Annotated in this window: 53 protein-coding genes and 2 tRNA genes (2 of these 55 only partly in view); 20 read left to right on the top strand and 35 right to left on the bottom strand. The window is 64.3% G+C overall.

The genetic code is table 11. From position 1 onward, the window contains the following. Positions 1-973: the final stretch of an ABC transporter ATP-binding protein/permease gene (locus tag BA190_RS11930; protein WP_068286756.1), read on the top strand. Its footprint begins 1,130 nt before the window's first position; 973 of the gene's 2,103 nt are visible here — the last part of the coding sequence; its start codon lies beyond the left edge, outside the window; its stop codon occupies positions 971-973. A 185-nt stretch (positions 974-1,158) separates the two neighbouring features. Continuing rightward, positions 1,159-2,394, top strand: a complete 1,236-nt coding sequence (sbmA, locus tag BA190_RS11925) for a peptide antibiotic transporter SbmA (RefSeq protein ID WP_068286753.1) — start codon at positions 1,159-1,161, stop codon at positions 2,392-2,394. 75 nt (positions 2,395-2,469) lie between these two features. Here sbmA and BA190_RS11920 read toward each other — a convergent pair whose 3' ends face one another. From BA190_RS11920 to BA190_RS11900, 5 genes are all read right to left on the bottom strand, one after another. Further along, positions 2,470-2,934 (bottom strand): META domain-containing protein, encoded by a 465-nt coding sequence (locus BA190_RS11920; protein ID WP_068286751.1) that lies wholly within the window; start codon positions 2,932-2,934, stop codon positions 2,470-2,472. Between the two features lie 154 nt (positions 2,935-3,088). Continuing rightward, entirely contained in the window at positions 3,089-3,526 is a 438-nt protein-coding gene (locus BA190_RS11915; RefSeq protein WP_068286749.1) for a low molecular weight phosphatase family protein, read from the bottom strand. Positions 3,527-3,529: 3 nt separating this feature from the next. Further along, on the bottom strand, positions 3,530-4,018 hold the full coding sequence (locus BA190_RS11910) for a UPF0262 family protein (protein WP_068286739.1): 489 nt from the start codon (positions 4,016-4,018) through the stop codon (positions 3,530-3,532). Between the two features lie 174 nt (positions 4,019-4,192). Further along, positions 4,193-5,488, bottom strand: a complete 1,296-nt coding sequence (gene hisD / locus BA190_RS11905) for a histidinol dehydrogenase (RefSeq protein ID WP_068286737.1) — start codon at positions 5,486-5,488, stop codon at positions 4,193-4,195. A gap of 292 nt (positions 5,489-5,780) precedes the next feature. Continuing rightward, complete coding sequence (locus BA190_RS11900; RefSeq protein WP_245314685.1) at positions 5,781-6,221, bottom strand: DUF2948 family protein; 441 nt, start codon at positions 6,219-6,221, stop codon at positions 5,781-5,783. 178 nt (positions 6,222-6,399) lie between these two features. Between BA190_RS11900 and BA190_RS11895 the strand changes: the two genes are divergently transcribed. From BA190_RS11895 to BA190_RS11885, 3 genes are read left to right on the top strand one after another with little or no spacing between them, the layout of a single operon-like run. After that, positions 6,400-8,097 (top strand): thiamine pyrophosphate-binding protein, encoded by a 1,698-nt coding sequence (locus BA190_RS11895; RefSeq protein ID WP_068286854.1) that lies wholly within the window; start codon positions 6,400-6,402, stop codon positions 8,095-8,097. Then, positions 8,094-8,558, top strand: coding sequence for a cytochrome c family protein (locus tag BA190_RS11890; protein WP_082979674.1), 465 nt, complete (start codon positions 8,094-8,096; stop codon positions 8,556-8,558). Before BA190_RS11895 ends, BA190_RS11890 begins: the two co-directional genes overlap by 4 nt. Beyond that, positions 8,555-9,157, top strand: a complete 603-nt coding sequence (locus BA190_RS11885) for a hypothetical protein (RefSeq protein WP_068286733.1) — start codon at positions 8,555-8,557, stop codon at positions 9,155-9,157. The genes BA190_RS11890 and BA190_RS11885 overlap by 4 nt, the downstream gene beginning before the upstream one ends. Before the next feature lie 68 nt (positions 9,158-9,225). Here the strand turns inward: BA190_RS11885 and BA190_RS11880 are convergent, their stop codons facing one another. Beyond that, positions 9,226-9,912 carry a Crp/Fnr family transcriptional regulator gene (locus BA190_RS11880; protein WP_082979673.1) on the bottom strand — a complete coding sequence of 229 codons (687 nt, stop codon included), beginning with the start codon at positions 9,910-9,912 and terminating at the stop codon, positions 9,226-9,228. A 273-nt stretch (positions 9,913-10,185) separates the two neighbouring features. Here BA190_RS11880 and BA190_RS11875 point away from each other — a divergent pair, with 273 nt between their 5' ends. After that, positions 10,186-11,388: a D-alanine--D-alanine ligase gene (locus BA190_RS11875; protein ID WP_068286730.1), complete on the top strand. Its 1,203-nt coding sequence runs from the start codon at positions 10,186-10,188 to the stop codon at positions 11,386-11,388. Positions 11,389-11,495: 107 nt separating this feature from the next. Here BA190_RS11875 and BA190_RS11870 read toward each other — a convergent pair whose 3' ends face one another. From BA190_RS11870 to BA190_RS11855, 4 genes are all read right to left on the bottom strand, one after another. After that, a complete protein-coding gene (locus BA190_RS11870) occupies positions 11,496-14,252 on the bottom strand; it encodes a molybdopterin cofactor-binding domain-containing protein (protein WP_068286727.1) in 2,757 nt (918 codons plus the stop codon). Between the two features lie 94 nt (positions 14,253-14,346). Next, a complete protein-coding gene (locus tag BA190_RS11865; protein WP_068286725.1) occupies positions 14,347-15,189 on the bottom strand; it encodes a xanthine dehydrogenase family protein subunit M in 843 nt (280 codons plus the stop codon). A 117-nt stretch (positions 15,190-15,306) separates the two neighbouring features. Further along, positions 15,307-16,254 (bottom strand): choline ABC transporter substrate-binding protein, encoded by a 948-nt coding sequence (choX, locus tag BA190_RS11860; protein WP_068286722.1) that lies wholly within the window; start codon positions 16,252-16,254, stop codon positions 15,307-15,309. Positions 16,255-16,527: 273 nt separating this feature from the next. After that, on the bottom strand, positions 16,528-17,727 hold the full coding sequence (locus BA190_RS11855) for an amidohydrolase family protein (RefSeq protein WP_068286720.1): 1,200 nt from the start codon (positions 17,725-17,727) through the stop codon (positions 16,528-16,530). A gap of 197 nt (positions 17,728-17,924) precedes the next feature. On the opposite strand from BA190_RS11855, the gene BA190_RS11850 reads away from it, so the two are divergent. Further along, positions 17,925-18,338: a nuclear transport factor 2 family protein gene (locus BA190_RS11850; protein ID WP_068286845.1), complete on the top strand. Its 414-nt coding sequence runs from the start codon at positions 17,925-17,927 to the stop codon at positions 18,336-18,338. Positions 18,339-18,529: 191 nt separating this feature from the next. Here the strand turns inward: BA190_RS11850 and BA190_RS11845 are convergent, their stop codons facing one another. The 4 genes from BA190_RS11845 to BA190_RS11830 form a co-directional block, all read right to left on the bottom strand. Then, a complete protein-coding gene (locus BA190_RS11845) occupies positions 18,530-20,374 on the bottom strand; it encodes a monovalent cation:proton antiporter-2 (CPA2) family protein (RefSeq protein ID WP_068286717.1) in 1,845 nt (614 codons plus the stop codon). 229 nt (positions 20,375-20,603) lie between these two features. After that, a complete protein-coding gene (gene groL, locus BA190_RS11840) occupies positions 20,604-22,244 on the bottom strand; it encodes a chaperonin GroEL (RefSeq protein WP_068286714.1) in 1,641 nt (546 codons plus the stop codon). A gap of 41 nt (positions 22,245-22,285) precedes the next feature. Further along, positions 22,286-22,573 carry a co-chaperone GroES gene (gene groES / locus BA190_RS11835; protein ID WP_068286711.1) on the bottom strand — a complete coding sequence of 96 codons (288 nt, stop codon included), beginning with the start codon at positions 22,571-22,573 and terminating at the stop codon, positions 22,286-22,288. A 208-nt stretch (positions 22,574-22,781) separates the two neighbouring features. After that, positions 22,782-23,660: a DMT family transporter gene (locus tag BA190_RS11830; RefSeq protein ID WP_082979671.1), complete on the bottom strand. Its 879-nt coding sequence runs from the start codon at positions 23,658-23,660 to the stop codon at positions 22,782-22,784. Between the two features lie 481 nt (positions 23,661-24,141). On the opposite strand from BA190_RS11830, the gene hemA reads away from it, so the two are divergent. From hemA to BA190_RS11810, 4 genes are all read left to right on the top strand, one after another. Next, positions 24,142-25,368 (top strand): 5-aminolevulinate synthase, encoded by a 1,227-nt coding sequence (hemA, locus tag BA190_RS11825; RefSeq protein ID WP_068286708.1) that lies wholly within the window; start codon positions 24,142-24,144, stop codon positions 25,366-25,368. 478 nt (positions 25,369-25,846) lie between these two features. Beyond that, positions 25,847-26,881 carry a GH25 family lysozyme gene (locus tag BA190_RS11820; RefSeq protein ID WP_068286705.1) on the top strand — a complete coding sequence of 345 codons (1,035 nt, stop codon included), beginning with the start codon at positions 25,847-25,849 and terminating at the stop codon, positions 26,879-26,881. A gap of 86 nt (positions 26,882-26,967) precedes the next feature. Next, the gene (locus BA190_RS11815; RefSeq protein ID WP_068286702.1) at positions 26,968-27,813 is read left to right on the top strand and encodes an alpha/beta fold hydrolase; all 846 of its coding nucleotides are present in this window, start codon (positions 26,968-26,970) and stop codon (positions 27,811-27,813) included. Positions 27,814-27,848: 35 nt separating this feature from the next. Beyond that, positions 27,849-28,193: an MmcQ/YjbR family DNA-binding protein gene (locus BA190_RS11810; protein ID WP_202908459.1), complete on the top strand. Its 345-nt coding sequence runs from the start codon at positions 27,849-27,851 to the stop codon at positions 28,191-28,193. Between the two features lie 279 nt (positions 28,194-28,472). On the opposite strand, the gene BA190_RS11805 is transcribed toward BA190_RS11810, so the two are convergent. Then, positions 28,473-28,976, bottom strand: coding sequence for a DinB family protein (locus BA190_RS11805; protein ID WP_068286699.1), 504 nt, complete (start codon positions 28,974-28,976; stop codon positions 28,473-28,475). Between the two features lie 92 nt (positions 28,977-29,068). Here BA190_RS11805 and BA190_RS11800 point away from each other — a divergent pair, with 92 nt between their 5' ends. Beyond that, positions 29,069-29,971, top strand: a complete 903-nt coding sequence (locus BA190_RS11800; RefSeq protein WP_305773775.1) for a LysR substrate-binding domain-containing protein — start codon at positions 29,069-29,071, stop codon at positions 29,969-29,971. Between the two features lie 25 nt (positions 29,972-29,996). Here BA190_RS11800 and BA190_RS11795 read toward each other — a convergent pair whose 3' ends face one another. The 3 genes from BA190_RS11795 to BA190_RS36445 all read right to left on the bottom strand — a co-directional run bounded on the left by BA190_RS11795 (position 29,997) and on the right by BA190_RS36445 (position 32,356). Further along, positions 29,997-30,644 carry a glutathione S-transferase family protein gene (locus BA190_RS11795; protein WP_068286697.1) on the bottom strand — a complete coding sequence of 216 codons (648 nt, stop codon included), beginning with the start codon at positions 30,642-30,644 and terminating at the stop codon, positions 29,997-29,999. A gap of 95 nt (positions 30,645-30,739) precedes the next feature. Continuing rightward, positions 30,740-32,035 (bottom strand): UDP-N-acetylglucosamine 1-carboxyvinyltransferase, encoded by a 1,296-nt coding sequence (gene murA, locus BA190_RS11790; RefSeq protein ID WP_068286695.1) that lies wholly within the window; start codon positions 32,033-32,035, stop codon positions 30,740-30,742. Between the two features lie 159 nt (positions 32,036-32,194). Beyond that, entirely contained in the window at positions 32,195-32,356 is a 162-nt protein-coding gene (locus tag BA190_RS36445) for a hypothetical protein (protein WP_162275089.1), read from the bottom strand. Positions 32,357-32,456: 100 nt separating this feature from the next. Here BA190_RS36445 and BA190_RS11785 point away from each other — a divergent pair. Continuing rightward, positions 32,457-32,531: transfer RNA gene (locus BA190_RS11785), tRNA-Thr, on the top strand. Between the two features lie 235 nt (positions 32,532-32,766). Here BA190_RS11785 and BA190_RS11780 read toward each other — a convergent pair. Next, positions 32,767-32,982 carry a hypothetical protein gene (locus BA190_RS11780; protein ID WP_068286692.1) on the bottom strand — a complete coding sequence of 72 codons (216 nt, stop codon included), beginning with the start codon at positions 32,980-32,982 and terminating at the stop codon, positions 32,767-32,769. Between the two features lie 229 nt (positions 32,983-33,211). Then, the gene (locus BA190_RS11775) at positions 33,212-33,460 is read right to left on the bottom strand and encodes a hypothetical protein (protein ID WP_068286690.1); all 249 of its coding nucleotides are present in this window, start codon (positions 33,458-33,460) and stop codon (positions 33,212-33,214) included. A gap of 215 nt (positions 33,461-33,675) precedes the next feature. Here BA190_RS11775 and BA190_RS11770 point away from each other — a divergent pair, with 215 nt between their 5' ends. Beyond that, positions 33,676-35,109 (top strand): C69 family dipeptidase, encoded by a 1,434-nt coding sequence (locus BA190_RS11770; RefSeq protein WP_068286687.1) that lies wholly within the window; start codon positions 33,676-33,678, stop codon positions 35,107-35,109. Here BA190_RS11770 and BA190_RS11765 read toward each other — a convergent pair. Then, positions 35,066-36,397, bottom strand: coding sequence for a hypothetical protein (locus BA190_RS11765; RefSeq protein ID WP_156771489.1), 1,332 nt, complete (start codon positions 36,395-36,397; stop codon positions 35,066-35,068). The two genes, BA190_RS11770 and BA190_RS11765, sit on opposite strands and share 44 nt — an antisense overlap. 254 nt (positions 36,398-36,651) lie before the next feature. Here BA190_RS11765 and gndA point away from each other — a divergent pair, with 254 nt between their 5' ends. After that, positions 36,652-38,076, top strand: coding sequence for an NADP-dependent phosphogluconate dehydrogenase (gene gndA, locus BA190_RS11760; protein ID WP_068286680.1), 1,425 nt, complete (start codon positions 36,652-36,654; stop codon positions 38,074-38,076). Positions 38,077-38,245: 169 nt separating this feature from the next. On the opposite strand, the gene BA190_RS11755 is transcribed toward gndA, so the two are convergent. The 3 genes from BA190_RS11755 to BA190_RS11745 all read right to left on the bottom strand — a co-directional run bounded on the left by BA190_RS11755 (position 38,246) and on the right by BA190_RS11745 (position 39,453). Next, on the bottom strand, positions 38,246-38,461 hold the full coding sequence (locus tag BA190_RS11755) for a hypothetical protein (RefSeq protein WP_156771488.1): 216 nt from the start codon (positions 38,459-38,461) through the stop codon (positions 38,246-38,248). A 249-nt stretch (positions 38,462-38,710) separates the two neighbouring features. Next, the gene (locus tag BA190_RS11750) at positions 38,711-38,965 is read right to left on the bottom strand and encodes a hypothetical protein (RefSeq protein ID WP_068286673.1); all 255 of its coding nucleotides are present in this window, start codon (positions 38,963-38,965) and stop codon (positions 38,711-38,713) included. Between the two features lie 188 nt (positions 38,966-39,153). Next, positions 39,154-39,453 (bottom strand): hypothetical protein, encoded by a 300-nt coding sequence (locus BA190_RS11745; RefSeq protein WP_068286669.1) that lies wholly within the window; start codon positions 39,451-39,453, stop codon positions 39,154-39,156. Positions 39,454-39,746: 293 nt separating this feature from the next. Between BA190_RS11745 and BA190_RS11740 the strand changes: the two genes are divergently transcribed. The 4 genes from BA190_RS11740 to BA190_RS11725 all read left to right on the top strand — a co-directional run bounded on the left by BA190_RS11740 (position 39,747) and on the right by BA190_RS11725 (position 43,329). Next, on the top strand, positions 39,747-40,859 hold the full coding sequence (locus tag BA190_RS11740) for a mandelate racemase/muconate lactonizing enzyme family protein (RefSeq protein WP_068286666.1): 1,113 nt from the start codon (positions 39,747-39,749) through the stop codon (positions 40,857-40,859). A gap of 16 nt (positions 40,860-40,875) precedes the next feature. Then, positions 40,876-41,745: a sugar ABC transporter substrate-binding protein gene (locus BA190_RS11735; RefSeq protein WP_068286663.1), complete on the top strand. Its 870-nt coding sequence runs from the start codon at positions 40,876-40,878 to the stop codon at positions 41,743-41,745. Between the two features lie 148 nt (positions 41,746-41,893). Next, positions 41,894-42,886 (top strand): GntR family transcriptional regulator, encoded by a 993-nt coding sequence (locus BA190_RS11730; RefSeq protein WP_162275091.1) that lies wholly within the window; start codon positions 41,894-41,896, stop codon positions 42,884-42,886. 233 nt (positions 42,887-43,119) lie between these two features. Further along, positions 43,120-43,329 (top strand): cold-shock protein, encoded by a 210-nt coding sequence (locus BA190_RS11725; protein WP_068286658.1) that lies wholly within the window; start codon positions 43,120-43,122, stop codon positions 43,327-43,329. A gap of 440 nt (positions 43,330-43,769) precedes the next feature. Here the strand turns inward: BA190_RS11725 and BA190_RS11720 are convergent. From BA190_RS11720 to BA190_RS11710, 3 genes are all read right to left on the bottom strand, one after another. After that, positions 43,770-43,846 (bottom strand) — tRNA-His (locus tag BA190_RS11720). Between the two features lie 132 nt (positions 43,847-43,978). Further along, a complete protein-coding gene (locus tag BA190_RS11715) occupies positions 43,979-44,428 on the bottom strand; it encodes a phasin (RefSeq protein WP_068286655.1) in 450 nt (149 codons plus the stop codon). A 666-nt stretch (positions 44,429-45,094) separates the two neighbouring features. Further along, positions 45,095-45,475 (bottom strand): phasin, encoded by a 381-nt coding sequence (locus tag BA190_RS11710; protein ID WP_068286652.1) that lies wholly within the window; start codon positions 45,473-45,475, stop codon positions 45,095-45,097. Between the two features lie 183 nt (positions 45,476-45,658). Between BA190_RS11710 and BA190_RS11705 the strand changes: the two genes are divergently transcribed. Continuing rightward, positions 45,659-48,664 carry a PAS domain-containing protein gene (locus BA190_RS11705; protein WP_068286649.1) on the top strand — a complete coding sequence of 1,002 codons (3,006 nt, stop codon included), beginning with the start codon at positions 45,659-45,661 and terminating at the stop codon, positions 48,662-48,664. 59 nt (positions 48,665-48,723) lie between these two features. On the opposite strand, the gene BA190_RS11700 is transcribed toward BA190_RS11705, so the two are convergent. From BA190_RS11700 to BA190_RS11665, 8 genes are all read right to left on the bottom strand, one after another. Continuing rightward, entirely contained in the window at positions 48,724-49,971 is a 1,248-nt protein-coding gene (locus BA190_RS11700; protein ID WP_068286646.1) for a Zn-dependent hydrolase, read from the bottom strand. Continuing rightward, complete coding sequence (locus tag BA190_RS11695; RefSeq protein ID WP_068286638.1) at positions 49,968-50,810, bottom strand: BtpA/SgcQ family protein; 843 nt, start codon at positions 50,808-50,810, stop codon at positions 49,968-49,970. The genes BA190_RS11700 and BA190_RS11695 overlap by 4 nt, the downstream gene beginning before the upstream one ends. Further along, positions 50,807-51,721: a ribokinase gene (locus BA190_RS11690; RefSeq protein ID WP_068286636.1), complete on the bottom strand. Its 915-nt coding sequence runs from the start codon at positions 51,719-51,721 to the stop codon at positions 50,807-50,809. The genes BA190_RS11695 and BA190_RS11690 overlap by 4 nt, the downstream gene beginning before the upstream one ends. Before the next feature lie 3 nt (positions 51,722-51,724). Next, positions 51,725-52,495 (bottom strand): glutamine amidotransferase, encoded by a 771-nt coding sequence (locus tag BA190_RS11685; RefSeq protein ID WP_068286633.1) that lies wholly within the window; start codon positions 52,493-52,495, stop codon positions 51,725-51,727. Positions 52,496-52,527: 32 nt separating this feature from the next. Continuing rightward, the gene (locus tag BA190_RS11680) at positions 52,528-53,616 is read right to left on the bottom strand and encodes a phosphotriesterase (RefSeq protein ID WP_068286630.1); all 1,089 of its coding nucleotides are present in this window, start codon (positions 53,614-53,616) and stop codon (positions 52,528-52,530) included. Positions 53,617-53,632: 16 nt separating this feature from the next. Continuing rightward, entirely contained in the window at positions 53,633-54,640 is a 1,008-nt protein-coding gene (locus BA190_RS11675; RefSeq protein WP_068286628.1) for an ABC transporter permease, read from the bottom strand. Further along, positions 54,637-55,455 carry an ATP-binding cassette domain-containing protein gene (locus BA190_RS11670; protein ID WP_068286625.1) on the bottom strand — a complete coding sequence of 273 codons (819 nt, stop codon included), beginning with the start codon at positions 55,453-55,455 and terminating at the stop codon, positions 54,637-54,639. Before BA190_RS11670 ends, BA190_RS11675 begins: the two co-directional genes overlap by 4 nt. Positions 55,456-55,738: 283 nt before the next feature. Then, positions 55,739-56,497, bottom strand: partial view of a substrate-binding domain-containing protein gene (locus BA190_RS11665; RefSeq protein WP_068286622.1) — the 3' portion only. It continues 183 nt past the right edge of the window; only the last 759 of its 942 coding nucleotides appear in the window; its start codon lies beyond the right edge, outside the window; the stop codon is at positions 55,739-55,741.

The following is a 56,497-nucleotide window of genomic DNA, read 5'->3' as shown; positions in this document are numbered from 1 at the left end:
CGGCATGCGCTTCGCACTGTTGGTCAGGCAGATCAAACTCGGCTCGCTCACCTTCGCCTATGGCCAGTTCAACCTCGTCCTGCCGTTTTTCTTGCTCGCGCCCGCCTATTTCGCCAATGAGAGCATGAAGTCGGGCACATTGATGCAGACCGCCGATGCCTTCGGCAACATCATTCCCGCCTTCTCCTTCTTCGTGACGTCCTACGCCACGCTGGCGGCCTACAAGGCAACCATCGACCGTCTCACCGGCTTCGACACCGCCATCGCCAAGGCCAATGCGGCTCGCGACGACGGCGTGCATGCTCTGCCGCAAACGGGGCAAACGGCCATCGATGGCCGGGATGTCGACGTTGCCCTGCCGAACGGTGCGGTCCTTCTGGGCGAAGCCAACTTCAACTTGCCCAAAGGGGTGCGTACTCTGGTGACAGGACCGTCGGGCTCCGGCAAGACGACCTTGTTCCGTGCAATCGCCGGTATCTGGCCGTATGGCAGGGGCACCATTGCGCTGCCGCAGACAGACGACGTCATGCTCCTGCCGCAACAGCCCTATTTCCCGCTCGGGTCGCTACGCGCCGCGCTCGCCTATCCGCTCGGCGAGGAGGCCTTCGAAGAGAAACAGTACCGCGACGTGCTGGAGCAGGTCGGCCTCGACGAACTCGCCGATCGCCTCGACGCCGACGACAAATGGGATAATGCCCTCTCGGGTGGGGAAAAACAGCGCATCGCCTTGGCGCGCGCCATCCTGCGCCGGCCTGCTTGGCTGCTGCTGGACGAGGCGACCTCCGCGCTCGACGAAAAAAGCGAGACCGATCTCTACGGCCTGCTTCGTCAAGCCTTGCCCGATACCACGATCGTGTCGATCGGGCACCGCTCCTCGCTTGCCGGGTTGCACGATCGCCGTCTCGCTGTCGTCCCGGACGAGAAGGCTGCGCATGTCGAAGAACGTCCGCTGGCGGAGTTCGGGGCACGATGACAGTAGCTTTTCCTTCCCGCTTTCAGGGTCGGGCACAGCTTTCGCCCGAAGAATTAGGCCGCTCGTCCGGTCTCCTCCAACTCCTGCCGGTCAGTCACATGACAGAAGAGCAGCGCCATAGGTCGGGCTGCGGATACAAGAACCACAAGGGCGCTGCAGCGCTCACACGCAAAGGAACTTTCTAGGTGTTCACGTCCTTCTTCCCAAAACCAAAGGTCTTCTTTTTGACGGCCTGCCTCTGGCTGCTTGCCGCAATACTGCTTTGGTACGGAGGAGCCAGATGGTGGGGTCAATATATCGGATTGCCTGCCGGTGAGGGAGACGGCGACGTGGTCGACTTGTCCTATTTCTGGACCAATTCTTTTCTTTGGTTTTATATCTATTTCGCCGTGTTTCTGATCGTTTTCTATGGATTTTGGGCTGTTTTTAGTCCGCATCGATGGCAGAATTGGTCGATTCTCGTATCCGGCTTTCTGATTTTCGTGACCTATTTCGGCGTCCAGGTCAGCGTTGTTATCAATAATTGGAGAGGCCCCTATTTCAATCTTATCCAGAAGGCGCTTTCTGCACCAAACTCCGTCTCCGCGTCCGAATTGTATCTTGGATTATTGACGTTCCTCGTTATCGCATTGGTTGCCGTTGCTGCCTTCGTGCTCACCTCGTTCGTGACGAACCACTATGTCTTCAGGTGGCGTACGGCGATGAACGATTTCTACATGGACAATTGGACCAGCCTGCGCTCGATCGAAGGCGCTGCTCAGCGTGTCCAAGAGGACACGATGCGGTTCTCCACCATCGTTGAATCGCTCGGCATTTCCCTGGTGAGTTCCGTGATGACGCTGGTGGCATTCCTGCCACTCCTGTCGTCCCTGTCGCGGCATATCGTTGCCTTGCCGGTGGTCGGCGTCATCCCGCAACCCCTGGTCGTGGCGGCGATCCTATGGGCAGTGTTCGGGACGGTATTGCTGAGCGTGATCGGCATTAAGCTGCCGGGGCTGCAATTCCTCAATCAGAAGGTAGAGGCGGCCTATCGTAAGGAACTGGTCTATGGCGAGGATCACGTCGATCGGGCCGACCCCATTACGGTGCAGGAATTGTTCGCCAACGTAAGGAAGAACTATTTCAGGATCTATCTGCACTACACCTATTTCAATACTGCGAGGTCACTTTATCTGCAGGCCGACAATGTCTTCGGGGTCTTCCTGATGATTCCGTCTTTTGCGGCTGGCGCCCTTACGCTCGGGCTGTATCAGCAAATCGCCGGCGCCTTCAACAGTGTTGCCAATTCCTTCCAGTTTCTGGTGAATTCGTGGACGACCATTGTCGAATTGCTGTCCATCCACAAACGTTTGCGGGCCTTCGAGGCATCGCTGGATACCAGCGGCAGGATGACTCATTCCGAACCCACGGCTGTGGCGTGAGGTAACGCTGCTTCGCAACGCAAAAAGGCCGGTCTCTTGCGGACCGGCCTTTTCAATTCTACCCGAAGCCTGTTCTTACGCTGCCGGCTGGAACTTCATCTCGCCATAGGGGCCGCGCAGGGTCAGCGTGTAGCCGTCGTAAGACCAGTCGGTCGAGGTGCGCATCACGAACAGGAAGACCTGCTCGTTGTGCATCAGGCGGTCGGCGCATTTGCGCTTGCTGATGGCGACGGGGCCGATGGCCATGCGCTGGTCGGCGCGCGGAATGATGGTGGCGGACCAGTTGTTGCAGGCCGAGAAGCCGGTGCCGCGATAACTGTCGGAGACCAGGATGGTCGGCCGGTCGTCCTTGAAGGTCTGGTCCTTGTAGGAGATGGCCGCGAAGGTGCGGTTCATCGGGAAGGGACGGGAGGCCTTGCTGTCCATGGGCTTGGGCAGAGTCGGCGGCACGTTGTTCGGCGGCACCGAGCCGAACATCGAACAACTCGTCAGGGTCACGGCCGACAGGGCGGCAAGGGCAAGGGAACGCAGAACGCGCATCAAATCCTCCGGTTCATTGCCGCGCACGATAGAGGCGGAGCTGAAAAATCGCAACGCGGCTTATACAGGATACACGGCCTGGAGAGAAAGATGTTCGCCACCTTCGCACTGTATCCGCCGGAACAGGCCGAAGTCGGGCGCGGCAGCAGCGGTCTCAGCCCAGTCTCTCGGTGATCTTGTCGATCAGGCTTTCACGCAGGGCGCGGTAAGCGTCGAGCTTCTGCTCGCGGTTGCCGCTGGCGATGCTGGGGTCCGGCGTCGGCCAATATTCGACGTCGGCGGCCAGGGTGCGCGTGAGGTCGAGCGCCTTGTGGTGGGCCTGCGGGGCGAGGGTGATGATCAGGTCGAAGTTCAGCCCTTCCAGTTCTTCCAGATCCTCGAAGCTCTGGGGCCGGTGCTTGCCGAGCGAGATGCCGATCTCGTCCAGCGCAGCGGCGACGAAGGGGTCGGGTTCGCCCGGCCGCACGCCGGCCGAGCCGAAAAAGATCGATCGCCCGAAATAATAGCGCCCGATCGCCTCCGCCATGGGCGAACGGACGACATTGTGCGCACAGGCGAACAGGACCGACTGTGGACGGCGGCCCTCCTTCACACCTCAGCCTTTCCAGTAGAGCGCTGAAACAAGGGTGAACAGCCGCCTGGCGGTGGAGAGATCGAGGGCGATCTTGCCCATCAGCCTCTCGCGCAGGATTTCCGAGCCTTCATTGTGCAGGCCGCGCCGGGCCATGTCGATCGTCTCGATCTGGGAGGGCGTGGCGCTGCGGATCGCCGCGTAATAGCTGTCGCAGATGGTGAAATAGTCGCGCACCACGCGCCTGAGCGGCGTGAGCGAGAGGATATGCACCACCACCGGCCGGCTGTCGGCATCGCGGATGTCCAGGACGAGGCGGCCGTCCTGCAGGGAGATGTGCAGTCCGTAGGGGCCGGAATCATAGCCGACCGGCGAGAACACATTTTCCTCGATGAGGTCATAGGCGGCGACCCGCCGCTCATGTTCTTGATCCTGGCTGCCGCGCCCGATGCTGCGCTCATCGAGATGAACGGCGATCAACCGGCAGGTGGGGCTGAATTCCTCATTATCCATGACATCTCATAGCACGGTGCATGGGGTCTCATAGAGCAAAGCGCGCTGAACGGCACGCCCTATAGCGTCTTGCTCTATAGCGTTTTGCGATTTGACGGCGTTACCAAGAATCGCAAAGACGCGTCGGAACAAAGAGTTAGAGCAAAGTGCGGTTCGGAGAAACCGCGCTTTGCTCTAGATACGATTGCTGCGGATCGAGACCGAACGGGCATGGGCGGCAAGGCCTTCCGCCTCGCCGAGCGCGATCGCCGCCGGGCCTATGGCCGCGAGTTGCTCGGGCCCGCATTTGAGGATGGAGGTGCGCTTCATGAAGTCGAGCACGCCCAGGCCCGAGGAGAACTTGGCCGAGCGCGCCGTCGGCAGTACGTGGTTGGAGCCGCCGACATAGTCGCCGATCGCTTCGGGCGTGTGGCCGCCGAGGAAGATGGCGCCGGCATTGCGGATGCGTGCCGCCAAAGCCTCGGCATCCCGGGTGATGATCTCCAGATGCTCGGCAGCGAGACGATCCGCCAGCGGCGGGGCCTCGTCCAGCGAGGCCAGGGTAATGACGGCGCCATAGTCGCGCCAACTCGCTCCGGCAATCTCGGCACGGGGCAGGGTGGCGAGCTGGGCTTCCACTTCGCGCTCCACCGCCTCCGCCAGTGCTGGGCTGTCGGTGAGCAGGATCGACTGGGAGGCGGTGTCATGCTCGGCCTGGGCCAGCAGGTCGGCGGCGATCCAGGATGGATTGGCGCTGTCGTCGGCGATCACCAGCACTTCCGAAGGACCGGCAATCATGTCGATGCCGACATGACCGAAGACGCGGCGCTTGGCGGCGGCGACATAGGCATTGCCGGGGCCCGTGATCTTGGCGACAGGTGCGATGGTGGAAGTGCCATAGGCCAGGGCGGCAACGGCCTGGGCGCCGCCGATGCGATAGACCTCGTCGACCTCGGCGAGCTTCGCCGCCGCCAGCACCAGGGGATTGAGGACGCCGCCGGGGCTCGGCACCACCATCACCAGGCGGGGGCAGCCGGCAACCTTGGCGGGGATGGCGTTCATCAATACGGAAGAAGGATAGGCAGCCGTCCCGCCGGGTACATAGAGGCCGACGGCCTCGATCGCCGTCCAGCGCCAGCCAAGCTCCACCCCGAGGGCGTCCTTGAACAGCGTGTCGGACGGCTTCTGGCGTTCATGATAGGCGCGGATGCGGCTGGCCGCCAAGGCCAGGGCTTCGAGCGCTCCGGCATCGCACTGGGCCCGCGCCGCCTCGATCTCCGCGGCGCTGATGCGCATGGTTTCGGGAGTGAGCGTCAGGCGGTCGAAGCGGGCGGTATAGTCGATTACCGCCGCATCGCCACGTGCGACCACATCCTCGATGATGGCACGCACGGAGGCGTCGACATCCTCCGAGATCTCGCGCTTGGTGGCGAGAAGGGTGGCGAAGGCGTCGGCGAAATCGGCCTGGGCGCTGTGGAGCCGAACCGGCATGGCATTTCCTTGTGCGGCGGACAGTCGTTAAACGAGGCGCTTTGCTTGAGAGGTTACGCTGCCCCTCACCTTACCTCTCCCCGTAAGGCCGGGGCGAGGAGGCGCAAGCGTCATGCCTGATTCTCAAAGCTTTCATCTCGCCCAACCGTCTGGCGAGATGAAAGCTTCTTGAATTGAACTCGACGTTGAAGTCCCCTCGCCCCGGCCTTACGGGGAGAGGTAAGGTGAGGGGCAGCGCAAGCGTGAGTACTTGCGCTGAAGGGAGAATGCAATGCGGTAGCGATCTCCAGCTTCACACCCGGGCGGGTGGCGGGGAACCGCAGGGCCAAGCCGGGCCGAGATCGGACATCGCCGCTTCCAGGCACTCCACCTCGAGGCGGATGGCGCCGCCGCCCTCGAAATAGAGCGTCACCAGCCCTGCCGGATCGTCGCTCACCTCGAAGGAGATCGACAGCAGCACGGCCTTCCGGCTGGCATTCTGCTCGAAATGCGAACGCTTGACCCCGAGAACCCGCTCGAAATGCAGGCCCGAGCGCCGCCTCGTGCGTTCGCCGCTCTGGGCGCCGCACCAGTCATAGCGGTCCATCACCAGGGCGAAGCGTTTCTCGTGCGGCAGGAAGGCGATTTCGGCCGGCGCGACGGCGGCATCCTGGAGATGGGTGGAGATGACCTCCAGGTCCTCTCCATCGAAGGCAAGCAGCTTGAGGGGGGCGGGCGACAGCATGAAATGCATGTAATGTTCCACGGGCCGCGCGGCAAGAGGTCGCGGAAATCGAGGCTTCCAGGATGCGCCTTTCGCAACAATGTCGGTACCGATGACGAGATGCCGAGGCTGCCCGGAAGAATGGCGGTTCCACGAAGCAGTCGCCCGGCGTATGACAGGGATGACCCATCCAAGAGTGCCAATGCCCATGTCGGTGTCCAAAGTAGAGCCCAGCTCCGAGTCCCAATCCCGCAATGGTGGCCGCCTGATCGTCGATGCACTGGTGGCGCAGGGTGTCGAACATGTCTTCTGCGTGCCGGGCGAATCCTATCTCGCCGTGCTCGATGCCCTGCATGACGCTCCGATCAACGTCACGGTCTGCCGCCAGGAAGGCGGCGCGGCCATGATGGCCGAAGCGGCTGGCAAGCTCACCGGGCGGCCAGGCATCTGCATGGTGACGCGCGGGCCCGGCGCCACCAATGCCTCCCATGGCGTCCATATCGCCATGCAGGATTCCACGCCGATGATTCTCTTCATCGGCCAGATCGAAACCGGCATGCGCGAGCGTGAGGCTTTCCAGGAGGTCGACTACAAGGCTCTCTTCGGCTCGATGGCCAAATGGGTGGTGGAGATCGACAAGGCGGAACGCATCCCCGAATTGGTGACCCGCGCCTTCCGCGTCGCCATGCAGGGGCGTCCGGGGCCGGTGGTGGTCGCCCTGCCGGAGGACATGCTGGTCGAGGCCGCCACGGTTGCCGATGCGGCCTTCATCGAGCCGGCGCAGACCTGGCCGGGCCGGGACGAGATGGCTCGCCTCGAGGCCCTGCTCGGCGAAGCAAAGAAGCCTCTGCTGATCGTCGGCGGTTCGGGCTGGTCGCAGGCGGCGGTGACGAGCCTCGTCCGCTTCGCCGAACGCTTCGACCTGCCCGTCGGCACCTCCTTCCGTCGCCAGATGCTGTTTCCGGCCGATCATCCCAACTATGCCGGCGATGTCGGCATCGGCCCCAATCCCAAGCTGGCGCAGCGCATCAAGGAGGCCGATCTCCTGATCCTGGCGGGTGGGCGGCTTTCCGAAATGCCGTCCTCCTCCTATTCGCTGGTGGACATTCCCACGCCTCGTCAGAAACTCGTCCACATCCATGCCGGTGCGGAGGAATTGGGGCGGGTCTACCAGCCCACCCTCGCCATTCACGCGACGGCCCAGGCTTTCGCCTCCGCGCTGGAGGAACTGCAGCCGCCCGGCAGCCTGCCCTGGTCGGCCGAGACGCGCCAGGCGAACCGGGATTTCCACGACTGGACCGACGAGCCCAAGCCCATCCCCGGCACTTTCCAATATGGCGAGGCTTTGCTCTGGCTGCGCGACCGCCTGCCCGAGGATGCGGTGATCTGCAACGGCGCCGGCAACTACGCCATCTGGGTGCAACGCTATCTGCGCTTCCGCCGCTTCGGGACGCAGCTCGCGCCGACATCGGGCTCGATGGGCTATGGCGTACCGGCGGCCGTGGCCGCCAAGGCCCTTGACCGTGCGAAGACCGTGGTCTGCTTTGCCGGTGACGGCTGCTTCATGATGAACGGCCAGGAATTCGCCACCGCCGTGCAGTACGACCTGCCGATCATCGTGGTCGTCGTCGACAACGGCATGTACGGCACCATCCGCATGCATCAGGAACGCGAATTCCCCGGCCGCATTTCGGCGACGAAGCTCAAGAATCCGGATTTCGCCGCCTATGCCGCCGCTTTTGGCGGGCATGGCGAGACGGTCACGACGGCCGCCGAATTCGCGCCGGCCTTCGAGCGGGCGGTGGCCTCCGGCAAGCCCGCCATCCTGCATTGCCGCATGGATCCGGAAGCGATCACGCCGATGACCACGATCACCCGGATCCGCGAGCAGGCCTTGGCGAAATGACGATATCTTCCTGGGATCGCAGGCTTCCAGCCTGCTCTTCCCTCTCTCTAGGCTCGGTATTTTCAAGAGCAGGCTGGAAGCCTGCGATCCCAGGGATCCTCGCCCTTCTCCTTCTGGCATCGCCTGCCTTTGCCGGCGATCCCGTCAAGGGAAAGGCTGGTTTTGCGCGTTGCGCGGCCTGCCACCGGGTCGGCGAAGGCGCCAAGAATGTCGTGGGACCCCAGCTCAACGGCGTTGTCGGACGTCCCGCCGCCACCGCGCCGGATTATGTCTATTCGCAAGCGATGAAGGCATTGGGCAAGACCTGGGACGAGGCCTCCCTGCGCCTCTTCCTCTCCCATCCTTCGGCTGTCGTGCCCGGCACCAAGATGACCTTTGCCGGCATCCGTGACGCCGCCACCGTGGAGGATGTCATCGCCTATCTCGCGACCTTCGACGCCGAGGGGAAGGCAAAGCCATGAGCCGCCCGCTCCAGAACCGTGTCACGCCCTTCGGCGACATCGTCGCCATACCGGCGCGCGGCACGATGATGGGCATTCGCGGAGGCCGGATCCATGACGAGGCCAAGCGCCTGACGCGCCGGCGCTGGACCTCCAGGCGCTGGATCTGCTGCGAGCTGTCGTTCAAGGGGCGATGGCGGGAGGTCATGGGCCCCGGCTACACGCATCTGTTCTTCCTGGACGAGGTCACGGCCTTGGCGGCCGGCCATCGCCCCTGCTTCGAATGCCGTCGGCCTGACGCGCTGGCCTACAAGGCCGCCTTTCCCGAGCCTGGGGCAGGCGCCGATCGCATGGATGAGATCCTGCACGCAGAGCGCCTTGGCGAACATCAGATGGAGGACACCGCGAACCTCCCCGACGGCGCTGTCTGGGCCGATGGCGAAGATGCCTTCACACGCCGCGAGGGCAGGGTGCTGCGCTGGTCTCCCGAGGGCTGGGAGGAGGGGGAGTGGCGGGATCGGCCTGCACGGCTACTGACGCCGCCGGCGAGCGTCGCGGCCCTGCGCAATGGCTTCAAGCCAAGATGGCACGATACCGCTCAAGGTGTGCCGATCTCCTGATCGGCAGGGCCCCCCAAGCCAGACGCAGGAATGCCGATCGGGAGATCGGCACACCCGAACAGTCCCGATCAGTCCGCCAGGGCCGCCGAAATCCGCTTGTTCAACTCTTCCGGATTGACCAAAGCGAGGGCACCGCGGGTCTTGCTGACCAGGCCTTCCTTTTCCAGCGCCGAAAGCTCGCGCGAGACCGCCTCGCGGCGGCAGCCGATGCGGGCAGCGAGGTCGTGGTGGAAGGGCGGCGGTGAGAGCACACGCTGCCCGGGATGGCTCGCGCGGGGCTGGGACAGACGGATGAGCTCGGCATAGAGCCGGTGCTTGGTCTGCAGGAAGGAGTGCTCGGCCAGCTTGGTGTTGAGCGCGCGCACGCGACTGGCGAGCAACTGCAGGATCTGCTTGCAGACAGAGGCGTTCTCGGTGAGCAGCTCCATGAAGACCGGGCCGGAGATGATGCACATCTGCGAGCGGTTGAGCGCGGTCACGTTGGCCGAGCGTCCGACGCCGTCGATGGCCGACAATTCCCCGAAGAACTGGCCGCCGCCGAGCTCGGCCAGGATCACTTCCTTACCGGTGATGGTGCGGTAGAGCACGCGCACCTTGCCGGAGATCAGGAAATAGACGTCGTTGGAATTGTCGTCATAGTCGACGACCAGCTCGTTCTCCTCGAACTTGGCCCAACGCACCCGGCCGTCGAAGGCCTTGATCGTGGCTTCGTCCAACGATTGGAACAATGGAATCTGGGACAGGGTATTCGACATCGTTCCTCCGCTGAAGCGCCTGCCGAACCATGGCACCGGAAAGACGCGTTCATTCCATGAATGTCACGATCGGAATTCGATCGTGGCGGGCCTCCATTGCCGCGCAAAGTGCTTCATGGCGCGCTCCGTGGCAAGTCCGTGCACCCAAGATCCTGCTACCACCGACCTGGCCACGGAATTTCCATGGAACGGCAATGAGATCGCAATTTGCCTGGTCGCCTGCAGCACCTTATTTTCGAGGCAACGATTCGGTTCAATATTCAAGGAAACACGATGTCGAAAACGCGCGTCGCGGTGCTGTTCGGTGGGCGCTCGCCCGAGCATGACGTCTCCATCGTTTCAGGCCTGCAGGCGCTCAATGCGCTCGACAGTTCGAAATATGAGGGCTTTCCCGTCTATATAGCGGGAGATGGGGCCTGGTTCACTGGTGATGCCCTGCGCAACCGCGCCAACTACATCCCGGACGAAGAGGCCCGGCGCGGGCTGACACGGGTCGATCTCGATTTGTCGGTCGGCAAGGGGCTGCTGATCCCGCGCGGCAAGACCGGGCTTTTTGCCAAGAAGCCCGTGCCGATCGAATTCGACGTCGCCCTGCTCGCCTTCCACGGCAATATCGGCGAGGACGGCCAGATGCAGGGCGTGTTCGAGACCGCCAACGTGCCCTATACCGGCGCGCGCACCCTGGCTTCGGCCATCCTGATGGACAAGGCCATCACCAAGCGGGCCTTTGCCGGGCGCGGTATCGGCATGCTGCCGGATGTGGTGGTCTCGCGCCCCGCGACCGGCCTGGTGCCCGACAAGGCGGGCCTGGAAGCCGCGCTCAAGAACATTGCCTTCCCTGTGATCGTCAAGCCGGCGCATCTGGGGTCTTCGATTGGCGTCGCCAGGGCCGAGGACGTCGACACCGTGCGCCAGGTGCTGCCCGGCATCTTCAAGTTCGACACCCACGCGATCATCGAGCCTTTCGTCGAGAACCTGGTCGAATACAACGTCGCCGTGCGCCGGGAGAAGGGCGAGATCGTCACCTCGGCCATCGAGCGGCCCAAGCGCGAGACGGACCTGCTCGACTTCAAGACCAAATACATGTCCGGCGGCTCCAAGAAGACCGGCGGCGGCAAGCAGCCGGGGGCTTCGAGCCAGGGCATGCTGTCGCTGACGCGCGACATCAATCCCGAATTGCCGGTGGCCCTGGAGAATACGATCCGGCAATGGGCGACGGAGGCCTTCGACGCCGTGAACGGCACCGGCGCGCCGCGGATCGACTTCCTGTCCAATGAGCGGACGGGCGAGGTCTGGCTCAACGAAGTCAATCCCTGCCCGGGCTCCTTCGGCTACTTCCTCTGGGAGGCCGCGGCCAAGCCGGTGCTGTTCACCGCCCTGCTCGACCAGCTCATCGAGGAAGCCAAGGCCTGCCACCGAGCCGCCCAGCTGCCGAGTGACCCTACGCCGACGGATGCTCGCCTGTTCAAGCGGTGATTTGACGCGTTCCGGGGTGCGCGGACGTCCCGTCCGCTTCTTCCTCCCCTGCAAGCACGGTGTTTCCAAGAGCGGGCAAGATGCCCGCGCACCCGGGAAATCCTGCTTCAGGGCCGGTCCAAATCTCGGCGCTCCAAAATCGCGGCCCGGACCCGGTCCGGTGTCGCCGGTACCCGCCGCAGTCTGATCCCGGTCGCGTCATGCAGCGCGTTGAGGATGGCCGGTGCGGTGGGAATGAGAGCCTGCTCGCCGACACCCTTGGCGCCGAACGGGCCGACGGGCGAGGCATCCTCGATCAGGATCGTCTCCACCGGCGGTACGTCGCCGATGGTGGGGATGAGATAGTCGTGCAGGTTCTCGCCACGGCCGGGATGGAATTCCTCCATCAGGGCAAGGCCGAGGCCCTGGGCGACGCCACCTTCGATCTGGCCTTCCACCAGAGTGGGATTGATGGCGCGGCCGACGTCATGCGTGGCGGTGATCTTCAGGACCTTGATGGTGCCGAGCTCGCAATCGACCTCGATCTCCGCCATATGGGCCCCGAAACCGTAGAGCGCATAGGGTTCGCCCTGGCCATCGGCGTCGAGGGGGCTGGTGGGCGGATCGAAGGTCTGCTCGGTCGACAAGGCATAGCCGAGCTCATCAGCCGCCAGGTCCGCTAGTGAGAGCGTGCGCACCCTTTCGCCGTCCTCCACCGTGAGCACCGCATCGCCGAAGCGAATCGTGGCCGTCTCGCCGGCATTGGTCTGGCGCAGGATCTGTGCACGCAGGTCCCGTCCGGCGAGTTCCGCCGCCTTGCCGGTGACGAAGGTCTGGCGCGAGGCCGAGGTCTTGCCGCAATCGGGCGACAGGTCCGTATCGGCAGAGACGAGATCGAAGGCCTCCACCGGCGCACCGAGCGCCTGCGCGCAGATCTGGGTGATCACCGTGTTGGAACCCTGGCCGATATCGACGGCGCCCTGGTGCAAGGCCAATCGACCATCGGGCTTGAGTCCGAGCCGGATGGTGGAGGGATTGGGCAGGGAGGTGTTGCCGCAGCCATACCACATGCCGGCGACACCCACGCCTCGCCGGAGCGGGCCTGCTTGCTGCGCGCCATTGAAGGCGGCGGCCTCCTCGCGGGCGCGCCGCCAGGGATCTCGCAAGGCCTCGAGGCATGTCTTGATGCCGACACCCTTGCCGAGCACCTGGCCCGTCACGGTCGGCAGTTCGTTGGTGAGGGCGTTGCAGATGCGGAATTCCAGCCTGTCGATGCCGAGCCTGTCGGCAAGCGCGTCATAGAGCTGTTCCTGGGCGATCGAAGATTGCGGCACGCCGAAGCCGCGAAAGGCGCCTGCCGGCACCAGATTTGTGTGCACGGCACGCGCGACGGCGCGGTAATGCGGGATGTAATAGGGACCGGAAGCGTGGACCGGCACCCGGTTTGCCACCGTCGGCCCCCAGGAGGAATAGGCGCCGGTGTTGAAGTCGCCGGAAAAATCCATGGCGGCGAGCTTGCCGTCCCTGGAGGCGCCGATCCGCAGCTTCATCCGGGCTGGATGCCGCTTGGTGGTGGTGGCGATCGATTCGGCGCGCGAATAGACCATGCGAACCGGGCGGCTGAGCTGCCAGGCGGCGACGGCGATGAAGGGCTGGATCGACAGATCGAGCTTGGAGCCGAAGCCGCCGCCCACCGCGGTCGGGATGATGCGCACATTCTCGGGCGGGATGCCGAGCAGGCCGGCAACGTCGTCGCGATCCATATAGGGCGCCTGGGTACACGCCTGGATCTCGATGCGGTCACCCACGCGGCGGGCAAAGCCTGCCTCCGGCTCGATATAGGCATGCTCGACGAAGCCCGTCTCGAACTCCCCCTCGACCACGGCATCGGCGGTGGCCAGGGCGGCCTCGACGTCGCCGCGCGCGACACGTCCGCGCGTGAGGATGTTCTCGGGGCGGGCAGGGTGGAGGAGTTCGGTCGAGGCGAGGGCCTCGTCCATGGCCGTAAGGGCCGTGAGTGGTGTCCAGCTGACCGGGAAGGCCGAAAGGTCGAGGGCTTGAACGGCTTCCGGCTCGCCGACCACGGCGGCGACGGCCTCGCCGCGAAAACGGGTCTCGCCGCTGGCGAACACAGGTTGGTCGGCAAAGGCCGGGATGACGCCGAAGCAGTTGCGGCCGGGCACGTCCCGTGCGGTGAAGACCCTGACGATACCGGGATGCGCGGCGAGGAAGGCGTCGATGTCTCCGATTTCGAAGGCGGCCCGATGGTGCGGGCTGCGTATGGCGCGCAGCGCCAGGGCGCCCTGCGGTGTCTCGTCGGCTCCGAAAATGTCGCGCCCTTCCACCTTGGCCGCGCCATCGAGACGATCGATACGCGAGCCGACCGGGCTATCAGGGCTGGAAGGGGCGATGGTGGCGGGGCCATCAGCCACGGCCAGTACCGCGGCGATGATCTTGCGATAGCCGGTGCAGCGGCAGAGGACACCGCCGAGGGCATCGGCGACGCTGTCTTCCGTCACCTCGGTTCCACGCTGCAGCAGGGCCGTCGCGGCCGTGAGCATGGCCGGCGTACAGATGCCGCACTGAGCCGCGCCATATCGCAGAAAGGAGGCCTGCAAGGCCCGGGTGAGTGGGTTGCTGCGGGTGAGCCCTTCTATGGTGTCGACCCGGCGCCCTTCGACCTGCGCCGCGGCAACCAGGCAGGAACAGGCGGCCTCGCCGTCGAGCAGGACCGTGCAGGCCCCGCAGTCGCCGGCATCGCAGCCGACCTTGGTACCCGTCAGCCCGAAGCCTTCGCGCAGGATCTGGCTCAGGCGGGTGCCGGCCGCCGCGCCAACGGTAGCGGTTTCGCCATTCAGCATAAAGCCGGGCAGCCTCTGGTCCATCCGCCTCTCCTTGAGCAAAGCGCTTCGGCAGAAGCGCCCTTGTGCTCTCTCTTTGTTTCGGCGCGTCTTTGCGATTCTAGGTAAGACCGCCGAATCACAAAACGCTTTGTTGCAAGGCCGCGTCGAGCGTACGGGCGATCAAGGTCCTGACGGCGTCGCGCCGATACGCAGCGCTGGCCCTGACATCGTCGATCGGCGCAAGACCGGCAAGATGTTCAGGCTGGATCATCGCCCCGAGGCCAGGGTTCGCCTTGGCGCCGACCAGAGCCGTCTCCAGGACCGTGAGGCGCTGGGCGACTTCCGAACAGGCGCCGACGGCGATGCGCGCCTGGCGGATGATACCATCATCGTCGCAAGCAATGATGACGGCCACCATGGCAATCGAGATGACCAGATATTTGCGGGCCCCGAGCTTCAGGAAAGCCGAACGGCCAGCATCGATGCTGCGCGGCACCAGGATCGCGCTCACCAATTCGTCGGGGCGCCGGGCAGTTCTGCGATAGCCCGTGATGAAATCGGCCAGGGCGAGCTCGCGCGTGCCCTTTGCCGAGCGCAATTCCACGCGCGCATCGAGTGCGAGCAGAGGCGGCACGCCATCGGCCGCGGGTGAGGCATTGCACAGGTTGCCGGCTATGGTTCCCGTGTTCTGGATCTGGATGGCGCCCACTTCGCGGGCGGCCTGCTGCAGGGCATGCAAAGCCGGCGGCAACGCAGCCCTGGCGATGGCCGACCAGGTCGTACGGGCGCCGATGCGGATGATGTCGACACCGAATGCGATGCCTGACAGCCCTTCAATGGCGGACAAGTCGAGCACGGCTCCGGTGAGGGGCCGGTCTCCCAGGGCGGGGAAGATGTCGGTGCCGCCGGCGAGAATGCGCATAGGTTCGGCTGCGAGGGCCTCGCAGGCTTCGTCCACCGTTCTGGGGCGCAGATACATCCCCACCTCGCGCAGTGAGAAATTGTTAGTGTACTAATAAATTATCGAGGTCCCGGAGTCTGTCAAGTGAAGGTTGAAGGGGGCGGGTGCCGCGCGCCCGCCCGTCGATCTCTGGCCTTACAAACCGAGGCTTTTCCGGATAGCCGGCAATCCGGCTTGCCCGTCGAAGGTGGTGACGCCCGTGAGCCAGGTTTCCAGCACGCCGGGATTGCCCTTGAGATATTTTTCCGCCGCCGCCGGGCCATCCAGGCCGTCGCCGGTGATCATCTGCATCATCTGGTTCTCGAGTTCGACCGTGAACTTCAGGTTGGCGATGAAGCGGGCGGCATTCGCGCATTGTTCGGCCCAGCCGGCCCGCACATTGGTGTTGACGACGGCCTTGCCGTAATCCGGCCCGAACGTGTCATCACCGCCCGTAAGATAGCGGATCTTGAAGTTGACGTTCATGGGATGCGGCGCCCAGGCCAGGAAAACCATGTCTTCCCGGCGTGCGACGGCTCCTTGCAACTGGGCCAGCATGCCCTGCTCGGAGGATTCGACGACCTGGAAACCCTTCAGGCCGTTCTTGTCGGCATCGATCAGGCCTTGCACGAGGCGATTGCCGTTGTTGCCGGGTTCGATGCCATAGATCTTGCCCTGCAGGCTGTCCCGGAAGCGGGCGATGTCGGCGAAGTCGTGCAGGCCCTTATCATAGGTGTATTCGGGCACGGCCAGGGTGTATTTCGCACCCGCCGGCAGGTTGGCGCCGATCACCGCGATCGACTTGTCTTCCAGATAGGGCTTTCGATCGTTTTCCATGCTCGGCTGCCAGTCGCCGAGGTAGACGTCGATATCCCTTGCCTTCATCGATGCATAGGTGACGGGGATGGAGAGTACGGTCGTCTCGGGCCTATAGCCCAGTTCCTTGAGGATGAGCGAGGCGATGGCGGTTGTCGAGGTGATGTCGGTCCAGCCGACATCGGAGAACCGCACCGCCCTGCAGGTTTCGGGATCGGCCGCGTGGGCAGGTCCTGCCGCGCCCACCAACAGCGCGACCATGGCGAATATCGTGCCGACATGCTTCATTTTACCCCTCCTGGAGCCGATGAGGCTCTCTCCTGTCCTTGGCCCGCTGCGCGACACGGCACGCTGGGACCCCGGAACAGGGATGCAAGGGGATACAGGCATCGAGGGCGCGCGGGCTCTCAGCCAAGCACAGTAGCTGCGTACCGCCTATGTGACTGGAGGCACCCTTGTTGCCGCGGAAGCGCTGCTGTTACGCTGAGGCGGGCCATGTCGCTGGCGTCGCCATGGCCGTGACAGGATCCGCGGTCTTCCGCCGGCGCGCGACGCGGACCCTCAGGGCCCGACGATCACCGGCATCTTGGTTGCAGGCGGCGTGTTGCGGCTGCGCTGGGTGCGCACCACGCCATCGATCACCGTCATGCCGATGCCGGGCAGGTCTCCGAACTCGATGCTCTCGAGCAGGTTCTTGCCTGCCGAATGCTGGGCCTTGTCCATCAGCACGAAATCGGCGGCACGGCCGACTTCGATCAATCCGCAGTCGAGCGAGCGCATGCGGGCGGTGTTGCCGGTGGCAAAGCACAGGGCGATCTCCGCCGGCACGTCGCCGAGCGAGGACAGCATCGAGACCATGCGCAGGATGCCGAGCGGCTGCACGCCCGATCCGGCCGGAGCGTCCGTGCCGAGGATGACGCGTTCGAGCTGGTTCATCTCGCGCGCGGTGCGCAGCGTATAAAGCGCGGCCCGTTCATTGCCGTTGTGCACCAGTTCGAGGCCGCGGCCGCAGCCCTCGCAGATGCAGCGGATCTGGTCGAGGGGCAGGGCGGTATGCCCGCCATTGATATGGCCGACGACGTCGGTATCGGCTTCCAGCACGACGTCCTTGTCGATCAGGCCTGAGCCGGGGATCGAGGGGCCGCCGGTATGGATGGTCGACTGGATGCCGTATTTGCGGGCCCAGCTCACCATCTTGCGCGCCGTGGAGCCGTCCTTGACGCCGCCGAGGCCGACCTCGCCGAGCAGCTTGACGCCGGCGGCGGCGAGTTCCCTGAAGTCGTCCTCCACCATGTCGGGTTCGATCACCGGCGCGCCGGCATGGATCTTCACGCCGCTGGGCCGGAAGGCGGAGAAGGTACGCTGGGCGTAGATCGCCATGGCCTTGAGGCCGGTGACGTCGCGCGGCCGGCCGGGCGTGTGCACCTCGCCGGCCGAGATCATGGTGGTGACGCCGCCATGGAGGTTCGATTCGATCCAGCCGAGCTGGTTCTGCCGGGGCGTCCAGTCGCCGGCGACGGGATGGACATGGCTGTCGATCAGGCCCGGCGTGACGGCTGTGCCGGAGGCGTCGATCACGCTGGTGGCACCGGAAAGATCGAGATCCTTTTGCCTGCCGATGGCGGTGATGCGGCCGCCGACCGCCACGATCGTGTCGGCATCGAGGATGGGATTGGCGATGTCGCCGCTCAAGAGCAGGCCGATATTGCGAATGACGAGCTTGTCATTGGCCCCGCCGTCCCTAGCTTCCTCATGCGCCATGATGCGCTCCTCCCGATGGTTTGAGATCGTTAGTCTACAAACAATTTTGAACAGCTCAAGGGCCGATGAGGCGACAACCTGTCGATCGCCTGCCACCGAAAGCGTCGCTTTGGCCGATGCCGGCGCAGGCGTATTCTAGCGGCGTCCGCATCGTTCGGCTCCTGCATCGAGGCAAGATGCGGCTGGAGGGAAACGTCATGAGTGATCGGGCAAGCATGGAAGAGCTGGTGCGCCGGGCCTATGAGCGGCGCAGCGCCGGCGATTTGGACGGCATCATGCAATGTTTCGGGTCTGATCCGAGCTTTCGGCTCGCGGGCGATGAGGTGCTGGGTATCCTGACGACCGAGGTCCGGGGGCAGGATAATTTGCGGCAGGCGATGCGCAAATTGGTGGATGTCTGGGATTGGACGGACTACCGCATCGACGCCATCCTGGTGGACGGCGATCGCGTTGCCGTGCACGCCAAGGGCACCATGCTGTTCGTGCCGACCGGGCAGCGCTTCGACACGGAGACGCTGGATCTGTTGGAGATCGCCGACGGCAGGATCAAGCAGTTCCTGCAATTCTGCGATACCCATATGGCAGCCAAGGCCATGGGCCTGGCCGCCTGACGATCGCCACAAGAATCGAGGGAGACAGGCTTGCGCGGCGAAACTGCGTTGGGCAGCTCGCCTATAGAGTTTTGTGATTTCTCGGCATCACCGAGAATCGCAAAAGCGTGTCGGAACAAGGAGCTAGAGCAAAGTGCGGTTCGGAGAAGCCGCACTTTGCTCTAGGAGAGGCCGGTTTGAGGACAGGGCCCTCAGCCGGTCTCTTCCTCTTCCTTCGCCTCCTCGGCCGCGTCGATGGCTTCCTTGTTCAGGGTGACACCGACGGTGTCCGGGCGCTCCAGCGGCTCGGGCTTCATCAGGCGCTTGGAATTGACCAGGTCCATGCCGGCATAGATGCCGCCCTGCTGCTGCGCCACGATGCGCCTTGCATCCCGGTCGCGCACGTCCTCGATGATCTCCTCGGCCTCGAGATTGTCGACACCGAGGGCTTCCAGGGTCGATCGCCCGAAGGCGAGGGCGCTCTCATAGGTCTCGCGCATGTGGAAGTCGACGCCGGCGCTCAGCAGGGCCAGCACGTGCTGGCGGTCATAGGCGCGGGAATAGACCTCGGTGAGCGGAAACTCGGCCTTGACCATCTCGACGATCTTCACCGCCGTGGCACGGTCGTCGATCGCCACGCAGATCACGCGGGCCTCGCCGGCGCCGGCCGCACGCAGCACGTCCAGCCGGCCGCCATCGCCGAAATAGACCTTGGCGCCGAAGCGGGCGGCGACGTCGATCATCTCGACATCCTTGTCGATGATGGTCGTCTCGATGTCGGCGGTGCGCAGGACCTGCGAGACGACCTGGCCGAAGCGGCCGAAGCCGATGACCAGGGCCTTGCCATGGGCGTCGGAATAATCCTCTTCCCGGGTCAGCTCCGCCGGCGCGAAGCGGGTGAGCAGGCGCTCGGAGCCGGCCGCGATCAGCGGGCCGAACAGCATGGTGAAGGCCGCCAACGCCTTGACGAAGCCGGCCTGCTCACCCTGGAGGAAGCCATAGGACAGCCCGAGCGGGATCAGGACGAAGGCAAATTCGCCGGCCGGCGAAAGCAGGATGCCGGAGCGGATGGCATCGAGCTTGGTGGAGCCGGTGAGGCGGAAGACGGCGGCGACCGAGACGGATTTGACCAGGATCAGGCCAAGGGCCGCGATGATCAGGGCCAGCCAGTGCTGCAGCACCAGCGCACCGTTGATATCCATGCCCACGCTCATGAAGAACAGGCCGAGCAGCAGCCCGCGGAAGGGCTCGATGTCGGCCTCGAGTTCGTGGCGGAAATTCGATTCGGCCAGCAGCACGCCGGCGAGGAAGGCGCCGAGGGCCATCGACATGCCGGCCCATTGCATCAGGAGGGCGGTGCCGAGCACCAGCAGAAGAGCGGCGGCTGTCATCACCTCGCGGGCGTCGGTGGTAGCGAGGATGCGGAACAGCGGGTTGAGCAGATAACGCCCCGCCAGCACCACCACGGCGATCGAGCCGATCATGATGCCGGTGCGGGCCCAGCCGCCGCCCTCACTGGCCGCATGGGCGGCTTCGACGGCGAAAAGCGGAATCAAGGCCAGGATCGGCACCACCGACATGTCCTGGAACAGCAGGACCGCGAAACTGCGCTGGCCATAGGGCGCCTGCAATTCGCCGCGCTCACCCAGGACCTGCAGGGCAATGGCGGTGGCGGAGAGGGCGAGGGCAATGCCGGTGAGTGCTGCCCCCATCACCGACAGGCCGAGTGCATGGGCGATGCCGCCGATCACCAGGGCGCAGACCACGAGCTGCAGGCCACCGAGGCCGAAAATGTCCTTGCGCATGGCGAGCAGGCGCGAGAGCTGCAGCTCGAGCCCGATCACGAAGAGCAGGAGGACGATGCCGATCTCGCCGATATGCTGGATGGTGACGGTATCGGTGAACAGCGCGAAGCCCGATGGGCCGATCGCGAGCCCGGCGATCAGATAGCCGAGAATGGCGCCGAAACCGATGCGCTTGAAGATGGGAACCGCGATGACGGCGGCACCCAGGAAGAGCAGAAGGCTGGGGAGAAAACTGGCGTTGGAATGTTCCATGAGCCTTCATGCAATTGGAGAGCGGCGAGGTCAATTCTTTAGGGACAACCAGTGTCCGGAAAGGAATTGGAGGTGTGCAGGGACGGCAGGAAAAAGACAGAATATCTCCCAGACTTAATCTCCCCGCACGCCGGTTCAAGAGCGGCTCTCGATCGGCTTGCTTAGGCAAAGAAAAAAGGCGGCGCCTTGCGGCACCGCCCTCTCATAATCAGCCGGTTGGCTGGACTTCTTAGAAGTCCATGCCGCCCATGCCACCGCCCGGCATTGCCGGAGCCGCAGCGGCCTTGTCCTTCGGCGCTTCGCCGATCATCGCTTCCGTGGTGATCAGGAGCGAAGCCACCGAAGCGGCGTCCTGCAGCGCGGTGCGCACGACCTTGGCCGGATCGACGATGCCCTTCTCGAGCAGGTCGACATATTCCTCGTTCTGCGCGTCGAAACCGAAGGTCTTCGACTTGTTCTCGAGGATCTTGCCGACGACGATCGAGCCTTCGACGCCCGAGTTCTCGCAGATCTGCCGGATCGGGGCTTCGAGAGCCTTCTCGACGATCTTGATGCCGGCGCGGATGTCCGAGTTGTCGGAGGAGAGCTTGGCGACCGCAGCCTTGGCGCGGAGCAGAGCCGTGCCGCCGCCGGGGACGATGCCTTCCTGAACGGCCGCGCGGGTGGCGTTCAGAGCGTCATCAACGCGATCCTTCTTCTCCTTGACTTCCACTTCGGTGGAGCCACCGACGCGGATGACGGCAACGCCGCCGGCGAGCTTGGCCAGACGCTCCTGGAGCTTCTCGCGGTCGTAGTCCGAAGTAGTCTCTTCGATCTGAGCCTTGATCTGGGAGACGCGGCCTTCGATATCTTTCTTCTTGCCGGCGCCGTCGACGACCGTGGTCTTCTCCTTCTCGATCGTCACCTTCTTGGCGCGGCCGAGCATCTGGAGCGTGACGGTTTCGAGCTTGATGCCGAGGTCGTCGGAGATCACCTGGCCGCCCGTGAGGATGGCGATGTCTTCCAGCATGGCCTTGCGGCGATCGCCGAAGCCCGGAGCCTTGACGGCAGCGATCTTCAGGCCGCCACGCAGCTTGTTGACGACGAGGGTGGCGAGAGCTTCGCCTTCGACGTCTTCAGCGACGATGAGCAGGGGCTTGCCGGTCTGCACGACGGCTTCGAGCACCGGCAGCATGGCCTGGAGGCCCGAGAGCTTCTTCTCGTGGATGAGGATATAGGGATCCTCGAGGTCCGCGATCATCTTCTCGGCGTTGGTGATGAAGTAGGGCGACAGGTAGCCGCGGTCGAACTGCATGCCTTCGACGATGTCGACTTCGGTGTCGAGGCTCTTGGCCTCTTCGACCGTGATCACGCCTTCATTGCCGACCTTCTGCATGGCCTTGGCGATTTCGCCGCCGATGAAGGCGTCGCCATTGGCGGAGATGGTGCCGACCTGGGCGATTTCAGCCGAGTTCGCAACCTTCTTGGAACGGTCGGCGATGTCCTTGATGGCAGCGGCGACAGCGAGATCGATGCCGCGCTTGAGGTCCATCGGGTTCATGCCGGCGGCCACTGCCTTGGCGCCTTCGCGGACGATGGCCTGGGCCAGAACCGTGGCGGTGGTGGTGCCGTCGCCAGCGGTGTCGTTGGTCTTGGAAGCGACCTCACGCACCATCTGGGCGCCCATGTTCTCGAACTTGTCGGCGAGCTCGATTTCCTTGGCGACGGTGACGCCGTCCTTGGTGATGCGGGGCGCGCCGAACGACTTTTCGATCACGACGTTGCGGCCCTTCGGGCCGAGCGTGACCTTGACGGCATTGGCGAGAATGTCGACGCCGCGCAGCATCTTGTCGCGCGCGTCGGTAGAGAATTTGACTTCCTTGGCAGCCATGTGGGTGTCCTCAGAATGAATGGGAAAGTGGTAGCTGCCGCTTAGGCAACGATACCCATGATGTCGGATTCCTTCATGATGAGGTAATCCTCACCATCGAGCTTGATCTCGGTGCCGGACCACTTGCCGAACAGGACGCGATCGCCAGCCTTGACATCGAGGGGAGTGAGCTTGCCGGAGTCATCGCGGCCACCGGGGCCAACGGCGACGACCTTGCCCTCCTGGGGCTTTTCCTTGGCGGTGTCGGGAATGATGATGCCGCCCTTGGACTTTTCTTCGGCATCGACGCGCTGTACGACCACGCGGTCGTGGAGCGGACGGAACTTCATGGTTGTCTTCCTCTTGTGCGAGGGGCTTGGCCCCTTGGTCCACATCGAAGGGATTTTATGATAGACCGTTAGCACTCAGCAGAGGTGAGTGCTAACGACTGACCCGGATTTAGTCAGGCCCCCGCGGACTGTCAAGGAGCGCCCCTGCAAACAATTTCGACCAAAGTGAATTTGGTGAATGGGGCCGGGGGCGAATCCCGGCCCGATCTCAGGCCGGCCGGGCCCGCGGAGCGCTGAAAGTGGCGAAGAGACAGGCTGCCATGATCAGCGTAGCACCTGCGAGCGTCCAGTTCGTCGGCACTTCGGCGAAGATATAGTAGCCGAAGATCATTGCCCAGACGAAGGCGGTGTATTCCATGATGCCCAGGCGTGCGGCATGGCCGCGTGCATAGGCCCAGGCCAGGCACAGATGCCCGAAAGTGCCGAACAGGCCGACCGTGGCGGTGATCAGCCAATGCTCGAGCTTGACCGGCTGCCATTGCCACGCGCCGGCCGGCAGCACGAACAGGAAGGCGAAGCAGTTGGAGAGCAGCACGATGGTCAATGTCGAATCCTGGCTCGACTGCTGGCGCATCAGCACCATGGACAGGGCATAGAAGAAGGCGCAGCCGAGCGCCGCCATCAGGCCGATCACATCGAAGGCGTGGGCCCCGCTGGCTTCCTGGCCGCGCGCGATCACCAGCACGCCGGCAAAGCCGACCAGGATGGCGACCAGAGCCCGCACGGCGATCGCCTCCTTCAGGATGATGCGTCCCAGCACCGCCATCAGCAGCGGGGCGAGGAAGGTGAGGGTGATCGCCTCGACCAGAGGCAACCGCGAAATCGCCGTGAAGAAGCAGGCCGCCGTCGCCAGCACCACCACGGCACGCAGGGCATTGCGCTTGAAGGCGGCGGGACTTGGCCAGCCCTTGGCGAAGAGAAAGTAGATCACCAGCGCGATCACGGCGCCGGCGCCGTAGCGCATGGTGATGGCCTGCATGAGGGGATAGGTGGTCGAGATCACCTTCATGCCGGTGTCGAGAAAGGCCAGGAAGGTGACCCCCAGCCCCGACATCAGGATGGGGCGCAGCGAAGCCTCGTTCCTCATGGCCGCACCGGCCCTTGGAGTTTTGCCGGGAAGTCGGGCTTGGCGACAACGCCATCCCTTTCGCGAACTTCACGGGTCTCGATAGTGGGGAGGAACACGGGAGTAACCGCTGTGCATCAGGAAATCTTGTTTCCTTTCATTAATAAGGATGGGGGTGAATCGTCCATCGGGCGCCGAAAATATTTCTTTGTCTTCGACCCGTTCTCACTCCTGCCGGAAGCACTTTCCAGCAATCGGAGGAAGACGGCCCGGCACCTTTGTCTTAATTTTGCGTCGTGAGGTTGCGTTGCGTGCGAAAGCGCAGGGACCCGCGACCAATCGCCGTCTTTACTGTCCATCATGGTGCATCGGCCCGAAATCCGGGTTATGACTGAGCCAGATTGGAAGAATTCGAAGCGAGCGACGGCCTCTTGGGGCCGGCAACGCCGGATATTGACCGTCGCCGGCCAAGGCCGGCCGAAGGCGAGTTTGGGTTGAGATGATGAACTATACTGCGATTTTCGAAACGGCCGTCGACGCTCTCCGGCGCGAGAAGCGCTATCGTGTCTTCGCCGACATCGAACGGATCGCGGGGCGTTTTCCCCATGCCCTGTGGCATGCGCCCGATGGCCCGCGCGAGATCGTGGTGTGGTGCTCGAACGATTATCTCGGCATGGGCCAGCATCCCGCCTCGATCGCGGCGATGGTGGAAGCCGCCCAGCAGCTCGGCGTCGGCGCCGGTGGCACCCGCAACATCTCGGGCAACAGCCATCAGGTGGTGACGCTGGAGAACGAGCTCGCCGATCTTCACGGCAAGCCGGCAGCGCTGGTCTTCACCTCCGGCTATGTGTCCAACCAGACCGGTATCTCCACCATCGGCCGGCTGCTGCCCGACGGCCTGATCCTGTCCGACCAGCTCAACCACAATTCGATGATCGAAGGCGTGCGCCAGTCCGGCCGCGAGAAGGCGATCTTCCGCCACAACGATCTCGAACATCTCGAGGATCTCCTGCGCAAGGCCGGCAAGGAGCGTCCCAAGCTGATCGCCTTCGAGAGCGTCTATTCCATGGATGGCGACATCGCACCGATCGGACGGATTTGCGATCTGGCCGAGCGCTACAATGCCATGACCTATCTCGACGAAGTCCATGCCGTCGGCATGTATGGCGCGCGCGGCGGTGGCATCGCCGAGCGTGACGGCGAGATGGGACGTATCGACGTGATCGAGGGCACGCTCGCCAAGGCTTTCGGCACGCTCGGCGGCTATATCGCTGCGGACACGCCCATCGTCGACGCCGTGCGCTCGCACGCGCCGGGCTTCATCTTTACCTCGGCGCTGCCGCCGGCGGTGGCGGCAGCGGCGCAGGCTTCGGTCCGTCACCTCAAGACCTCGCCGAGCGAGCGCACGGCCCAGCAGGCCAATGCGGCCCGCACCAAGGCGGCGCTGGCGGATGCCGGCCTGCCGGTGACGATCTCGCAAACCCATATCGTGCCGGTGATCGTGGGCGATGCCGAACGCTGCAAGGCGGCCAGCGACCTGCTGCTCGCCGAGCACGGCATCTACATCCAGCCGATCAACTATCCCACCGTGCCGCGCGGCACCGAGCGCCTGCGCATCACGCCGACGCCTTTCCATGACGAGGCCTTGATCGCCGAGCTGACGAAGGCGCTGGTGGCGGTGTGGCGCAAGCTTGACCTGCCCTTCCGGCTGCGGGCCGCTGCGGAATAAGCCGGCCTCCGGTACGCAATTGCAGTTTGCCGAGGCGTCTTCGAGTTCGCACGACCTTGTCATAGCCGCCGGGCTTGACCCGGCTATCCAGAAGCCGCACGCGCAACCGGCCGCGAGGGCTGGATTGCCGGGTCACGCCCGGCAATGACAAATCGGAGCGTTTCTTCCTCAAGTGAAATGCGTTGTCTCCGAAATTCGGCTTCTCGTCATGCGAGCCGCGTGAAGCACGCGGGCGCGTGGTGGAGCTTGCGGCGGCGGCATGGGCCGAGACGGGACGGGGCCGAGAACAGGCCGTGGCGGTAACCATGATTGCTAGCGCAAAAGTTACCATATTCCGGGAATAGCGCGCCTTGTGGCCCGAAATCAACGGCTGCGCCTTTTGATTCAATCTTTGTTGGCGATTTACGCACAAACGTTTCGTTACGGCTTCCAGGGGGACTGGGGCCGATCGTTCCGGCGTTTGTTGACGTGAGTATCCATGCGCGTACTGGGCCTGCCAGCCATTCTCGTCGCCTGCCTCGCCCTCGCGAGCTGCAGTGCCATCAGCGGCGATCCTGACCGGCCCATCCGGCCGCCGGAGACCACGGGCTCGGTCGCTTCCTCCATTCCGGCACCGCCGGAACCGGAGCCGATCCAGCAGCCCCTGCCCGAGGGCGTGCCGCCGGACACGGTGGCCATGGTGCCGCCGCCGATCTCCAAGCCGCCGCTGCGGCCTGTCGCATTACCCGCCGAGCCGGTAGCAGCGGTCATGGCGGCGCCGATGGTCAGGTCGGGTCCGCGCGAACGCATCTATGGCCGCCGCTTCCGCGATGCCAAGCCGATCAATTTCGGCAGGGCTTCGCCGCGGGCCTTCGCGGTCCATGGTGTCGACGTCTCGCGCTGGCAGGGCGACATCGACTGGCAGACTTTGCGCCAGCAGGGCGCCAATTTCGTCTTCATCAAGGCCACCGACGGTGGCGACCATCTCGACCCCATGTTCAAGCGCAATTGGCGCGGCGCGCATGAGGCGGGCCTGCGTCGCGGCGCCTATCATTTCTTCTATTGGTGCCGCAGCGGTGCCGAGCAGGCACGCTGGTTCATCCGCAACGTGCCGCGCATCCCCGGAGCGCTGCCGCCGGTGCTCGATGTCGAATGGAACGCGGATTCGGCCTGCAAGCGGCGACCTTCGCCCAGCAACATCCGCGATAACATGCAGGCCTTCCTGACCATTGTCGAAAGACATTACGGCCAACGGCCCATCATCTACACGGCGCCCGGCTTCTACCACGACAATCTGGAAGGTGCTTTTCTCGATTACCCCTTCTGGCTGCGCTCCGTCGCCCGCCATCCTTCCCAGGTTTTCGAGGGCAGAAAGTGGGTGTTCTGGCAATATTCCGGCTCGGGCCTTTCGCAGGGCGTCGGCGAGAAGATCGACCTCAACGTCTTCAATGGCAGCGCCGAGGCCTGGTATCGCTGGCTCGGGACGAATGCGAACGGGGGTGGCGCAGGCCAGGATCGGTATGCATCGCGGTAATAGCTTACAATTTTAATGGACTTTGACGTCGTCGCCTAAATGATTGATCGTCGGCTCGATCGGATTTCGAGTCGATGGATCTTCCAATGCGCATCATCCTTGCCGCCTTTTCCGCCTGCTTCCTGGTTTTCGCCTCGCTCGGCGCGGTGTCGGCGGCCGAGCGCTGGGAGACGCTGCCGCCGACGCCGGCACCCGTCGCCAAAGGCGGCTACGCCGACATCAACGGCGTCAAGCTTTATTACGCAACCCTCGGCAAGGGAGCGCCGGTCGTGCTGCTGCATGGCGGCCTGGGCAACTCGGACTATTGGGGCCTGCAGGCCAAGGCCTTGGCTCGGCGCCACAAGGTGATCCTCGTCGACAGCCGCGGCCATGGCCGCTCGAGCCGGGACGCCAAGCCCTATGGCTATGATTTGATGGCCGACGACGTCGTTGCCCTGCTCGACAAGCTCAAGATCAGACAAGCCGATATCGTCGGCTGGAGCGACGGTGCCATTCTCGGTATCGATCTGGCCATCCGCCATCCCGACCGTGTCAACAAGGTCTTCGCCTTTGCGGCCAACACCGTGACGTCAGGCGTCAAGGACGGCGTCGACAAGAATCCGACGTTCGCCGCCTATATCGAACGAGCCGGCAGAGAATATGCCAAGCTGTCGCCGACCCCGAAGGAGTATAAGGCCTTTGTCGGGCAGATCGGCCAGATGTGGGCGACCCAGCCGAGCTGGACCGACGTGCAGCTCAAGGCGATCAAGACACCGGTGCTGGTGGTCGATGGCGACCGCGACGAGGCGATCAAGCGCGAGCATACCGAACATATCGCCGCCACCATTCCCGGCGCCGGCCTTTTGATCCTGCCCAATGCCAGTCATTTCGCCTTCCTGCAGGATCCGGCCCTGTTCAATGCGGCGCTCCTGGGGTTCCTCGACGGGAAGTGAGGCAAGAGGGCTGTTCGGGAGTTGGCGGAGGACGGATGATGCCGATCGACTGGAATGAGGCGGTCGCTCATGCCTTGTCACTTCCTGGCGCCGAGATGTCAACGAGCTATGGCAAGCCGGCCGTCAAGGTGAACGGCCGGGCCTTTCTCACCCCGGGGCACGAGGCGGATTCCTTTTGCCTCCAGATCGACAAGGACAGTATCGAGATGCTGCTGGCACTCGATCCCGAAACCTATTGGCAGAGCGCCCACTATGTCGGCTGGCCGGCCGTGCTGGTACGCGAAGCGACGCCGCATGCCGACCACGTGCTGGGCATGATCGGCAGGGCTCATGCCTGGAATGCATTACGGCCGGCGCCGCGTAACCGCAAGAAGGCGTGAGCGGCGCCTAAGGCGATCGGCTACGACGGTCGGGAGGCGACGTGGCGTCCCCCTCACGATCGCCTCCAGGCATTGCAGGAACAGATGAAGCATGCCCGGTTTCGGCCCTTTGCCGGTCTCGATCAAGAAGCCGTTACGTCTCGGGGCTTGGCACCAATGGCGGCCCCAGGGATCATCCTGATATTCGGTGCTGGACATCGTCGAACTCCGATCACCGTTGTTCGACATAGTATAGGATCTGTCTGCTGACCGCGGCCTGTCAGCAATCGATGCGTCCCGCTATGCCCGGCGGTCCGGCTCCGAGCGATGCAGGTAGCCGGCGAAGACATCCACCGAAGCCGCTTTTGCGACCTGGGGCAGCAGGCGGCCGATCTCGCCGCGATGATAACCGCCATGCGTGATGACATGCGCCAGCATTTCCTCGCGCGACATCCGTCCCGGCTGCCCGTCCGTGAACCTGAAGCGAAGGGGTTCCTGCAATCCTTCCGTCGACAGGCCGGCGACATAGTCGAGATAGGCCTGGTCCGTCTGCCGAACATCCGTGGCCAGGCCCGTCAAGGGCGGCGGGTCGATGGGCTCGTTGTCGTCATAGCCATGGCTGTGCCCCTGCAGATGGGCCAAGAAGATGCGATCGACGATATGGGCATGATTGAAAAGGCGGAGCGCCGCACCGAAATCGGCAGGCGGCCCGGCCCGATCGACTTCGATCAGAGCATCGAGCAGCAGGCCGTCTGCCCAGGCCTTGTAACGATACAGAGATGTCAGAAGGGACTGCGCGCCCATGCGCTTTCTCCATCTTGCCCGATCACACCAGACTTGCATTGCTCGCGCATTCGTACAAATTCAAATTTAGCCTTCAAGAATAAGCAGATGTTATGAAGCCTTCGATCAATCTCAGGCAGGTGGAAGCCTTCAGGGCCGTCATGCAGACCGGCCGGATGACCTTAGCGGCGGAGCTGATGGCGGTGACGCAGCCGGCGGTCAGCCGGCTCGTCGCCGATCTGGAGCGCGCCACCGGCCTCGATCTGTTCGAGCGCAGAGGCAACCAGATCCGGCCGACACGTGCCGCCATCGATCTGATGCGGGAGGTGGAGCGAGCCTTTGTCGGCCTGGATCGGATCGCCGCGCTCGCCGGGGAAATCGGGCGGCAATCGGCCGGCACGTTGCGGATCGCCGCGATGCCGGCCTTGGGCAATGGCCTGCTGCCGCGTTTTCTCGCGCGCTTCCTGCGCGACAAGCCCGGACTGAGTGCCTCCTTGAATACGCTCCCTTCCGCCATGGTGATCGAAGCGGTGGCGGCTGGCCAGGCCGATATCGGCTATGCGGACGAGCCGCTCGAGCGGGGCGGCTTCCTCATAGAGGCTCATCCGGCGGCTGCGATCGTGGCCATCCCGGCGGGCCACCGGCTGGACGCCAAGACGATGATAGAACCCGGCGACCTTGCCGGCGAGCGCGTCATCAACCTGGATCCCGGCACGCTGTTTTCCATGCGGGTGGAACAGGCGCTGGCGGGCGTGCCGCGGCTCGCCGCGCTCGAAGCCCGGCTCTCCTACTCGGCCCTGACCCTGGTGGTCGAAGGGGCCGGCATCGCGCTCGTCGATCCGGCCTCGGCGAGCGAATTCGCTGGGCAGGACATCGTTTTTCGGCCTTTCAGCCTCTACATCGATGCGGGCTTCCAGATGGTCCGCTCGGCGAATCAAGCGCGTCTCGAAGTGGCGGAGCGCTTTGCGGTCGAGTTCAGAGCCTATCTGAACGAGCACCTTGGCAAAACGCGCTAGCCAGGCTCGGGGGGATTACGGCTTTTCAATAAGCGAGGCGGCCTTTGAGATCGTCGAACGGGATCATGACATGGTCCCGATAGGAATCACGCTCGCTGAGCCGCCCGTACCAGGCCTGCACGTTCGGGATGTCCGGTCGCGGAATATCGAGATTGAAATAGCGATAGAGCGTGGTTCCGACGGCGATGTCCGCCAAGCTGAGATCGTCGCCCAGCATATGGCGCCGGCCTTCCAGCCAGCGGTCGAGCAGCAGGAAATGGGCGCTGCAGCGCTCGATGCCGCGACGGATGCGTGGCCAGTCCCTTTGGGCTTCCGGCGTGCGGTAGAAACCCCAGAACACGTCGGAGAGGAAAGCCGGTTGCAGGGCCGTCTGCGACCAGTCCATCCAGCGCTCGAATTGCGAGCGCTCGCCGGCATCGTCGGGCCAGAAATGCGAGGCACCGAAGCGGGCGGCGAGATAGCGCAGGATCGTGTGCGATTCCCACACTGCATTGCCCGCATCCTCGATCAGCGGCACCCGGCCATGCGGATTCAGCGCCAGGAATTCGGGCCGATCCAGGCCTCTGAAACTGCCACCGGCCGAAATGTGCTCATGGGCGATGCCGAGTTCGCCGACCAGCCACATCACCTTCTGGACGTTGAAGGAATTGCGTCGTCCCCAGATCTTCAGCATGCCCGGCTGTCCTTGATGCCAAAGGGGCGCGAACCGGCATGGTCGCGCCCCATCAAAAGATTGCAAGCTTTGGTCCGCCGCGAGGCGGAAAAGTCTCAGCCCTCGCCGGAGATGCGCTCGATCTGGGCGCCGCAGGCGGCGAGCTTGCGTTCCAGGTTCTCGAAACCGCGGTCGAGGTGGTAGATGCGATTGACGACGGTGTCGCCCTGAGCGGCGAGGCCGGCGATCACCAGCGACACCGAGGCGCGCAGATCCGTCGCCATCACGGGGGCACCCTTGAGGGTGGAGACACCCTCGACGATCGCCGTCTGGCCGTCGAGATGGATATGGGCGCCGAGGCGGGCCAGCTCCTGTACATGCATGAAGCGGTTCTCGAAGATCGTCTCGGTGATGCGCGACTTGCCCTTGGCCTTGGTCATCAGGCCCATCAACTGGGCCTGCAGGTCGGTCGGGAAGCCCGGGAAGGGCTCGGTGGTCACGGCCACCGGATCGATGCCGTGGCCGTTGCGGCGCACGCGGATGCCCTCATTGGTGGCGGCGATCTCGGCGCCGGCCTCGCGCAGCACGTCGAGTGCGTTCTCGAACAGCTCGGGCTGGGCGCCTTCCAGCATGACGTCGCCGCCGGCCATCGCCACGCACATGGCATAGGTGCCGGCCTCGATGCGGTCGGAGATCACGCGGTGATGCGCGCCCTGCAGGCGGGAGACGCCGGTGATTTCGATGGTGGAGGTGCCGGCGCCCTTGATCTTGGCGCCCATCTTGATCAGGCAGTCGGCGACATCGACGATCTCGGGCTCACGCGCCGCATTGTGGATGACAGTGGTGCCTTCGGCGAGCGTCGCCGCCATCAGCGCGACATGGGTGCCGCCGACGGTGACCTTCGGGAAATCGATCTCGGCGCCCTTCAGGCCGTTCTTCGCCTCGGCGACGGCATAGCCGTTCTCGATCTCGATCTTGGCGCCGAGCCGCTCCATCGCCATCAAGAGGAAGTCGACCGGGCGCGTGCCGATGGCGCAACCGCCGGGCAGGGAGACGCGGGCATGGCCCATGCGGGCGAGCAGCGGGCCGAGCACCCAGAAGCTGGCGCGCATGCGCGAGACCAGTTCGTAGGGCGCGGTGGTGTCGACGATGGAGCGCGCATCGAGGCGCACGGTCTGGCCGGTCAGCTCCAGTTCGCCCGGGCGCTTGCCGGCAATGGTGACGTCGAGGCCGTGATTGCCGAGGATGCGGGCAAGCAGGGCGACGTCGGCCAGGCGCGGCACATTGGTGAGGGTGAGCACGTCTTCGGAGAGCAGGCTCGCGATCATCAGCGGTAGGGCAGCGTTCTTGGCGCCGGAAATCGGAATGACGCCGTGGAGCGGCGCGCCGCCGGTGATCTTGATTCGATCCATGGTCGATCCTTCGGAATGGCTTCGGCCTCGCCTGTAATCGGCGCAGTGGCGGCCGGGAGGCAAGCAGTCGAGCAGCGTAAGAGATAAGGTTAACCGGTTTGAGTAAACGAAGCGCAAAGGCCGGACAAGGGCGAAGCCGGGGCAGAATCGCGGCGGGGCCTATTCGCTGTCGTCCTGTGGCATTTTCGCATCGGCATCGGCGGTTTCCCGGCCTTCGCCCGATAATGCATCACGCCCGCGCGACTGGCTCTTGCGCCGGCCGAGATTGGCGCGCAGGGCCTTGGCCAGGCGCTCGGCGCGTTTTTCGGTTTCGGTTTTCACGGGTGTTTTCATCAAATGACGACTTTATGCAGCAACCGGCTTGCGCCGGAGCCTCCCTTGTGGCACTAGAGCGCCGCGCCGGGCAAGTCCCTCGGCAGAAGCTGCAGTAGCTCAGTGGTAGAGCACTCCCTTGGTAAGGGAGAGGTCGAGAGTTCAATCCTCTCTTGCAGCACCATCCCAATTTCCGAAATGGTTGGTTGTTCGCGCTGTCGCTTCGGCGGTCTGCGCCGTGCTTTCGGGCTGTCACACCTTGATGAGGTTCGCCGAAATCGGAAAGGCAGCGCTACGCTCCGGGGGCCTTCAGGCAAGGGGACTCGTGGAAAACATCTTCGGCGGGGGAAAGGCGGACAAAATGAAACGGGCCGGATATCCGGCCCGCATAAGCACCCTCGGCGAATGCCGATCCTTCCTCAAATCTCCGGGCGGACCAGCTTCTTGGCCGGCGGGCGCAGGTCGTAGATCGCTTCCAGTTCTGCCAGCATGTCCGGCAGGCTCCTGGCGCCGGCCGCGAGAGAGGGGACTTCTTCAGTCACGTCGCCGTTGCGGACATGCTCCTGCCACTGGGCTTCGCTCATCTGGCCGGAGAGATAGCAGGCGCGAAGAAGATTGGCTTGTTCGGTAGTCATTGCAATCGATTGGTTGAAAAGAAAACGGGTAACGCCATGATAAAGCGAGGCGTCACGCGGCCAAGTCAGCAATTAGGCGTTGGCCTGCGCCGAAAGAATTAGGCTGAAGGGGGTACGACTAGTCCGGGGCCGCGATGAGGCCGCATCAAGGAAAGTCTGTGATTCCAGGTGCGATGGCGGCGAGGCGGAAGGGCTGGCCCGAAGGAGAGGGCAGCCCGATTGTTTCCGTTCAGGCGAGTGCCGCTGGACGTATGGCGATGCCAGGCAGGCGCGTTTCAATCTTTTCCGGCGCCACTGAAGTTGTCGTCGTGGTTGACGTTGCGTTAATCTTCCGCTCGTTCAAGACGAACCAGCGATGTGCAATTAGAATTACGAGAGCTACAATAAGGTCGAGGACGATCATGCTGAGCATGGTCGAATTAAAAAAATAACTGAACCAGTCGCTGGAAATCTGAGCGTTTTGCGAAATATCTGTCATTCCCTGGTTGAACTCCAGTTCACCTGCAGCGCCCCGCCGCCCGGTAGCCTTACGCTAGGGATGATTAGGTTGCACAAACGTTAACGCATGTCTCGTTATTCGACCGTGACGAAGCGCACAGGCTGCGCGGCACGATGCCGCGCCGCTGGCGGCGGGATAGCGGCCTACCTTGTCGATGCCCGCATGGGCCTTGAGTGCCACAACGGAGACGTGCGGTGAGCTACGGACTTTATATCGGGCGGAACCATACGACGGACGGCATCGCCTATCTCGCCGGCTATGGCGACGAGCCTTCGAGCCACTGGCTCGAGCTCTTGCCTCGCTGCCGGCATGAGGCCGATGCGCGCATCCCGGTCGGCGTGACGCCGCAGGCCGATCTGCCCGGACGGATGAGCGCAATTCCGCAGGTTTCCGAAACGGCGCGGCATCTGCGCGTCAGCTACAGCTACTACAAGGGCGTGCCAGCCCCGCTCACCAATGGCGGGCTCAACGAACATGGCGTCGCGGTGCGCGACATCTGGTCATCCTCGCGCGCCGAACTGGTGGCGATGACGCCGCCGGATCAGACCGGCCCCAATTACAGCGACCTTGCCCGTCTCGTGCTGGAGCGGGCGCGCACGGCCCGCGAAGGCGTCGAGATCATCGCCGACCTGATTGCCCGGCATGGCTATGCCGACTACGGCGGCAATTCGCATCTGATTGCCGATGCCGAGGAAGCCTGGGTGGTGATCGAGTTCTCAGGCGGCCGCGGCCTGTGGGTGGCGGAGCGGCTGGGACCGGATGCCATTCGCGCCTCCCGGCCCGGCTATGTCGGGTTGGTACCGATCGAGGATCCGGCACGGACGGATTTCCTCTATCCGGCGCACTTCGTCTCCTTCGCGCAGGAACAGGGCTGGTATCGGCCCGGCACGCCTTTCGATGCCAATGCCGTCTATGGCGACGGCAAGGGCCGCTGGGCCGGCGTGCAATGGATCGAAGCGGAAATGGCGGCGAGGGCGGCTCGGCCGGAGAAGATCGGCCTTGCGGATATCTTCTGGGCCGTGCGCACGGAAAGGCTGACCGGCGACACCGCCGGCTATGGCCAGGTGGTGCCGCTGCTGGGCGCGGTTCCCGACGCCTTGCGGCTCATATGGCATACGCAGGTCGGCGCGGTGGCGGCGCCGTTCGTGCCCGTGTTCCTGGGCATCCAGAGCGTGCCGGAAGAATATCGGCAACACCGCTATCTCAGCGATGGCGAAGCCTCACGCTTTCTCGATAGCCGCCATGCCGAGAACGGGCGTCCACAGACGCTGTCGGCTGTACCGCAGGGTATCGAATCGACCCGCTCGGCAGGCCTGGCCGGCAAGCGCCTGCTCAACCTGCTCTTCCAGCACCACGAAACCTTCCTGCCCGAAGCCCTGGCACTGTGGCAGGCGATCGAGGCGACGCTCATCGGGGAGCAGGCGCGAATCGCGCGTAGCACCGCGGTGCTGCTCGAAGCCGGCGAGCCGGACCTCGCCGCGCATCTGCTTACTTATTTCACCGGCACGGAGTTGCGGCGCGCCCTCGACACCATGGAGCAACTGGCGCAAGCCCTGGAAATCCGGACGCGCTATCTCTTCGGCTTCAGGACCGAGCCCACTCCGCGGGCCCCGGCGCAGATCTGGTGACGGGGCCGTTGCGCCCCAGCATCGCCGCCATGCCCGCAATGCTCAGCACCAGGGCGAAGGGGATGAGGCGGAAGGTGAAGGAGGCATGCTGGATAGTGTGGTTGGCCTTGAGCTCGACCACCAGCATCGGCAGGAGCGTCAGCGCCAGAACGGCGAGCGCGCCGGCCGCCCGGCCGCGCCGCAGCGCCAGCGAGAACAGCACGAGCCATGCCAGGAGGCAGGCCGCGATCGGCCACCAGCCCAGAGGCATGGCCGCGCTTTCCAGGAGCATTTCGTAGAGGGCCCGCAGGGGCCGGTAGACCCCGTCGCCGCCGCCGAACCAGCGGGCGAAATCCTGGCTCGGCACCGAGGTCTGTTCCCCGAAGATCCGGCCGGCGAGGACCACTAGGCCCCATTTCGTCGCCCACATGGCGAAATAGCCGGCGATGACAATGGCCTGCAAGAGGATCGCCTGCATCAGGCTGGCCCCGAGCGGGCGCTGCTCCGCCAGCACGGCGCGCAGCAGGAAGGTCCAGCCGAGCACATAGGCCAGCAGGTCGGGATTGTAGAGAAAATCGAAGAAATTGTAGATCGCGCCCATGGCGAAGGCCCAGGGCGCGAAGCCAAGCAGTTCCATCGGCCCCCGCTTGCGCAAGGCCACCGCCCAGCACAGCAGGAGGACCGAGAGGGAAATCGTATGGGTCGGCGTCAGGCCTGATATCGGCAGGTCCGTCATCACCAGGCCCAGGGCCGTCACGGCGACGAGCGTGGCGATCCGCGCCGGGCTCGCCGTACCCCGGAGGACGGGAGGCAAGAACGGTGCCAGCACCAGAAAGGCGCACAGGAAGAGGAAGGCGCCGCCCCAGAGCTGCAGGATGCGATAGGAGAAGAACGACAGGAACGGTTCGGTAATGAGGCGATAGCCGTGCCAGTAGCGCGAATAGGGATAATGTGGCTGCTCGGTACCGGCGAGTTGGTCACGCAGGCTGTCGCAGATTGATTTCGGCGGCTGCCACAGCAGGGCCGGAGACTGCAGCGTGAAGGTGACGGGATTATCAGCCACCGGCGCGATCGCCGTCGAGAGGCCGATGCATTCGCTGAAATGGCTGAGCCGATGCCGGCCGATGCGCTCGAACGCCTCGTGATCGCCGAAGCTCTGGCTGGCAAAGGCCTGCCTGACGGCATCCTTGATGGCCTCGGGCCGGCGCAGGCCGTCGGCCAGCCCCAGCGAGAGACAGGCCAGCACGGCGATCACGGCAAGGGCCGCTAGCGCCCGTGCGAGGGTTTTGGCGATGGCGATCGGATCCACGCAGAGAACCCCCGAGTTCCGGTAGCAACGTGCCGGAACTGGCGGCAAATGCTGCATCTTGTCAATTCGCTCGAAATGCCTCGCGAACAGGCAGGCGGCCTGCCGGTTTCCCGGCAGGGCCTTATGACGCAATTGCCCAAATATTGGGCGCTTCCTGAGAACGGGAGGCCTGTACATCCGGAGCCAAAGGCGGCATAGCGCAAGGAAAGGATCGATGTGCTCGGGACTCCCGGGCAAACAGGGAGAAGCCGAAAGTGGCACAGGCAGATATCGCAGTCATCGGCATGGCAGTCATGGGGCGCAACCTCGCCATGAACATTGCCGAGAAGGGTTTCAAGGTCGCCGTCTACAACCGCTCCTCGGCCCGTACCGACGAGGCCCTGGTCGAAGCCGGCGATCTCGCCGGCAACATGATCGCCTGCCGCTCGATCGAGGAACTGGTCGCGGCCCTCAAGCCGCCGCGTGCGCTGCTGCTGATGGTGAAGGCGGGCGCCGCCGTCGACGAGACCATCGCCCAGCTCAAGCCGCATCTGGCCAAGGGCGACATCATCATCGATGCCGGCAATGCCAATTACCGCGACAGCGTCGCCCATGACCAGGCTCTGTCGGCGGAAGGCTTCGAGTTCCTCGGCGTCGGCGTCTCCGGCGGCGAAGAAGGCGCCCGCCACGGCCCATCGATCATGGTCGGCGGCAGCCAGAAGGCCTGGGAGCGTGTCCAGCCCGTGCTGACGGCGATCGCCGCGCGCTATCAGGGCGAATCCTGCTGCGCCTATATGGGTCCGGCCGGTGCCGGCCATTTCGTCAAGACGCTGCACAACGGCATCGAATATGCCGACATGCAGATGATCGCCGAAGCCTATGGCCTGATGCGATCAGGCCTCGGCATGACGCCATCGGCCATTGCCGACGTGTTCGAGGGCTGGACCAAGGGCCCGCTCGCCTCCTATCTCACCGAGATCACCGTGCAGGCCCTGCGCACCGCCGATCCGGCCACCGGCAAGCCGCTGGTCGACGTCATTCTGGACAGCGCCGGCCAGAAGGGTACCGGCCGCTGGTCGGCCATCGAGGCGCTCGATCTCGGCGTGCCGGCGAGCGCCATTGCCGCGGCGGTCGAGGCGCGCGGCCTGTCCGGCATGCGCAGCCTGCGCCAGGCCGTGAACGGCGCCCTCGGCGATGCCGAGCGGGCGGCCATCGGCACGGCGACGCCTGAGGTCATTGCCGAGATCGAGAAGACCCTGCTCACCGGCAAGATCCTGGCCTATGCCCAGGGCTTCGATGTCCTGGCTGCCGGTTCCAAGCAGTTCGGCTGGAACCTGCCGCTCGCCGAGATCGCCAAGATCTGGCGCGCCGGCTGCATCATCCGTTCGCGCATGCTCGACAGCATGTCGCGCGCCTACTCGGCGACGCCGGCACCGGAATCGCTGATCCTCGATCCGGATTTTGCGGGCGAGCTCAAGGCGAGCCTGCCGGCTGCCCGCAGGATCCTCGGCCTTGCCGTCGCCAATGGCCATCCGGTTCCCGCGCTGACCTCGGCTCTCAATTATCTGCAGCAGCTGCGCGCCAGCCGGGCTACCGTGGACCTGGTGCAGGCCCAGCGCGACATCTTCGGGGCCCACGGCTTCGAGCGCATCGACCAGCCCGGCGCCCATCACGGCCCCTGGCACACCGGCGCCGAGTAAGCCGGGGCAAAGTGCGATTTCCATACGTCGCACTTTCTCTCGAATGCTTCGTGTTGGTGCGTTTTCTGGTCGAGAAGCCGCTCGGCTCTTCTGGAAGATGTTCATGAAAAAGGGGCATGGTTCGCCATGCCCCCTTGCAATGCCGGTGTCGGATAGCCGGCGCCTTTTTTCAGAAACGATTGGGAACGCAGCGCCGGCCGGACGGGGCGGGATGTGTGCCGCGAGGGCAGGCCGGGCGGCGATAGGCCGGGCCGGGACGCTGGAAGCGGTCCGCGCGGCGGATTTCGCAGCGCCCGAAGCGGTTGCGCTCCATGCCCGGACCGCAGCGGAAGGCAATTTCGTTGACGACCAGCGAGCCCTTCGTCATCGGTGGGGAGGCAGGCATGGCCTGCGCAGCTCCCGATGCTGCCGCAATAAATCCGAGGGCGGCAACAATCTTTACAATTCTTAACATAGTATCCGTCTCCGTTGGTGAATATTAATAGCCGCCCAGCCGATGTAACGTAGGGGAATGTTACGTTATCGGGTATATGGAGGTGGGCGAAAGGTGTCAATGCACACCGATTGATCAGGCGTGAATGTACACACGCGCCGGCGCGCGTGGTAAATTTTTGGTATTCTCGTCGGGGGCTACCTATTTGTTTGGGCTAGCCATTTTCTTGAACACGCTGTCTATGGCGTTCATTAGCAGCATGTCGGGCTGGTGCCGACAGACGCCCTTCACCGCCAGGATGATGCCGTTGCCATCCGTGCGACTGCCGACCCAGTGATTGTCGTTGCGGCTGTTGAGCCCGGTCCACCAGCCGAGAATCCAGCTATTGCCTTCGCCTTCGAGGCGCGTGGTGGAAAGCCAATATTTGCATGGCATCGTGCCGACGCCGAGCGCCATATAGTCATAGGCCCGGGCGGACGATGCGGTGATTAAGCTAGCAGTTGCTGCCAGGCAGAGTACCCCGACGTGGCCCCTGCGGGGACCTCGTCGGGGTACTCCAGAACAGTCTGGCCGCTTGCAGATCCCTTCTGGTCGTGTCCATGGCCCGATCAGGAGGAGCCTGTCTAGAATCAGATGGAGCTTCCTCACCCTTCATTCCCGTCGCTGACATGATCGAATTGCGCCCCTTGCAGCAGGCGATGCCGAGCCAGGCGGACGCCGACGCCTCGGCCATGTTCCGAGATGAACTCCACCCCGCCGGTCTCGAGCGCCCGGCGGATGGCCGCGGCGTTCGCGCTGGTGATCTGCGGAACGTCGTCAAAGGCATCGGCTCGCCGGATCGTCGCCACACCGAGGCTGGAGGCATCCGCCAGCTTCTGGGCAGTCCAGCGCAGCAGGGCACGGCCGGCCCGAATCTGCGCACCGGTAATCGGGGTAGCATGCATCACGTCAGTCCCCTCTCTTATCGGATGATCGGATAGCGCTCACGACTATACGCCGCCGGCTGTTGGGACGGAACCGGCTGCATGGCCCGCGCGCCAACAAATCCGCCGAATCCTGCGGGTCCGCCTTGGTGACATTTCTATAATGCATATTCCATGCACTATGCTTGACTTTGCCCGGACAGGCCGTTCTGATGGCCCGAAGAGAAAGCTAGGCCGTATTCCTGTTCCGGCCGCGTTCCTGCGGCTGGGATCAGGAATATGCGAATGCCTTGGCGGGATACAGGGAGCCCAGCATGGCCAGGATCGAACGCATCGAATTGTCGATGGTGGTGCTCGAACCCAAGGTGAAACGCGTCGATGCCATCCAGTCCTTCGTGGCACAGGAGACGCCGATCGTTCGCATCTTCGACAGCGATGGAGCAATCGGCATCGGCTATAGCTATACGATCGGTACTGGCGGGCATTCGGTCCTGGAACTCCTGGCGCGCACCTTCGCGCCGGCCCTGATCGGTCGCGAGGCCGCCATGGTCGAGCAGATCTGGCGCGACCTGCTCTTCCTCAGCCATGCCACTTCGGTGGGAGCCATCACCTCGCTCGCGCTTGCCGCGGTCGATACGGCGTTGTGGGATCTGCGTTGCCGCAAGGCCGGCCTGCCCCTGCATGTCATGGCTGGTGGCGCCCAGGACAGGGTCCGGCTCTACACCACTGAGGGCGGCTGGCTGCAGCTCGACACGGCGGCGATCGTTGCCGATGCCCTCCAGGCGAAGGCCGATGGTTTCGGCGGCTGCAAGATCAAGGTCGGCAGGCCGGTGCGTGAGGATGTGAGCCGCCTCGTCGCCGTGCGCGAGGCGGTCGGCGAGGGCTTCGAGATCTTTACCGATGCCAACCAGGCCTTCGCGGTGGACGAGGCGATCCGGCGCGCCCATCATTATCGCGAGGCGGATATCGGCTGGTTCGAGGAGCCTCTGCCGGCCGACGACGTCGACGGGCATGTCAGGCTGGCCGCCTCCACCTCGATCCCGATCGCGGTCGGCGAGAGCATCTACAGCCCCTCGCATTTCCGCGACTATCTGCAGCGGCGCGCCTGCTCGGTGGTGCAGGTCGATGTCGCCCGCATCGGCGGCATCACGCCCTGGCTCAAGGTGGCGCATATGGCGGAGAGCTTCAATGTCGCCGTCTGCCCGCATTTTCTGATGGAATTGCATGTCGGCCTGTGCTGCGCCGTGCCGAATGCGCGCTGGGTGGAATATATTCCCCAGCTCGACGGCGTGACGGGCAAGGCGATGCGCATCGAGGGCGGCTATGCCCTGCCATCGCAGGAGCCAAGCCTGGGGATCGACTGGGACGAACAGGCGCTCGCCGGCCTGCAGGCGGAGGGCTCGGCGAGGCGGATCACGGCTCGCTGACGGAGGGAGGATCGTCATGGCAAGGCGGCTGAAGCTGCAATTCATCGCCGTGACCTGTGAAGAGGACTTCTTCCGCCCGGTCCGCAAGGGTATGGCGGATGCAGCCGCGCTGATGGATGTCGAGGCAACGTTCACGGGGACGAAAGGGGTGGACGCCGGGGAGATGGCCGTGCTCGCACGCCAGGCCATGGCTGATGGCATCGACGGGCTGGCACTGGTCGCCTTCGATGGCGCCGCCTTCGCACCTGTGGTGGCCGAGGCCCATGCCAGGGGCGTGCCTGTTGTGGCTTTCAACATCGACCAGGGCAAAGGCCGTGCCGGTACGCTCAGTGGCATCGCGCAGGATTTCGACGGCGCCGGACGGACTCTCGGCCGGCGCGCGGCAGAGGCCATCGCGCCGGGCAGCCGCGTGCTGCTCACCCTCCATGATGCCGGCATCTCGGCGTTGGAGGAGCGCCGCGACGGCATCAAGGCTGCCCTGGAGGGACACGGCATCGCGTGGGTCGAGACGATAACGGGTCATCAGGTCGAAGAGGCCGCCCGGCACATCCTGGCAGTCCTGGCCGGAGAGCCTGGCATTTCGGCGATCCTCGCCACCGGCCAGGCCGACACCGAAGGGGCCGGGCTGGCGGTGGAACGAGCAGGCCGCACGCTCCATGCCGCCGGCTTCGATCTGTCGCCTAGCATATTGCGTCTCGTCGAAGCGGGACATCTTGCCTTCACCATCGACCAGCAACCCTATGCCCAGGGTTTCTATCCGGTGATTCAGCTCGCGCTCAATTTGCGCTATGGCTTGATGCCGGCAAGCCTTGATGCCGGAGCCGCCATCGTCGACCGAGCCAATGCTTCCCGGATTCGGGCTCTGTCGGAAGCAGGTTATCGTTGAGGGGCCGAGGCCAGGGGGCTTCCTTCGATCGCGTCACGAGTGCGATCGAGAGGGCGCTGTAGGAATGTCGAACATGACGGGCTTTTCGGGCAGGTCCATGGTGGACCCTCGTGGGAAAAGCCTGCTTGGAGGCGAGGGGAGGGGCGGCATGAGCACGCCGGCGACAAGACGGCGATTGAACGAGATCGTCGGCGAAACGCTGGCCTCCCATATTCGCTCGGGCGCGCTGCCGGCCGGCTTCGTCATCCGGGAAAAGGCAGTCACCGATCTCTTCGGTGTCGGTCGCATGCCGGCCGTCGTCGCCCTGGCCCGTCTGGAGGCCGAACGCCTGGTCCATCGCAGGCCGGCATTGCGTGGGCTCGTCGTGGGCCTCAGCCGTACGGTACCGGCGAGGCCGGGCGATCTTGCCGGGCATGTCACCCTGCCGGAGGGCCTTGGGCACGAACTCGGGCAGCGCAATTGGCGCAGCCTGATTTATCCTGCGCTGGAGCGCCAGGTGGCCTCGTGCCTGCTGTTCGGGCGCTTCCAGATCCGCACCCCGGCGCTGGCCGAGCATTTCGGCGTCAGCCGGACCATCGCCCATGAGCTCCTGCTGAGGCTCGAGCGCGTCGGCCTGGTGCGCCAGGAGGTCAATGCGCGCTGGTATGCCGGCCCGCTGACCGCCGCCCGAATCGATGAGCTCTACGAAATGCGCATCCTGCTGGAGCCGGCGGCTCTGCGGCAGGCGGTACGGGGGCTCGAACCATCAATCATCGAAGAAAGGCTCGAACGGGTGTCGCAGGCCCATACCGCCGAGGCGCGGTCGGATGCGTCCCTGCTGCACCGGCTCGAAACCGATCTGCATCAGGACGTCGTGTTGCGTTGCGACAATGAGGAACTGCGTGCCACGCTCTATCGCTGCCAATTGCCGCTGATCTCGGTGCATCTGTCCTTCGGCACCTATGGCGAGCGCAGCGACATTCCCCAGATGATCGGCATGCACAAAGCCGTGCTCGAGCACCTAGCCGAGGGGCGGGTGGAGGAGGCGGCACTCGCCCTCGAAAGCCATTTGCGGCACTCGCGGGACGATAATCCGGCGCGGCTCGCCGATCTGCCTGCACTCGCTCCGTCGCAGTTACACCCCTATCTCGACCCGATTTGACCCCAAAACGGCTCAAATCGACGTAAATTCAATGTCAAATATGACGGGCGCGGCTGCGCTTGCATTTCTGCGCCGATGCCAGCATAAAAGCCCATCGATCTCGGCCGGACGTTTTGGCTGTGTGGTCTCATGGCCACGCTTGCTGATGACCTTCCTACCAATTTCGACCCATGGAGCTTCGTGCCGCCGGTCGGTTGCAGGAAGTTCGATCGTGCCCATAGGAAAGGTTCGTCATGAGCACAGGTACTGTTAAGTGGTTCAACTCCCAGAAGGGCTACGGCTTCATTCAGCCGGATGACGGCTCGAAGGACGTTTTCGTTCACATCAGCGCGGTGGAACGCGCCGGCCTGCGCGACCTGCAGGAAGGCCAGAAGATCACCTATGAGCTGACCGAGGACCGTCGTTCCGGCAAGCTGGCAGCTGATCGCCTGCAGGCTTCCTAAGCCCTGCGGCCGCGTCCCGGGACGCGCCTGAATTTGAGTTAGGATGGGTGAAAGCCCATTTGACGCCTCCGGTCGCACCGGGGGCGTTTTTGTTTGAAAGGGGGCGCTGGATCGAATGGCTCGACGGCAACATGCTGCGAGGAGCGTTTTTCGACGAGTGCAAGCGACAAGGACTATGGCAGCGGAAATGGCGCTGCTGGGTCGTCGATGATCCGAGGATGAAGGTCCGTATTTTTACCGAATGGCCAGCGGAGATGTCGAGGAAGGCGGGCCGGCCTTGAGGGCATCGACATGAGTCGCGAGAGCCGCAAGATTGAACCGGCGGCCATATCTTGGCATCGCGCCCGGCGCCGCCGCGAATCGTGCGTTCGTGCCAGGGTGAGCATATTCTGGGAGTGTGGAATGAAGATCAGTACCATCGCAGCATCAAAGGCTGGCGATGGTACAGTTGGGTGGACTCGAACCACCGACCTTCGGAGCCACAATCCGACGCTCTAACCAACTGAGCTACAACTGCATCTGGGCATGCGTTTAGCGGGATCGTTCCGCTATTTCAAGTGTGCAGGCAGGGGATTTTTTCATTCGCCCCCAACCAAAGAAAAAGGCCCGGACCAAGTCCGGGCCTCGAAACGTCAGCGGAGCCGGAAAATCAGGCAACGCTCTTGAAGGTCTTCTCGACCTGAGCCTTGACCGGAGCGATCGTCTCGTTGGCGACCTTCTGGGCGAGCTCGCCATATTCCTTGGCCTGGGCCGAGAAGGTCTCGGCCTGCTTGCGCAGGAAAGCGGTGTTGAGCTCGATCACGTCCGAGAAGGTCTTCACGCCGAACAGGGCGATGGCATGGTCGAACGAAGCGTTGGTGTTGGTGCGGGCGGACTCCAGGACCTTCAGGCCGAGGGTCGAAACGCCCTTGGAAGCGGTGCTGTAGGCGCCTTCGAAAGCACTGGAGGCTTCCTCGGCAGCAACCTTGATCTTGGCATAGGTGTCCTTGGCCTGGGCGGCGCCCTTTTCGGCAAAGTCACGGACGGAAGCAGGGATTTCCAGCTTGGAGAGATTTTCGAAGGCCAGTTCAGTTTCAGTCTTGTTCTTGGCGGCAACCATAGAACGCTCCTTGGGAGTAAGGGTGAAATTGGATCAGTGGACTTAACGAAACGTCTTGAGGAGCCTTCGGCATGACATGCCGCGATGTGGGGCGACCTCACCTGCCACAATCTATATCAAATGCCCTTGTGCGATGCAATAACTCTGTTGCAGTGCACAATCGTCCGATAAAAGCACAAATTTTAAGCGATTCATGCCCAAAATTATGCCTATCGGTGAATTTTTGCGGGTGGTCAAAGTCGCAGGGATTGACGGAATTTTGCTCGATATTGCGTTGCAATAGGTATTTTTGTGACAATTCGCCGCCAAATTGGTGCTCTTCGCGTCCAGAAGCCAAGGCTGGCATTACGTCGGGGAAAGTATTGCTGGCGGTCGCAACGAAGAGATATGCTGTGATTGCAAGACAGGGCTGTCTTTTTGCGGTGACGGCAAGAATAGTTCAGTTGTCTGGAATTATTAACCCGCAGGTCCCAAGCAATATTTTACCTCGCGCCGGGCAAGTTTTCATGCCGAAAGCCCAAAATCGGCGCTTGCGCGAGGTCTTTCCCGCATCTTCCTCGTGAAAAACCGGAACGGATTCCCCGCATTCCGTGGAGTCGAGGCAAGGCTGCAGCTTTGCCGGGCTGCCTCGACGGGGCAATCCCGGCAACGCGATTCGATGAGGCTCTATTTCTTCGGCTTGGTGACGTCGGAGGCCAGCTTGCTCGCCGTGGCACCGATATCCTTGGCTTGCTCGCCGAAAGACTGGAGCTGCGCCTTGATGAAATCGCTCTGCAGTTGCAGCACTTGCTGGGGGTCCTTGGCTTTGACCAGGCTCGAGGCAAAGTCCAGCGCGGCCGCGACGTTCTGCTCGGCATAGGTCAGGGCTTTGCGGCCGATATCCTTGCCGCCGGTTTGGATGGCATCACTGGTGCCTTCGATGGTACCGGCAGCCTTGTAGGCCGCGCCCATGAAACCGTCGAACGCCTTCTTGGCCTGATCGACGCTCTTTTCCGCCAGGTCGCGCATCTCGGACGGAATTTCGAAGTTCGGCGGCTTGGTTGTCATAGGCGTCTCCTCCGTTGCCCCCGTCCCCAGGCCGGTGACGGTGCGGGTGACGATAGCGCAGGCTTGCCGTTTTAACCATGCCCCAGATCAGCGGGGGATGACGGAGCGGCGGTGATTTACCCTTTTGTTTTCCATCTGTATTCATACTTTGTTAGTCATTTCGGCAGGTTCTTGGAAAACGGCATGATCGAGGCGATGTTGCGGACGGCTTTGATGGCCGATCAGCGCCTGCAGGCGCTGATGGATGACCCGCGCCCGGCCTTTGTCTGGCATCTGGACGGGCGTGCGCTCGCCTGGGCCAACCGCGCCGGAGCCCAAAGCCTGGGTCTGGCACCGGCCGATATTCTGCGTCAGCAATCAAGCGCCGCTTTGGTGTCGCTCTCGCCTCAGATCGCGGCCATCGCCCGGAAACTGCCGAGGCCGGGCGCCATGCGGCTCGACCGTCTGCGCCTGCCCGGCATGGGTGCGCTCGACACCCTGTCCTGCGCCTGCCGGTCCTTTGATGGTCCGGAAGGATTTCTCGGGCTGCTGGTGCAATCGCTCGATCTTCCGCGCGGACGGCGCCAGCAGAGCTGGGCCCCGCCCTCGGTGGCGGACACATTGCCGCCCTTGCCGGGTAGCGAACCGGCTCCTGCCCCATCCAGTGAACCGCCTGCCGCCAAGCCCTTCGAGCAGAGCGGTGCCTGGCGCTGGGTCGAGGCCGATGGCGAACGTGCCGAACCGGTGAGGCCCGATGCACCGCTGTCCTCGCCCCCGGAGCCAGCGCGGAGCGAGGCATCCGAGCCGACGCCGGTGGCCCGCACCAAGCCCTTGCGCTTCGTCTTCCAGACCGATGCCGAGGGACGTTTCGTTTCCGTTTCGACCGAATTGGCGCAGGCCCTGGGCCGGAAGGCCGCAGACTGGACTGGCCGGCGCTTTGCCGACATCGCTGCGGCGCATGGCCTGCGTGACACCACGGCCATCGCCACGGCCTTTGCCGGCCAGCGCACCTGGACGGGCCTGTCCTTCCTGTGGCCCGATTCGGCCGCGCGCCTGGAAACGCCGATCACTTTGAGCGCATCGCCGCAATTCCAGGGCGAGGGGCAGTTTGCCGGCTTCCGCGGCTTCGGCATGGCGGGCCTGCAGCGGCCGCTATCGACCCCGATCGAGGCCGTAGCACCGCCGCCGAAAGCTACAATCGTCTGGCAGGACGCCGATCCGGTGGAGGAAGAGGAACCGAAATTTCGCATACCCGCGGGGAACGTCGACAGCAATGTCGTGCGCTTGCCGAGCAAGCCTTCCCAAGAAAGGCAGGCCTCCGAGCGGCTGGCGCCTGAAAGATCCGCATCCGAGCGGTCGGCCCTCGAACGGCACAGCCTGACGCCAACAGAACGTATCGCTTTCCACGAGATCGCCAAGGCCCTCGGAGCCCGTATCGAGGGCGAGCGCCGCTCGGAGCCGGCCAGGCAGGAACCGCCCCCTGTGGCGGCGCCGGATGATGGCGATCGGGAGAAGCCTGCAACTGCGTCGGAACCGGAAACGCGCGCCGAAAAGCCTGCTACGGCGATTCCTCCTGTACAGGCGGGGCCCAAGCCCGCCGAACCCACCGTCGCGCCGGCCTTGAGTGCCGACGAGATCCGCTGGCTGGAGGATGCCGCTTCGGAGCCCGAGGCAGCATCGGGCGAAACGGGGCCTGCAAGCGAGCCGGAACCGGCCGCGCGGTCGATCAAGCTCGGCCGTCTCGACAAGGTGCCGGTCGCCCTGATCGACCGGCTGCCGATCGGCATCTTCATCGCGCGCGGCGAGGAACTGCAATTTGCCAATCGGACCATGCTCGAACTGCTCGGCTATCCCGATGTGGAGGCGATCCGCCAGGCTGGCGGCCTCGACCATGTCTTTGCGGGCAGTGACCCCGTCCCCCCGGGCGAGGAGGCCAATCCCGGCGTACTCCTGAAAACCGCTTCGGGCGAGACGATTGCCGTCGACGGCCGCGTGCAGACCACCCATTGGGATGGCGAAAGCGCTCTGCTCATTTCCGTGCGCCGTCCCCTCGGCGAGGTCGGCGCCGACAAGCTGCATGCCGCGGAGCGCCGGGCCGACGAGCTCCAGGCGGTGCTCGATACCGCCACGGATGGGGTGGTGATTCTCGACGGGCAGGGGCGCATCGTCAGCGTCAACCGCAGTGCCGAGGCGCTGTTCGGCTATGAGCAGCGCGAGATCGTCGGCAAGGACCTCCTGCTGCTGTTCGCGCCGGAGAGCCATCGGGCCGCCTTCGATTATCTCGACAGCCTGCGCTCCAACGGCGTGGCCAGCCTGCTCAACGATGGTCGCGAGGTGATCGGGCGCGTGCGCCAGGGCGGTTCGGTGCCGTTGTTCATGACCATCGGGCGTCTCGGCGGCGAAAGGAACGGCGAGGAGGCCAAGCGTTTCTGCGCCGTGCTGCGCGACGTCACCAGCTTCAAGAAGGCCGAAAGCGAGCTGACGGCGGCCAAGCGCCAGGCAGAGGAGGCTTCCTCGCAGAAGTCGGACTTCCTCGCCAAGATCTCGCACGAGGTCCGTACGCCGCTCAATGCCATCATCGGTTTTGCCGAGGTGATGATGGAGGAGCGCTTCGGCCCGATGGGCAATGAGCGCTATCGCTCCTATGCCCGCGACATCCACACCTCCGGCGAGCATGTCATCAGCCTGGTCAATGACCTGCTCGATCTGTCCAAGATCGAGGCCGGCAAGCTCGACCTCAGCTTCTCCAGCGTCAATCTCAACGAGGTCGTGCAGCAATCCGTCAGCCTGATGCAGCCCCAGGCCAGCCGCGATCGCATCATCATCCGCATGGCGTTGGCTGGCAACCTGCCCAATGTGGTGGCCGATGGCCGCAGCATGCGCCAGATCGTGCTGAACCTGTTGTCGAACTCGATCAAATTCACCCAGGCCGGCGGCCAGGCGATCATCTCCACCACCCTGTCGGAGCGTGGCGAGGCCGTCTTGCGGGTGCGCGATACTGGCGTCGGCATGACCGAGCGCGAACTCGCCATCGCCATGGAGCCCTTCCGCCAGGTCGCCTCGACCACCCTGGGCGGCACCGGCCTCGGCCTGCCGCTGACCAAGGCGCTGGTGGAAGCCAACCGGGCCGCCTTCACCATCCAGTCCACCAAGAATTCGGGAACGCTGGTCGAGGTTACCTTCCCGTCGACGCGGGTACTGGCGGAGTAGGGCGGGCGCGCGATCCGCGCACGCGCTCGCTCCCGACCAACATTCGGTGTGGACGCCGTTCAGCCCGCCACGTTTACGGCCGTGATCGTCGCTTGGAGCAGCAGGCGGGCGCCGTCCCTTATGCTGGCGGGCTCGACATGTTCGGCCTCGTTATGGCTGATGCCGTCCCGGCAGGGCACGAAGATCATCGCCGTCGGAGCCACCTTGGAGACGAACAGGGCGTCGTGGAAGGCGCCCGAGACCATCCTCTTGCCGGGCAGGGACAGGCGGCGTGCGGCGGCCTCGATGATGTCGATCATCTCGGGCGCGAAGATGCCGGGCGGCATGTCGAAGGCAGTGGTGATCTCGACCGAGCAGCCCTGCTTCCCGCCCTCGGCACGGCAGATCGCCTGGACCTCGTCGACGATGGCATCGAGCCGGGCAGCCGAGGGATGGCGAATGTCGAGGCTGAAGGTCACGGCCTTGGGGATGGCATTGACCGAACCGGGGATGGTGGCGATCCGCCCCACCGTCAGCCTTGCGTCGGCGTCGGAGGGCATCACGCTGGTTTGGAGTTGATGCATCATGCCGACGGCCGCCACCATCGGATCGCGGCGATAGGGCAGGGGCGTGGTGCCGGCATGGCCAGCCTCGCCGGTGACGGTGACCTTGAGCCAGCGCGTGCCCTGGACCCCCGTCACCACGCCGATGGCAAGGCCCTCTTTTTCGAGGGATGGTCCCTGCTCGATATGGAGTTCGATATAGCCGGAGACGGGTGTGCCGAGCGGGCGCATCACCGCTTGGGGCAGGGCTGCGAGCGTTGCCGCCAACTCGTCCGCGAACGAGGCGCCGTCGCTGCCGGCCAGGGATCGCCATTGCGCCGGATCCTCCACGCCCGCAAAGGCCATCGATCCCATCACGCCGGGCGCGAAGCGGCTGCCTTCCTCATTGGTCCAGGCCACCACCTCGATGGGTCCCGGCGTCTGCACGCCCGCATCTTCCAGCGCCTCGAGCACCTCGAAGGCCGAGAGCGTGCCGAGGGCCCCATCGAAGCGCCCGCCGGTCGGCTGGCTGTCGAGATGGCTGCCGATCAGCAAAGGCGGCAGGCTGTCGTCACGGCCGTTGCGGCGGACGAAGAGATTGGCCATGGCGTCCTGGAAGACTTGGAAACCGCGGGCGAGCGCCAGTTCGGCCAGCAGGCTCCGCGCTTCCCGGTCTTCAGGACTGAGGGCCTGGCGGTTGACGCCGCCCGCCGGCGTGGCGCCGATATGGGCGAAGGCCTGGAGACGTTGCTGCAACCGCTCGGCATTGATTGCCGGAGATGTCATCGGGCTAGCCCGGCGATGAAGGCGGTCACGCGGGCCGGATCGACCGGGTTCCACCACACGCCGTCATGCTTGAGGGCGCTGGCGATGATCACGCCGTCGACGATACTGAGAATGTCGTTGGCATTGTCCGGGGTGACGCCGCTGCCCACCAGGGTCGGCAGGCCGGCGGCCTCCTTGATCATCTGGATATAGCCGAGATCCGCGGCATGGCCGGTGCGCTGGCCGGTGGCGATGATGGCATCGGCATCGAAGAAGACGAGATCCTTGACCAGTTCCTCCACCGGCCGGTCGGCGACGATGGCGTGGGCACCGTGCTTGACATGGGCGTCGGCGAAGATGCGGATGCCATGGGCGCGCAATTTGGCCCGGAACCGCATGGCGCGGGCGGCCTCGCCCTCGATGAAGCCTTCATTGGCGACATAGGCATTGGCCCATTGGTTGACCCGGATGAAGCCGGCGCCGGCGGCGCTGGCGATGGAAAGGGCGGGGATGGCGGCGTTGGCCAGCACGTTGATGCCGATGGGACGGCCGAGTTCACGCCGGATGCGGTCGGAGATCACCGACATGTAGGCCGAGGTTTCCGGGCCGATATCGTCAGGCTTGGCGAAGGGAACGTCGCCATGGTTCTCGACGATCACGCCGTCGCAGCCGCCATGCAGATAGGCCTTCGCATCATCGAGGCCGCGCTGGTAGATGGCCTCGATGGCCTCGCCCTGATAGCGCGGCGAACCGGGAAGGGGGGCAAGATGCACCACGCCGATGACGACCTTGGATCTGCCATAGAGGCTCGTCAGCGCGTCGCCGGCGGCCTGGCCGATGGGTTTGGAGGAGGATGTCATGGCTTTTCCGTTTCCAATGTCCTGATGAGGTCGCGGATCTCCGCCGTGCTGGGGCAGGAATCCGAGGTGCCGTTGCGGCCGACAGCGACGGCAGCGGCGGCGATGGCGAGACTGGCGGCCTCTGTCGGCGTCATGCCGAGGTCGATGCCGCCGGCGAAGATGCCGCAGAAGACATCGCCCGCGCCGCTGGTATCGACGGCGGTGACTGCCGGAGCCGGCAGGCGGCGAATGCTTCCCGTCCTGCCCTCGGCAATGAGGCAGCCCCGGCGGCCGAGGGTGACGAGAACGATGCCGGCTCCCTGGCGGAGAAGTTCAGCGGCGGCCTGCTCGGGATCGTCGAAGCGGGTCAGCGCCTGGGCTTCCCCCTCATTGACGATGACGATATCGGCCTGCGGCAGTGCGGGGCCCGCTGCGGCGGGCAGCGGGCTGGGGTTGAGAATGGTGCGGACGCCGCGATGCCGGGCCAGATCCAGGCAGGCCGCGGTGGCCCGGGGCGACAAATTGCCCTGCATCACCATGATGTCGCCTGCAGCGATCCTGCCGGCAATATCCGTTTCCGCGAGCGGATCGAAGGCTTCCGCGCACAGGCTGCCGGTGACGATGATGTTCTCGCCGCCGGCGTCGACCAGTACCGCTGAGCGATCCGTCGGCAGGGGCTTGGCCGTGAGGCGGCAGGCAAGACTTTCCGCCGCGAGGCGGTCGGCGATCCAGCCTCCCGCAGCGTCGCCGCCCACAGCCGCCCACAGCGTCACGTCCGCGCCCGTGCGGGAGGCGGCAATGGCCTGGTTGGCGCCCTTGCCGCCGATGCCGTCGGCGTGACCGGAGGCATTGAGCGTCTCGCCGGGAACCGGGAAACGCTCCAGCCGGAAGGTCGTGTCGACACAGACATTGCCGACGACATGCACCGCCATGGTTCAGCCCTTTGTGGTCGCCCAGACCAGCATCTGCTCGAACAGCTTCTTATAGCCGTCCCAGGCGATGAAGCCCGGCGGCAGCCAATGCGGGCCGACATCGGAGGTCCAGGCCACGGTGCGGCCCTTGCCATGAGTGCCGGTCACCAGCAGTGGCTGGGAACCGTAGTCGGACGAGACGATGGCGAGCACCTCGGCATCCGGCTTGAGCGTCACCTCGTTATAGCCGAGCAGGATGGGCCATTGCGTGCCCAGGCCCTGCAGGATCGGGTGATCGGCCGGGCCGGTGACGACGGGAGCAAAGCCCTCCGGCACTTCCACGCGGTCGTCGAAGGCGAGGCATTCGACCGGCAGCACGTCCTCGACCGGCGTCTTGCGGTAGCGGGCGCCGCCATTGATGCCCTGGAAGCTGAAATAGCCGCCGAACATCAACAAGCCGCCGCCGTTCCGCACATAGTCGCGCAGGAGGCGCAGGCGGTTCGGCGTGGGCTTGGAGTGGATCCAGGTATCGGGATGCAGCAGCAGCGTGTTGGCGCCGATATCGGACAGGACCACGGCGTCATAGGCCGAAAGCGCCTCGATATCCTGCGGAAAATGGCGCTGCGCCTCATGCGCGGGCATGAAGGTGATGTCGAAGGCGCTGTCCTTCAGGGCGGCGAGAAGCTCGTCGGCGCCGGTGTGATAAGTCGCGGTCGGGAACTGGTCGAAGCCCTTGATATGGGTCGAGGTCGAGACCCAGGATTCGCCGGCGAGCAGGATCTTCTTCTTGGACATGGTCACTCCTTGGAAAAGTGGGAGGCGTGGGCTCACGCTGCAGCGGAGAACACGGATTTGGGATTGTCGACGAGCATGCGGTCGATGGCCTCCTGCTCCACGCCGTGGCGCAGGAGGCGGGGCACGAAATGCTTGAGGATGAAGCCGTAGCCGAAGCCGCCATAGCGGGTGAGCATGATCTTCAGGAAGACGTCCTGCGACAGCAGCAGGCGGTCGGTGAAGCCCATGTCGACCAGCGCGCGGATCGCCGTGGCGTTCTGTTCGTCGGAAGGAGACTGGGCGTCCTGGTCGGCAAAGTAATAGTCCATGCCGATCATGTCGTATTCCAGGAAGGCACCGCGCTCGGCCAGGGCCCGCTGATAGGCCAGGTCGGCATGGCTCGGATTCATGTGGCAGAGCACGGTGTGCCTGAGATCGGCGCCTTCGGCCTCGACGATGTCGAGCACGCGATGGCCGAGACGCTCCCAGCCGGGCAAGTGGATGGAAAGCGGCAGGCCGGTGATCCCGGCAGCCCGCGCCGAGGCGCGCAGCGACTTCTCTTCCTCTGCCGTGAAATCTTTGCTGACGCCGACTTCGCCGATGATCCCCGCCATGATCTGCGGCTGCTCCTCGCCGCCGCCGACATCGTCGACGATGAACTGCGTCACCGCCTCGACATCCATCGCCTTCAGCCAGTCCGGATGGGTTGGCTCCAGATAGAAGCCGGTGCCCATGATGATCTTCATGCCGGAGGCGCGGGAGATGCGCGCCAGCTTCTCGGGCGCGCGGCCGATGCCGATATTGGTGGCCTCGATCACGGTGTGGCCGCCGAGCGCCTGGAAGCGCTTGAGCTCGGACAAGGCAAGGTCGCTGTCGTCGAGCGAGACATTGTCGCGGTTCATATAGGGGTTCATCCGCAATTCGCCGATGATCTCGATATTCACCGCCTGCTCGGCGATCGCCTTCTCGTCGGGGTGGCACGGGCATTTCCAGGTGCGTGCGCCGTCGAGCAGGATGTGCTCGTGCATCAAGGTGATGCCGAGATCGTCCACCGGCACCGGACCAAGCACCGTCATGGCGGTGCCCGATTGGATGCCGATCGGCTTGCGCTCCGCTGGGCGGGGCTGGAACAGGTGATCCATGCTCAATGGCTCCGGTTCAGTGGCTTCTCATGGCGCCCTTGAACAGGCGGAAATTGAGCCAGATGGCGATCAGGATGATCGAGCCGGTGACGATGGGTGTCAGGAAGGGCGACATATGCGCCAGCACCAAGCCGTTGGCGATCACCGCGACCGTCAAGGCGCCTAGTACCGTGCCGACGACCGTACCGCGCCCGCCGAACAGGCTGGTACCGCCCAGCACTACCGCGGCGATGACGTCGAGTTCGAAGCCCTGGCCGGCATTGGAGGAGCCGGAGCCGAGGCGCGCGGCCAGGATGACGCCGGCGGCGGATGCGGTCATGCTGGAGAGAATATAGACGCACAACACCACGAAGCGGGTGTTGATGCCGGCGCGCCTGACGGCCTCGGCATTGGCACCCACGCCGGTGACATAGCGGCCGAAGGGTGTCCGGTTGAAGACGAGGAAGGCGATCACCAGCACCACGAGGGCGATCAGGGCCGGCACAGGCATGCCGAGGAACCAGGCGCGACCGATCGCGGTGAAGGGGCTCTGCGCCTCGACCGGGATCGAATAGCCCGCCGTGATCAACAAAGCGAGGCCGCGGATCACCGACAGGCCGGCCAGGGTGACGATGAAGGCGGGGATGCGCTCATAGGCGATGAAGAAGCCCTGTATGGCGCCGATCACCCCGCCCATCGCCAGCATCAGCACGATGACGAGCGGCCAAGGAATGCCCGCTTGCAGCGAGGCCGCCGACAAGGTTGCCGCGAGTGCCAGCACCGAGCCGACCGAAAGATCGATGCCGCCCGTGGTGATTACGAAGGTCATCGCAGCCGCCACGATCAGGAGCGGCGCCGACTGGCGCACGATGTTGAGGAGGTTGGGGGCCGTGAGGAAGGCCTCGGTCCAGATCGAGAAGACCAGGCAGACGAAGATGAAGAACAGGGCGATCGAGATGATGCTACCATTCGCCATCGCCTTGTCGCGCCAGCGGGCCTTGTGGACGCGCGGGCGATGGGCGGGGGTGGTGGACGAGGCCGTCATGCGCGGGCTCCGTTGTCTTGGTTAGAGCCGTTCGTTTGGGCGGCGGCGGCGGAGCGGGCGCTGAATTTGCGGCCGACGATGAGGTTGACCACCTCCTCGATATTGGTGTCCTCGATCCGCCGCTCGGCGACATTGCGGCCCTCATACATCACCTGGATGCGGTCGCAGACGAGGAAGAGGTCCTGCAGACGGTGGGTGATCAGGATCACGCTGACGCCGCGGGCGCTGACGGTGCGGATCAGTTCGAGTACCGCCTCGACCTCGGCGACGGCCAGGGCGGCCGTGGGTTCGTCCATGATCAGCACGGAGGGATTGAAGGACGCGGCGCGGCCGATGGCGATCGACTGGCGCTGGCCGCCGGAGAGGTTCTCGACCTTCAGCCGGGTGTCGGCGATGACGATGCCGAGCTTGTCGAGCATGTCACGGGCCTCGCCATGCATGCGGCGCTGGTCGAGGAAGGGTACGCCGAGGATGCGGTGCCTGGGCTCGCGGCCGAGGAAGAGATTGCCGGCGACGTCGACGCTGTCGCACAGCGACAGGTCCTGATAGACCATCTCCACTCGCGCGGCGCGGGCATCGGCGGGCGAAGAGAAGGACTGCACCTTGCCGTCTATCTCGATCGTGCCGGAGTCGGGGATCACGGCACCCGAGAGCACCTTGCTCAGGGTCGACTTGCCGGCGCCGTTGTCGCCGACCAGCCCGAGTACCTCGCCGGGCCTGAGCATCAGCGATACGTCGTCCAGGGTCTGGATCGTGTTGTATCGCTTGGAGATACCGGTCATCTTGACGCGGTAGGGTTCGCCACTGTCCATCATGGTCCCGCCTGGCAATGAAAAGTCTGTCCCGAGTTCTCCGGGCGCTTGCCCAATGAAGTTCAGGAAGCCTTCTCCCCTTGCGGGAGAAGGTGGCGCGAAGCGCCGGATGAGGGGAGATACGCAGCCTTGTCGGACATTCGCCAACACCCCTCATCCGACCTCGCGTCGCGAGGCCACCTTCTCCCGCAAGGGGAGAAGGAAGTCGCGTCTCGTTTGGCACTGTCGAGAGATGTTCATGCCCCTGCACTCTCGCATTGGAAAGTGACGAAGGACGCTCAGCCCGTTACTTGAACATGCCCCGGAACTTGTCGACGTTCTCCTTGGTGACGATCGTCACGGGAACGTTGATGATCGGCTCGATCTTCTCGCCCTTCTTGAGCTTGGCCAGGGCTTCCACCGCGGCCTTGCCTTCGCCGGCCGGATCCTGCTGGATCACGCCGGTCACCCAGCCCTGGTCGATGCCCTCGATGGCCTGCTTGGTCAGGTCCCAGCCGAAGACCTTGACGCCCTCGGTGCGCCCCTGGCTGGTCACGGCGGAGACGGTGCCGAGCAGGGCGGGCTCGCCGGTGGCATAGAGCGTGGTCATGTCGGGATTGGCCGTCATCAGGTTCTCGGCGGCGCTCAACGCCACGTCCTGCACGTTCTGGCCGTCGACGGTATCGAGGAAGGTGACCTTGAGGCCGCTGGCCGTCACCGCCTTCTTGAAGCCATCCAGCCGCTGGTTCTGGATGTAGGAATTGAGGGCGCCCACCACGCCGATCTTGGCGGTGCCGTTGAGCTTGGACTTGACGTAGTCGGCGTAGAATTTGCCGATGTCCTCGCCCGCCTTGAGATTGTCGACGCCGACGAAGGAGACATTGTCGCCGTCGGGGATCTGGGCGTCGATGGCGATGACGGGAATGCCGGCCTTCTTGGCGGCGGTGATGGCGGGCTTCACACCGTTGACGTCGATGGCGATCAGGATGATGCCGTCGACCTTCTGGGTGATGTAGTTCTCTATCGCGTCGTTCTGCGCACTCGGGACATTGTTGGCGTTGAAAAT

It is taken from the genome of Labrys sp. WJW (assembly GCF_001676615.1).
GTDB classification, from domain to species: domain Bacteria; phylum Pseudomonadota; class Alphaproteobacteria; order Rhizobiales; family Labraceae; genus Labrys; species Labrys sedimenti.
The sequence above is the reverse complement of the archived record's forward strand: the minus strand, read 5'-3'. Positions and strand labels throughout refer to the sequence as shown.

Bases quoted from the DNA above. Each gene is read 5' to 3' on its own strand.
- BA190_RS11920 (WP_068286751.1), bottom strand. From the start codon at position 2,934: ATGCGCGTTCTGCGTTCCCTTGCCCTTGCCGCCCTGTCGGCCGTGACC.
- BA190_RS11910 (WP_068286739.1), bottom strand. From the start codon at position 4,018: ATGGATAATGAGGAATTCAGCCCCACCTGCCGGTTGATCGCCGTTCAT.
- hisD (WP_068286737.1), bottom strand. From the start codon at position 5,488: ATGCCGGTTCGGCTCCACAGCGCCCAGGCCGATTTCGCCGACGCCTTC.
- BA190_RS11900 (WP_245314685.1), bottom strand. From the start codon at position 6,221: ATGCATTTCATGCTGTCGCCCGCCCCCCTCAAGCTGCTTGCCTTCGAT.
- BA190_RS11895 (WP_068286854.1), top strand. From the start codon at position 6,400: ATGTCGGTGTCCAAAGTAGAGCCCAGCTCCGAGTCCCAATCCCGCAAT.
- BA190_RS11890 (WP_082979674.1), top strand. From the start codon at position 8,094: ATGACGATATCTTCCTGGGATCGCAGGCTTCCAGCCTGCTCTTCCCTC.
- BA190_RS11885 (WP_068286733.1), top strand. From the start codon at position 8,555: ATGAGCCGCCCGCTCCAGAACCGTGTCACGCCCTTCGGCGACATCGTC.
- BA190_RS11880 (WP_082979673.1), bottom strand. From the start codon at position 9,912: ATGTCGAATACCCTGTCCCAGATTCCATTGTTCCAATCGTTGGACGAA.
- BA190_RS11875 (WP_068286730.1), top strand. From the start codon at position 10,186: ATGTCGAAAACGCGCGTCGCGGTGCTGTTCGGTGGGCGCTCGCCCGAG.
- BA190_RS11870 (WP_068286727.1), bottom strand. From the start codon at position 14,252: ATGGACCAGAGGCTGCCCGGCTTTATGCTGAATGGCGAAACCGCTACC.
- BA190_RS11865 (WP_068286725.1), bottom strand. From the start codon at position 15,189: ATGTATCTGCGCCCCAGAACGGTGGACGAAGCCTGCGAGGCCCTCGCA.
- choX (WP_068286722.1), bottom strand. From the start codon at position 16,254: ATGAAGCATGTCGGCACGATATTCGCCATGGTCGCGCTGTTGGTGGGC.
- BA190_RS11855 (WP_068286720.1), bottom strand. From the start codon at position 17,727: ATGGCGCATGAGGAAGCTAGGGACGGCGGGGCCAATGACAAGCTCGTC.
- BA190_RS11850 (WP_068286845.1), top strand. From the start codon at position 17,925: ATGAGTGATCGGGCAAGCATGGAAGAGCTGGTGCGCCGGGCCTATGAG.
- BA190_RS11845 (WP_068286717.1), bottom strand. From the start codon at position 20,374: ATGGAACATTCCAACGCCAGTTTTCTCCCCAGCCTTCTGCTCTTCCTG.
- groL (WP_068286714.1), bottom strand. From the start codon at position 22,244: ATGGCTGCCAAGGAAGTCAAATTCTCTACCGACGCGCGCGACAAGATG.
- groES (WP_068286711.1), bottom strand. From the start codon at position 22,573: ATGAAGTTCCGTCCGCTCCACGACCGCGTGGTCGTACAGCGCGTCGAT.
- BA190_RS11830 (WP_082979671.1), bottom strand. From the start codon at position 23,660: ATGAGGAACGAGGCTTCGCTGCGCCCCATCCTGATGTCGGGGCTGGGG.
- hemA (WP_068286708.1), top strand. From the start codon at position 24,142: ATGAACTATACTGCGATTTTCGAAACGGCCGTCGACGCTCTCCGGCGC.
- BA190_RS11820 (WP_068286705.1), top strand. From the start codon at position 25,847: ATGCGCGTACTGGGCCTGCCAGCCATTCTCGTCGCCTGCCTCGCCCTC.
- BA190_RS11815 (WP_068286702.1), top strand. From the start codon at position 26,968: ATGCGCATCATCCTTGCCGCCTTTTCCGCCTGCTTCCTGGTTTTCGCC.
- BA190_RS11810 (WP_202908459.1), top strand. From the start codon at position 27,849: ATGATGCCGATCGACTGGAATGAGGCGGTCGCTCATGCCTTGTCACTT.
- BA190_RS11805 (WP_068286699.1), bottom strand. From the start codon at position 28,976: ATGGGCGCGCAGTCCCTTCTGACATCTCTGTATCGTTACAAGGCCTGG.
- BA190_RS11800 (WP_305773775.1), top strand. From the start codon at position 29,069: ATGAAGCCTTCGATCAATCTCAGGCAGGTGGAAGCCTTCAGGGCCGTC.
- BA190_RS11795 (WP_068286697.1), bottom strand. From the start codon at position 30,644: ATGCTGAAGATCTGGGGACGACGCAATTCCTTCAACGTCCAGAAGGTG.
- murA (WP_068286695.1), bottom strand. From the start codon at position 32,035: ATGGATCGAATCAAGATCACCGGCGGCGCGCCGCTCCACGGCGTCATT.
- BA190_RS11780 (WP_068286692.1), bottom strand. From the start codon at position 32,982: ATGACTACCGAACAAGCCAATCTTCTTCGCGCCTGCTATCTCTCCGGC.
- BA190_RS11775 (WP_068286690.1), bottom strand. From the start codon at position 33,460: ATGACAGATATTTCGCAAAACGCTCAGATTTCCAGCGACTGGTTCAGT.
- BA190_RS11755 (WP_156771488.1), bottom strand. From the start codon at position 38,461: ATGCCTGCCTCCCCACCGATGACGAAGGGCTCGCTGGTCGTCAACGAA.
- BA190_RS11750 (WP_068286673.1), bottom strand. From the start codon at position 38,965: ATGGCGCTCGGCGTCGGCACGATGCCATGCAAATATTGGCTTTCCACC.
- BA190_RS11745 (WP_068286669.1), bottom strand. From the start codon at position 39,453: ATGCATGCTACCCCGATTACCGGTGCGCAGATTCGGGCCGGCCGTGCC.
- BA190_RS11740 (WP_068286666.1), top strand. From the start codon at position 39,747: ATGGCCAGGATCGAACGCATCGAATTGTCGATGGTGGTGCTCGAACCC.
- BA190_RS11735 (WP_068286663.1), top strand. From the start codon at position 40,876: ATGGCAAGGCGGCTGAAGCTGCAATTCATCGCCGTGACCTGTGAAGAG.
- BA190_RS11730 (WP_162275091.1), top strand. From the start codon at position 41,894: ATGAGCACGCCGGCGACAAGACGGCGATTGAACGAGATCGTCGGCGAA.
- BA190_RS11725 (WP_068286658.1), top strand. From the start codon at position 43,120: ATGAGCACAGGTACTGTTAAGTGGTTCAACTCCCAGAAGGGCTACGGC.
- BA190_RS11715 (WP_068286655.1), bottom strand. From the start codon at position 44,428: ATGGTTGCCGCCAAGAACAAGACTGAAACTGAACTGGCCTTCGAAAAT.
- BA190_RS11710 (WP_068286652.1), bottom strand. From the start codon at position 45,475: ATGACAACCAAGCCGCCGAACTTCGAAATTCCGTCCGAGATGCGCGAC.
- BA190_RS11705 (WP_068286649.1), top strand. From the start codon at position 45,659: ATGATCGAGGCGATGTTGCGGACGGCTTTGATGGCCGATCAGCGCCTG.
- BA190_RS11700 (WP_068286646.1), bottom strand. From the start codon at position 49,971: ATGACATCTCCGGCAATCAATGCCGAGCGGTTGCAGCAACGTCTCCAG.
- BA190_RS11695 (WP_068286638.1), bottom strand. From the start codon at position 50,810: ATGACATCCTCCTCCAAACCCATCGGCCAGGCCGCCGGCGACGCGCTG.
- BA190_RS11690 (WP_068286636.1), bottom strand. From the start codon at position 51,721: ATGGCGGTGCATGTCGTCGGCAATGTCTGTGTCGACACGACCTTCCGG.
- BA190_RS11685 (WP_068286633.1), bottom strand. From the start codon at position 52,495: ATGTCCAAGAAGAAGATCCTGCTCGCCGGCGAATCCTGGGTCTCGACC.
- BA190_RS11680 (WP_068286630.1), bottom strand. From the start codon at position 53,616: ATGGATCACCTGTTCCAGCCCCGCCCAGCGGAGCGCAAGCCGATCGGC.
- BA190_RS11675 (WP_068286628.1), bottom strand. From the start codon at position 54,640: ATGACGGCCTCGTCCACCACCCCCGCCCATCGCCCGCGCGTCCACAAG.
- BA190_RS11670 (WP_068286625.1), bottom strand. From the start codon at position 55,455: ATGATGGACAGTGGCGAACCCTACCGCGTCAAGATGACCGGTATCTCC.